Below are 56,333 nucleotides of genomic sequence, written 5' to 3'. Positions count from 1 at the left end.
AACCTTTAGCCATACACCAGTTGCGCTTATTTCCCTTGACACCTGGGAGGAACTCGCTGGCGGCTCAAACAAAAGTGAATATAACGGAATTGCCATAAACAAAGCGGATCTAGGATTGGAAAAATCCATTTCTAGTTTATATAAAGATGGGGAATGGGTAAAAAAGGATCAAGTGGTCAAGGGCATTCCTGGGTATTCGGCTGAACAAAATTCGCTTTATATGATGTTATCGTTTTTAATCGTGATCGCTTTGTTTGTATTAGCCGCATTCTTTTATATTATGACCATACAAAAAACGGCACAGTTTGGCATCTTAAAAGCCATCGGTGCTAAATCGAGTCAATTGGTTAAATCAACTATCTTTCAGGTGATTATGTTATCTATTGTTAGTATTGCAGCAGCTGTAGCCTTTACTAAGGGCTTTATGTCTATTCTTCCTGATGATATCCCATTTATATTTGATTTTGTGCAAATTGCTAAATTCTCAGGGTTATTATTTATTGTGTCGATATTCGGCTCATTATTATCGGTATTTAATATTGTGAAGGCCGATCCAATTCAAGCAATGGGGAGAGTAGAATAATATGATGATGGAACCATTAAAATTAGAACAGGTTGAAAAATCATTTAAAGATGGCGATAAGGAAAATCATATCGTGAAAAACTTATCCTTCCGTTTAAAAACGGGCGAAGTGGTTGCGATTATTGGTCCTTCAGGGTCGGGAAAATCCACGTTTTTATCGATTGCAGGTGCTTTGCAATCTCCTGATAAAGGAAAAGTCATTGTAAATGGCACAGACATTGCAACCTTTAGTGATATTGATAAAGCAAACATTAGATTAAATCACCTAGGTTATATTTTCCAAACATCGAACTTAGTCCCTTATTTAAAGGTAGAAGAGCAATTGAGCCTTGTTTTAAAAATGGCGAACCAGTGGAGCAAGGAAAGTAAAAGAAAGATTAACGAGATGTTAGTTGCAGTTGGGATGGAGCAACGATCTAAATTTTATCCCCGCCAGTTATCGGGTGGAGAAAAGCAACGAGTCGCCATTGCTAGAGCGTTTATTAATGATCCGGAAATCATCTTAGCGGATGAACCAACAGCCAGTTTGGATTCAAATCGAAGCATGTCCATAATTGAGTTAATCGCAAAAATCGTTAAGGAGCAAAACAAATCTGCTATCATTGTTACACACGACGAACAGATTCTGCCGCTATGTGATCGGATTTACGTAATGAAGGATGGACAACTTATGGAGCAAGGAAACAGAGTTTAAATGTAAAGTGCTAGCAATCTGAGTGATTGCTAGCTTTTTAGAAGATAAAGTTGAATTGTGCAAAAGAATTAACAAAAGATGTTAAAATGGAGGTATTACTAAATACCAAAAGAGGAGAATTTATTATGAGCTTTGTTCGGAACAAATTCAGTGCGAAGTTTTTCCTTTTCCTCGTATTAGCTTTTCTGTTGATTCATGTGCCCATTCTAGGAAACTATGTAAAAGTCATCAATACGCTTATCCATGAGTCGGGTCATGCATTAATTGCTCTTTTTGGCGGGAATGTCGAACGAATATCGTTATTTATGAACTCCGAAGGGGCGACATACAGTAATCAGTCAACCTGGATTGGCAGTTTGTTAACAAGCCTAGGTGGATACACCTTTGCCTCTTTTATGTCATTTATATCATTTTTATTAATTGGAAAGAAGAAACAAATTGTTCTGGTGGATCTATTGTTAGGTTTTATTGCCTTGAATCTTATCTTTTGGGTAAGAAATCCATATGGTTTGTTTTGGTTATGTTCATTTGCCATTGTTTTTTTGTTCCTGCTTATTAAGGGAAGTCAAAATTTCAAGGATCATTTATTACTCTTGATTGCCTCGATATTAATGGTTGATTCCGTCCAAAGTGCGTATGAAATCTTTTACATCAGCTTATTTCAACCACAGGCCGCAGGGGATGCATCAAATCTAGCCAGGCTCACAGGAGTCCTTCCAGCACAATTTTGGGGGCTTTTCTTCATGGTTCAGGCTCTGTGGTTTTGTTTCTATGGGTTAAAAAGAGGATATTACAAGCTTGGGAGTTGAAGAAATTCAGCTAATATTAGAAGCCCGCCTTGTTTCTGCGGGCTTGTTTAGATTATTTTTGTAAATCTTTTTTCGTCATCTCACTGCGAATATCTTTTTCTTTTGAAAACTCTGTATCTTGATTTTTGTTGTTAGGGTATTTATTTTTTCGTTCTCTGTTATCATTCTTGTTAGTCATAATAAGCCTCCTTTTTAGTTACCTCGGAGATTATTTTGTGCAAGGGAGAACTTTTTACTCCCATTTAATACAAAGTTAAGAATGGAAGCATAAGCTATTATAGTGAGCAGCTAAAACGGAAGGGTGAGTATGTAATTGGATACTTTAGATGCAATTAAAACACGTAGAAACATAAAAAAATTTAAATCCATGGAGATTGACCAAAATTTAATCGATACATGGTTAGAGGCTGCATCAATGGCACCCAATCACCGCATGACGGAACCATGGGAGATTTTTTTTATTGGAGCAGAAACGAGAGAAAAGCTAAACCATAAAACAAATTTTGGAAACGCACCAATGGTTATGATGGTCTTATCAAAGCGTGGAGCAACAACAGTGGAAACTGAGGAAAACGCAATGGCAACGGCGTGCTTTATTCAAAATTTTAATTTAGCTGCGTGGTCAGAAGGGGTTGGGACCTTTTGGTCATCTATCGGCATCACGCCAAAAAACAGGGCTATCCTTCAAGTACCGGACGGATATGACATAATAGGCGTACTTGGAGTAGGATATCCCGAAGTGATTCCAGAGCCAAAACCACGGACACCAATTAAGAATAAAATAAGTAACTTGCCTTGATAGGAAAAGAAAGAGCCAACCGATGAATGGTTGGCTCTTAATATAAGCTAGGTAGCCTCATTGTATTCTAATGTAAGAGTGTCGATAATTTCTTGAACAGGGAGAATATCTTGAATTTCGCCGACTCTCGCTCCAGCAAACACAAGCCCATTTTCGACGTCGCCTCCCATCGAAACCAATAAAGAATCCATAGTACAGAATCGATAGGAACAATTTTTTAAGCAATCAATGCATTTAGTGATTTTTAACTTGTCCTTTCCACTAATTAATTTAGCAAAATGATTGTTTATTGCCCTTCCATGAAGACCTACTGTAGTTTTAACTAAAACTAAATCATCTTTTCTTGCATCAACATATTTTTGCTTAAAAGCTAATGGGGCATCACATTCTTCGCTGGCGACAAAACGTGTCCCCATTTGAACTCCTGAGGCGCCCATAGCAAGCGCTCTTGCAATATCTCCGCCAGTCAGAATACCTCCTGCAGCAATAACCGGTATGGAAACTGCTTCAACCACTTCAGGTAGGATATCAAACATTGGGCGGTCGGTGCCAAGGTGACCACCTGCTTCAAAGCCTTCAACGACAACCGCTGCAGCCCCAAGTCTTTCGGAAATCCTAGCTAATTTAGCAGATGAGACGATTGAAATAACTGGAATTCCTGCTTGTTTTCCCCATGCATACATATCTCTTGAAATTCCAGCACCCGAGATAATAAAATCAACTTTCTCTTCAAGGGCAGCTTTCATTTTTTCAGCAAAGTCATTCATCGCGAATAGAACATTAACACCGATGTATCCAGCATCTTTAACCAGACTTTTCGCCTTTCTAATATGTGCTCTCATTTCGTCCGTGGAAATCCCTGTTCCAGAGATAATCCCAATACCGCCAGCATTTGCGACAGCTGATGCCAATTTACTAAGTGATATACCTACACCCATACCGCCTTGCATAATCGGAACCTTTGGCATCATATGACCTATTTTAAGTTGTGGAAAGTTCAATTTATTACCCCGTTTCATTGTTTTTGTAGAAACTTCTCATGCATCATACCATTTCATTTTAGAGATGTCTGTGATTACTATCACCAGGTCATAATGGCAGGTGGTATGAATTTCTAATATGTTACAATAAACTTGATGTTAATTCATAACAACATTCCGTATAAAAAAATTGTTGAAACCAAACGATACGAAATGAAGTTAAAAATGGATGGTGGTAATTGTCATGATTTTATTTACTGATATAGACCTTGATGGGCTTGGATGCGGGCTAATCGCGAAACTTGCTTTTGGAGAAAAAGCGAATGTATTTTACTGTTCTTATAGGAATTTAAATCAAAGAGTGGAAGCAGTGATTAAAAACCCTGAGAATAATAATGTAGAAATATATATTACCGACTTGGCGGTAAATGAGCATGTGGAAAAAAAACTCGAGGAGCGGTTTAAACAAGGCAAACCTGTTCAAATGATTGATCATCATGTGACAGCCTTGCATTTTAATGAATATAAATGGGGAAGCGTTATTCCCGAGTATGAAACGGGCAAGAAGACATGTGCCACTTCATTATTTTATGATCACTTGATTTCAAATGGAATCATGGAGAGAAATAAGGCGCTTGAGGAATTTATTGAGTTAGTCCGCCAATACGATACGTGGGAATGGGATGAAACCAATAATGTAACGGCGAAACGCCTAAATGATTTATTTTACATACGGAATAGAGAGCAGTTTGAAGAAGAAATGCTTAAGAGGTTAACGGAAAATACCAAATCGTTTATGTTATCTGAAACGGAGAATATGCTTCTAGATATTGAGGAACAAAAGATTAATCGATATATTTATTCAAAAAGCCGACAAATTGTTCAAACCTTTATTGATGATTATTGTGTAGGGATCGTACACGCAGAACAATATTTATCGGAGTTAGGAAATGCGCTAAATAATTTATATCCGCATATGGATATGATTATTCTATTGAATATGAGTGGAAAGAAAATGGGTTTTCGAACCATTCATGATGAAGTAAATGTCGCAAAATTTGCAAAGAGATATGGTGGAGGTGGACATCCAAAAGCATCTGGTTCTGAAATGACAAGTGAGGCGTTTAAGCAATTTGTGGTGGATGTGTTTGGAATTCTGCCGCTTAAACCAGATGCGGATCGGAATGAATATAACGTGAAGACTTCTCATTCTGGGACAGCTTTTCAAAATCAAATGGGTGATATTACATACATCATCCCTAGCAGTGAGAGTGAATATTTTATTGTGCACAATAAGAAGAAACTGGATCAAACCTTTGCTACATTTGAAACTGCTGAGCGTTATCTCAAAAGAAATTTTTCTTCTTGGCTTCAGTATGACCAAGATTATCTCTATCAGTTATCTGCCACACTAAAGATGCCAATTGATAAGATAAAGGATAACCATGCGGAGATTATCAGCAATTACTTAGTCGATATACTTTAGAAGTAAAAGAGAGCTTGGGATTCCCAAGCTCTCTTTGCGTCATAAATTGGGGATTATTAAAAATTAAGATTCCGTTAAGGCGTGAATGGTAGTATAATCGTAGGTATTTGTTAGTGTTATTTCAGTATCGTAATTATCGTGAAACAGAAAGTAATTCCGTTAACATCCTCCTGTAATATTCAAACGGTATAATGGTTTTAGACACTATATTTTATGGTTTGGATAAGGGGAATTAATGGAGTATCAAATTTAACATTATTTCAAAATACCTTTTTGATAAAAAATAATGGGGTGATAGGATGGCTTCAACTTCAAAAAGGAGTAAGTATTTTGACAATGCCAAATTTATCTTGATTTTTCTGGTTGTCTTTGGGCACCTAATAAGTCCGTTAAAAGAGGAAGACGGGATTCTATTTACTTTATATACAGTCATTTTTCTCTTTCACATGCCAGCATTTATTTTTATCTCTGGATACTTTGCAAAGGGTTTTAAAAAGAAAGGCTATATTGTAAAGTCAATTAAAAAAATATTATTGCCTTATTTCATTTTCCAAATCATTTATTCGGTTTATTATTATTTAAATGGTCAGGAAGCTAGTCTGGAGTTCGATTTTTTACATCCACATTGGTCACTATGGTTTTTGCTGAGTTTGTTTTGTTGGAATTTATTACTTTATGTTTTTGCCAGATTTAGATGGGTCGGATTTTGTTTCTCCATCGTATTAGGAATAGCCATTGGATTTATTGATGATGTGGGTAGCTATTTAAGCTTGTCTAGAACATTTGTCTTTTTTCCGTATTTTTTATTGGGTTTTTTACTAAATGGCGATCAGTTGAAAAAAGCGATTCGTTCAAAATATTCACGTCATGTTGGATTAGTTATTATTCTCGGAACGCTGTTTTCTTTTGGGTTCAGTTTACCGCATAACGTCGTGCCGTGGCTTTTGGGAGATACTTCCTATGCCAATATGGGACAAGAGGAATGGGTGGATGGACTTTATCGAGGCTTCCAATATCTGCTGACATTAATTGTCGTCTACGGATTTCTCACGGTTATACCTTCCAACCCACTAAAGGTATCGAAAATAGGTGAAAGAACGTTGTATGTCTATTTGTTACATGGTTTTATAATCAAATCACTTGAAGTAGCCGTTATTGACCAAAATTTATTTAATTTCTCAGGACAATATCTTTTACTAATTATCCTTTCTTTCGTCATCTGTTTAATCCTTGGCAGCTACGTCACTAAAAAATATACGCGTCCTATTGTGGAATTAAAGATTTAAGTAATTAAGGGAATCGTAAAGAGCCGAACATATACCTGTTCGGCTCTTTTTAATGTTATAAGAATCCAAATAATGAGCTGACAATATTTTTCTTTTTTCTTTTACCCTTACTTGAATCAAATACCATAGGGTCATCTAATTGAGAAGGTATATTCACTTTACTAAGAAGCTTTTGGAATTGTTCAAGTTGCCTAGTTAATTCATTTACTTGAGATTGTAATTCTTCTATTTCACGCCGGTGCTGTAAGAGTTGATATGAAACAACAGAATCTGCCTTGGAATGAAGGGCAATTTCTAATTTACTAACTTTTGCAGTCAATTCTTCTAATGCGTGATTGTTTTCTACGGCCTTTACAGCACCTTTTCTAGGAATTTTGTTCTCTTTGATTGGTGTGATTTCCTGGATTAATGTTCCATTTTGGAGTTGTTCATGGATTTTTTTTAATACTTCGATATCCTCGTTGTTAAAATGATAATGTCCGCGCTCATTTCTTTCCATTGGTAACTCGAGCTGTTTGACCCAGCGTTGAATAGTACTGGTAGAAACACCTAATAATTTTGCTACTTCACTAGTATTCATTTCGAATCCCTCCAATGAATTAATTAAATCTTAACCTAAATTAAGACCAGAATTTCCACCATTTCTTTTCTTTTGTTGCTGCTACATCCCGATAGCTGTTCAACATTTGTTGAAAGGCAATTTCACGTTGTGTAATTTCTTGTCGGTATTGTTCTCGCTCTTCAAGGAAGAATTCGCGCTCTTTGTTCATGGCCTCCGTTAAACTTGAGATTTCGTTGTTTGTAACATCTACATAGTGGGATAATTCCTCTGATGTTTCTGATAACTGTTTGGAGAGTGTATAAATTTCCTGAGAAGTTTCGATTGCTGCGTTGGTAATATTGTTAGAAAGGTAGTGTAAGGAGTCTGCCGAGAGTTCAGATGCTTTTTCTAAGCTCTTTGATAAATCTTGGATTTCTGCCTGCGTGTTAGCAGATGATTTATATATAGAGTCAGAGATTGACTTAACGGTTGTATAGGTCCCTTTGTTTATTTCCTTCTTTACTTCTTCCACTACTTCCTTTCGCACAACATTACGTATTTCATTTTTTACTTCGCTTAAGAAAGTTTCCTTATACGTATCCATTGCTTCGAAAAACTGATGCGCATCAATGGCATCCTGTATAGTAATTTGCGCGGAGGGTTCTGAAAGGACCTCGAGTGAAACTTGAGTAATCTCTTGTATTAATTCACTTTCGGGATGTAATTTCTTATGCATAATTTCTCTAATTTCTTCCTTAGTTAATTTATTTTCATACATTCTTTTAATTTCTACTAGTTTTTCAATTTCTAATTCTGTATAAATCCTTGCCCCTTGCTTTGTTCGGGGAATCTCGAGTAATTCCTCTAAATCTTTTTCCCACTGACGGACAACGCCTGGTTTGATATTTATTTTTTTTGCCGCTTCTTTTAAGGTATAGGTCTTCATTAGAACAGTCATTCCTTTCTATTTATCTAGGAAATAATTCATCTTCTGTAAGTTATTCACCATTTGGTATTACTTTTTCCTGCAAGATGACAAAAGCTATCAAAACAAGACGGAAACCATGAAATAACAACATTTTTTTTGCGAAAAGCATTTTCTAAAATAAATATTTGCAAAAAAACAATTGAGAGAAATGATATAGAGGTTTATTATATGAAGTGAAAAAGATAAAGAAAGAAGGAGCAACATGTGGATTGCAGCGGCCTTTATTACTATGGTTTGCTTCGGGGCAAATAATACGATTTTTAAGTGGAGTACGGGGATGAGGGTCTCGAAGGTACATATACAGTTCTTTTTTTATTTTGTTGCCTTTGTCTTAACATTAGGATTTGCGATTGTTAATGAAACCGTTCATCTAAACGTAATGACTATTCTGCTGGGAGCTTTGATTGGTATACTAAATGCAAACGGCAATATCCAAATGTCAAAGGCTTTTGAAAAAGGGCCTGCTAGTTTAACCTCACCATTAATAGGCACGAATACTATATTTCCAATCATTTGTGCAGCCTTTGTTTTTCATGAACAAATTACATTGATTCAGTGGTTAGGGATTGTATTTATGCTAGGGTCTGCCATGGCAATTCAATATTCAACGGAAAAAAAACGAAGGACCAATTATCTTCCTTGGATGATTCGTGTGGGCCTAGCGATTGTATCCTTTGGAATATTAGGGATTTTAATGAAAACAACCTCTTATATGCATCTCAATTCATTGAATATCCTCATCTCTATGTATGGTGGCGGAAGTATTTATTTAATTATTTGTAGTGTCCTGACAAAGGAAAAATGGCAGAGATCAGAAGTCAATGTGGGTTCGATTGTAGGTCTAATTAGTATTTTAGGCTATAGTTGTTATTTCTACGCACTTAAAACAGGGACAGCTAGTATCGTCTTTCCAGTAGTAAGTCTAAATTGTCTAGTCGTTGTTCTAGCTGGATTTCTGCTTTATAAAGAAAAACTTAAAAGGTATCAAGTTATTGGCGTTCTTACTGCCATAGTTGGGATCATTTTTACGAAGTTATAAAAAAGTGCAGGCCTTTCAGTTTAATTGAAAGGTTCTGCACTTTTTTTCTAGCTCAAACTTTAGTTAATGAGACCAAGCTTTTTCAATCCATTAAAAATACCAGAATTAGTGACCTCTGTCGTTTTATGTTTGGCATATTGAAAAAGATCAGGATGTCCGTTTCCCATCGCAAAGCCTTCCCCCACAGTTTGAAGCATTTCCTTATCGTTCATTCCATCTCCAAAGGCAATTGAACTTTCCTTATCGATTCCAAGTCTCTCTAATACTACTTGAACTCCAAAACCTTTGTTCACACTATCTTGAATGACATCATAACAATGGCGCATTCCGTCGACATTGACTTGTGATAAGTGGATTTCCTCTTCATTTTCCTGATAAAGGGCAGGATCGTCTTTTTTTAAATTCACCAGTGTCATCCCTAAGACAGCGTTATTGACTGCCGGTGAATACGGTTCATTTTTGTGTAAGTGAAATTTGTGCATAAATTCAGTGCTAATCTCTGCTTCTATATTGGTAAAAACGTTCTTACTATTTGTATAAAGGACCACTTCATGCTGATTTTCCTTTGCAATTTCTAAGAATTTTGTAACGGTTGAGCTGTTCATTGGTTTCTGGTAGAGGTCCTTCCCTTTATAAATGGCATAGGCTCCGTTATAACCAATGAATGAATGAATATTCAACTCCTTGCCAAGTTCATCTATTTCATGAAGCGGCCTCCCGGTTGCTAAGAAAACCTCCACCCCTTTTGCTTGGACTTGTGAAATGGCTTCTTTGGTGGAATCCTCGATTGTATCATCAGGTCTCAGTAGTGTTCCATCAATATCTAAAAATAAAACTTTGTAATTGGTCACGTCCCTAGCTCCTTCTTCAAAAATTATTGGTTTTAGTCTACCACTTTTCGATAATGGAAGTCACATTTATCTAATTGTGTTGTTTTCCAAGCTTGGAGGAATAATAAAGGGAATAGACATCAATATGAAAAAGTGAGGCAAAAAAATTATGAAAAAGATGTTCCTTCTATTCCTGTCTCTTCTCATTTTAGGACTTCCAAAAAATGTGGCAGCAAAGCAAAAAGTTCCGATTCTAGTCTATCACTCCATCGACCAATATAGTGGGACTGGCTCTAAGGAGCTATATGTGACACCAGAAAACTTCGAGAAACAAATGACCTATTTAAGAGACCATGGGTATACCTTATTAACTTTCGAGCGTTGGCAGGATATAGAATCAGTCCGAAAGCCAATATTTATCACCTTAGATGACGGGTATAAAAACAATCTCCATGCGTTTTCAATTCTACAAAAGCTGTCAAATAGAAATTTTCATCCGACTGCTACCTTTTTTGTGATTTCCGATTTCATCGGTAGAACGAACCGCTTAACAAATTCGGATCTAAGAATGCTAGTAAATACAGGATTAATCTCAGTTCAGTCACATACATCGACACATCCTGATTTAACCAAAGTGAATAACATAGAATACGAACTGAAGGAATCGAAAGAAAAAATTCAGAAAATAACAGGGAAACCGGTAATTGCAATCGCATACCCTTATGGAAATACGAATGAACATGTGGTGGCAGAAACAAAAAAATATTATCAATTTGGACTCACAACTACGCCAGGTCCATTTTCTCTGATGGGCTTTAAAAACGAACTCTACTATTTACCACGGATTTATATAAAATATTCAACCATGCTCGCTGATTTTGAACAAGCGGTGAAGGTAGAGTAAGCAGATAATGAAAAGACACTGTAAACTGTCCGCAATCTGTATGTAATCAAACAACGCTATAATAGTAAAACATAACTATGACTCTATTAGGGCGGGTGTTTATATGGAAGAGACAATGGTAAAATCCTACTTACAAAAATCACTAGATGAGTGGAAGGATGATATCTCACTAGTTTTAACTGAGATTGCGAATGAGTACGATGAGGTAGCACAGGAATTAAAAGTATATTCCTACAAATATGGAATCACCAAGCAAGTGATTCAATCGACAGTAAACGAAGAAATTATTGAAAAAATTCGTGATATGTATCATAAACCTTTTGAAGAAAGCTATAATCAGCTTAAAGAATACATAAAGGACTTAGAAGAAAAAAGGCGTGTATTTCAAATGTTTATTCAAAAGATTGAGGAAGTAACCAAAAAAGAATCGGCGAAAATTACTACTTATTAACAATAACTTCATCCTACAATTAGCGGCCTGATCATTGTGATTAGGCTGCTTTTTTTATTTGGCTGTTGTATAGGACCAGTGTATCCATTTCATGCATATATTGAAGCAAGAGTTTAATTGTGAGGTGTGAAACAAATGATTACCGCTACGATCGGCAGCAAAACCTATCGAATCCCAGATAACCTTGAGGAGTATTTTCAACCGTTTCGCTCACAAGTAATTGGGATAAACCAAGAATTTGAATCTCCTCTTGGAAAAAAGAAAATTGTCTATGCGGATTGGACGGCCAGCGGGCGTCTTTATCGTCCCATCGAGCAGAAGATTTCAGATGTATTTGGCCCATTTATGGCCAATACACATACAGAATCGAATATAACCAGTTTAATGATGACAGGAATATATAATCAATCCAAACAAATTATTAAGGACCATGTAAATGCCGACGAACATGATGCCCTGATTCTCGATGGATTTGGAATGACATCTGTTATGAATAAGTTTCAAAGACTATTGGGAATTAGAGTACATGAACAGTGGAAATCGCGGCTGGCACTTCCCGAGAGTGAGCGGCCCATTATTTTTATTACGCATATGGAACATCATTCCAACCAAACATCGTGGCTTGAAACAATAGGGGATGTAGTTATTTTACCTCCAGACTATGGTGGTAATGTGGACTGTAATCAGTTGGTCCAGATGCTTCAGCATTATAAAAATAGAAGAATGAAGATTGGTTCGTTTACAGCATGCTCGAATGTTACAGGGCTTCAAACTCCCTATCATCAATTAGCCAAAATCATGCATCAACATGGCGGGATCTGCTTAGTGGATTTCGCAGCATCAGCTCCGTATGTAACGATCAATATGCATCCAGTGGATCCCTTAGAAAAACTTGATGCCATCTTTTTCTCTCCGCATAAGTTTCTAGGAGGACCGGGTACTAGTGGGGTATTGGTTTTTGATACTCGACTGTATTCAAATCATGTTCCAGACCATCCAGGGGGCGGAACGGTGACATGGACGAATCCATGGGGAGGGCACCAATATTATGCTGATATCGAGTTGCGGGAGGATGGCGGGACACCCGGTATTCTTCAAGCGATTCGGACCGCCCTATGCTTGAACTTGAAAGAACAAATGGGTGTAGACAATATATTGAAACGTGAGAAAGAGCAGTTAAGTATCCTATTACCTAAATTAGGTGACATACCGGGTGTTCATATATTAGCTGGACATAAAAGCGATCGTCTCGGGATTGTTTCGTTTTATATTGAAAATATCCATTACAATTTAATTGTTCGCCTGCTCAATGATCGGTTTGGAATTCAGGTAAGAGGAGGGTGCTCTTGTGCAGGGACCTACGGGCATCATCTCCTTCATATTGATAAAGAATCCTCTTTACAAATTACTGAGAAAATTAACCAGGGGGACATGTCGCAGAAACCAGGATGGGTACGGTTCTCAATACATCCGATTATGACCAATGAAGAAATTATGTTGTTTGTAAATGCGATAAGAGAAATTATCTTAAACATTAATGAATGGAAGAATGATTATCTTTATGATAAGGCAAGTAATGATTACTTTTATGTCCACCACCAAAGAGAGGACATGGCTCCGCTATTTCGATTTGAATAATGAATAAGGTTACCCACAAACTTGTTTGGGCATATGCTGTCAAGAGAAAGGTGGGGTCATATGATTCACACAGTTAAGCCAGGGGAAACGCTGGGGATTATCTCTGCAAATTATCGCGTAAGTCTCCAAAGCCTTTATGCAGCTAATCCTGGGGTCGGGCATTTACATGTGGGACAAAAAATTCAAATTCCAGGTCTGCCAGAGCCTTCTACGATTCCATATTCCATTCAAATCTCTGTTGGTAAACGAAGACTTTCATTATACAATAATGGCAGACTAGTGAAAATTTTTCCCATCGCCGTAGGGAAGATGTTGACAAATACACCAACTGGGGATTTCGTGATTGTTAATCGGCAATATAATCCCGGGGGCCCCTTCGGCGTATTGTGGCTGTCGTTATCAAAACAGGGCTATGGTATTCATGGTACCAACAACCCAAGTTCGATAGGGAAAGCGGTCTCTCATGGCTGTGTAAGAATGTATAATCGGGATGTATTACAACTTGCAGAGATGGTACCTAATGGAACTCGCGTATTGATACGTCCTTAAGTGAGAAAAGGCAGATTTTCGAATCAGCCTTTTTTATTTATCTTTGGAATTCGTTTAATTAATTTCACAATCTTCACAAATTAACCAATCAAAATTATAATTTTTAATATAAAGGCAATTATGAGACCGAGGGGAGACGTTCGTATTGACAAAAGTATATATCATCCATGAAAATAACGACTGGACCATTCATCTTACAAAGCGGTTAGACGAATTAGGTGTGCCTTATGAAGAATGGCACTTAGACAGCGGCCGTCTGGACCTTTCAAAAGAACCGCCAGAAGGGGTTTTTTATAACCGGATGAGTGCGTCCTCACATACAAGAGGTCATCGGTTTGCGCCCGAATTTGCTGGACAAGTCCTTTCCTGGCTAGAAGCACACGGCAGAAAGATTATTAACGGGTCGCGAGCACTACATTTGGAAGTTAGTAAAGTAATTCAATACTTGGAACTTAATAAATACCGAATCGAAACACCTCGAACCATTGCAGCAGTAGGGAAGGAGCAAATCCTTGAGGCGGCAGTTGAATTTATGGGTAAACCTTTTATCACAAAACATAACCGAGCGGGGAAAGGGTTGGGTGTACAGCTTTTTCAATCTTTAGAGGGATTAATAAATTATGTAGAGGGACCTTCTTTCGAAGAACCAGTGGACGGGATAACATTAATTCAAGATTACATACAAGCACCGGAAAGTTTTATTACTCGCTGTGAATTTATCGGCGGGAAATTCGTTTATGCAGTTAAGGTAGATACGTCGGAAGGATTTCAATTATGCCCGGCAGATGCCTGCCAGATTGGTGATTTATTTTGTCCAGTTGGCGAAGAGAAGGAAGAGAAACCAAAATTTGAAATCATTGCTGGTTTTTCAGACCCTATAATTAAAAAGTATGAACAGGTACTTGCTGCTAACCAGATTCAAGTAGCCGGCATTGAATTTATCTGTAATGGAGCAGGCGAAATTTATACGTATGACATCAATACAAATACCAATTATAATTCAGAGGCTGAAGCAAGGGCAGGAAAATTTGGAATGTTAGAGCTTGCTAAGTTTTTGAAAGAAGAGCTAGAACGTTTGATAGTATAGTTTATATAAAAAGGTATAAAGATAAGGTGTGAATTTCTTCACGCCTTATCTTTATGTGACCAACTTTTAATTATTCTGCTTTTGCTGCTTGAATTTGAAGATTGATTTTTACTTTATCAGCAACAAGGACACCGCCCGTTTCAAGAGCAGCATTCCAAACGAGGCCATATTCAGAACGATTAATCGTACCTTCTGCACTAAAACCAACTTTTTCATTTCCCCATGGATCTTTTCCTTGACCCTCAAAAGTAACTGCAAAGGTTTCTGGCTTTGTTACACCGCGAAGTGTTAAATCACCAGTAACATTGTATTCACCATCGTCCGTTTTTTCAATTTTTGTGGAACGGAATGTCATCGCTGGATGATTGGCTGCATCAAAGAAATCTGCAGAAACTAAATGTCCGTCACGATCCTGATTTCTTGTATCTACACTTGCTGTATCAACGGTAAATTCAATATTTGCTGTTGTTAAATCTGTTGGATCTGCTTCGATTGTCGCATCAAATTTGTTGAAAGTACCTTTCACGTTTGCAATCATCATATGGCGAACAGAAAAATCTACACTACTGTGTGATGCATCAAGAGCCCATTTGGTTTTAGTCATTTTTAAATTCCTCCAGTATGTTTGTTTTTGATATTTATCTCGAAATCAAAATAACTTAATTCAAGGTAAATTATATGTTGCTGACAAACATATTGTCAATTATATTTTATTAATTTTTTTAAAGCTTTTTCTCATACTATCTTTATAAGTTAAATATGGCAGATTGAATTTTATAAATGGGAAAGGTTGGAGGTTATTGATTGCGGTAGAAGGAAAATAGACAATAAAAAAACGCCCAAAAGGCGTTTTTGATTCATATTAATAAACTACTTGAAAATGTAGAGGGAGCATGATAAAATGACAGTTGGCATAAATTGAATATTATGCAATAGTTTAAAAATTACCTATTATAACATTAACACAATTTGATTCAATTGTCAACAATTGACCAAAACTTACCTGGAGAGTGGTTGGATGAGCGATTTACTAAGCAAAGACTGGCAAGTGGAACAAACAAGAGTCACTTCAGTGGTAAATGAAATCGATAAAAAAATAAATAAATTAAAATCAAATGCAGGAAAAGTTGGTGCTGATGTCCTTGAGATTCGAAAGGAATTTTGGGAAGATGTAACCGTCAATTTAGATGAACCTGATGATGTAATTGAAACAGCGGCGAGTATCAAACAGCAGGTTGAACTCCTCTCTGAACGTGAGCGGACACATAATCAGTTGGATAAACAGCTTAACACACTGTCAAGATTAAAGTATTCCCCATACTTTGGACGGATTGATTTTTTAGAAAAAGGAGAAACAGCCACGGACCACGTGTACCTTGGAATTGCGTCGTTGATGGATGAACATGATGAAAATTTCTTAATTTATGACTGGCGTGCACCCATATCGAGCCTTTATTATGACTATTCACCAGGCCCAGCTCAATATAAAATCCCAGAAGGAACGATTGAGGGGGATATGAGCTTAAAGCGTCAATTTATTATAAAAGCCTCAGAGATTAAAGGGATGTTTGATACAGGGGTAACGATTGGAGATGAAATGCTTCAGGAGGTCCTTGGGAACAATGCGAGCACTCAAATGAAAAGCATTGTTGCTACTATTCAACGGGAGCAAAATGAAATCATTCGCAATGAACGTGCAAAAATACTGATCGTTCAAGGGGTTGCCGGGAGTGGTAAAACGTCAGCAGCACTGCAACGGGTTGCCTACCTGCTCTATCGTTATCGTGGGACCTTAAATTCAGAAAATATTGTGTTATTTTCTCCCAACCCACTATTTAATAGCTATGTGGCCACAGTTTTACCGGAGCTTGGGGAAGAAAATATGCAGCAATCCACCTTTCAGGAATACCTATATTCTCGATTGGGGAAGGAGTTTGATGTGGAAGACCCATTTACCCAAATGGAGTATTTGCTAAGTGGCAAGGATGATAGGGGGTATGAGGAAAGAGTAGAGGGGATTCGCTTTAAATCAAGTTTGGACTTTAAGAATATCATCGATCAATACGCAAAAGGATTATCGCAAAAGGGACTAATTTTTAGGGATTTAAAATTTAGAGGAGATGTAATAATTTCTAAAAAGGAGATTCATGATTATTTTTATTCTTTAGAGGATCACATTACCATTCCTAATCGAATGAAGCTTGTTAAAGAATGGTTGTTAAGAGATTTAAAGAGAAAGGTTAGACAAGAGCGTTCAAGGAGTTGGGTGGAGGATGAAATCCAATACCTCGAAAAAGAAGATTTTATGGAGGCATTCAAAAAGCTTCAGGAAAAGAATCAATTTTCCAGTAATTCATTTGATGATTTTGAGCAAGAGCAAAAGTTTCTTGCAGAAATGGTCGTAAAAGAGAAGTTCAAGCCTTTATTTACACGAGTAAAAAGTTTGCGGTTTGTCGATGCTCCCCGCGTTTATTGCCAGTTATTTAAACAAGTTGAATATATGGATAAAAGCCTGCCGATTGATTGGAAGAATATATGCAGACAGACGGTGGATAAATTAAATGAGAAAATCATTCCATATGAAGATGCCACTCCATATGTGTATCTCCAGGATTTAATTGAAGGCCGTAAGTCTAATACTGCGATACGGCATATTTTTATAGATGAAGCACAAGATTACTCACCATTTCAGTTTGCTTTTATTCAAACTCTATTTCCTTATAGCAAAATGACTTTGCTTGGGGATTTTAATCAAGCAATATTTTCTGGGGCTACTGGTGCGGAAACTGTTCTATCCCACCAAGTCAAAGCAGAGGATGAGGTCGAATCGTTTGTCCTTACCAAAACCTATCGATCCACAAAAGAAATTGTTGACTTTACCAGTACGTTAATTGAAGGTGGAGAAAATATTGAACCGTTTAATCGCAGGGGCAGGAAACCGTTAGTTTCAGTCATTGATGAGGATGGCAGAACAGGAGTAATTGTAAGAAAAATAAAAGATTTTCAAAATGAAGGACATCGTACCATTGCAGTCATATGCAGGACGTCTGATGAAAGCATAAGGGCCTATCATGCACTTAAAAACGAGATTCCATTGCATCTAATTGAGAAGGGAACAATCTCATATGAAAAAGGGATCCTTGTTATTCCTTCGTATCTAGCGAAAGGGATCGAATTTGATGCAGTAATTTTGTATGATTGTTCTGGGTACAAGGATGAAAGTGAACGGAAATTATTTTATACCGTCTGCACAAGGGCCATGCATGAGCTGCATATGCTTACCACGTCAGGGATTAGCCCTTTAATGGAGAAAACGCCAAACGATACCTACTTATTCGAAAAAACCAATGTAATCTAACAATAAAGAAACTGTATGTCTCATTTAGAAACATACAGTTTCTTTTAGATTATAATTGAAGTATTTTCTTACCAACTTTTATACATGCTATCTACAACAAACTTGGAAACGAGGTATTCACTTGCTAAAGGAACATCGAAGTCTTATTATTTTTCTTCTGCTTTTCTCTATTGTCCTTATTTGGTCAGCGATTCATCCCCATGATCGTTTCACGTGGTGGCTAGAGGTGATTCCGGCACTTTTAGGTGTATTTATCTTATTATTAACCTATCGTTTCTTTCAATTTACAACACTGGTTTATTTTTTAGTCCTTGTTCATGCGTCAATCTTATTTATTGGCGGTCACTATACATATGCAGAAATGCCGTTGTTTAATTGGTTTAGAGATATTTGGGACTTGGACCGCAATTATTATGACCGTCTTGGTCACTTCGCACAAGGGTTTATTCCAGCAATTATTATCCGTGAATTATTGATAAGAACTTCTCCGTTGCGAGATTCCAAATGGCTGCCCGTTACGGTAATCTGTATATGTTTAGCTATTAGTGCAACCTATGAATTAGTCGAATTCACTGTGGCTTTGTTGACAGGAGAAGCAGCAGAGGCTTTCCTTGGAACCCAAGGTGATGTTTGGGATACCCAATGGGACATGCTGTTAGCATTAATTGGCAGTATTATTTCCTACATTACTTTACGTATCATTCATTCGCGGCAGATTCAAAAAATTGTAACGAGTGAATAATCTGAAAAAATCAAAAACCAGCAGAATCAATCTGCTGGTTAATTTTATTTCTTCCATTGTTTTTGAACTTGTTCTAAAGCAAGTTGGAATATTTCATCCTCTGAAGTTTCACGATTGGTGATGACGTTTGTTAAATAGCTTTTTCCTTCGAAAGTAACAGTTACTTCAACTTGTACCATAAATAAAATCTCCTTTTCAATAATAAAATTTATTGGTTTAATATGTAATTAAAAATTACACAACGATTAAACCTATTTGCAATTTGAAAAATTATGACATGAATTGTTCATCGAACATTTCTAAAGTATTTAGTTTTGATATAATCATATTAGAGTATCTATAAAATGGAGGTTTCTAATTTCAATGTATTTTGAAGAGGTTAAAAAAGAAACGTTATATATTGCACTCGAAATGATTAACTCGAATCCCCAATATAATATATTTGAAAATGGTAAAGAGGCCAGAACACTTGCTGATATGGAAGAAGAATTCTTAAATCCTAATTCAATCAGTGCCTTTATTAAGCTTGATGACACGTATATTGGAATAATTGATTACTTACTAGAAAACCCGAAGGACCATTACCCGTGGTTAGGGCTATTACTGCTGCATGGTGATTATCAAGGATATGGTTCGGTGCACAGGCATTTGCAGTCTACGAAAATGAGATGCTGAAACGAGGTAAGAAAATCGTTAGAATTGGTGTATTAAAAGAGAACTTAAGAGCACAACGCTTTTGGGAAGCATTAGGATTTAATTATTATAATTCAACAACCATGCAAAATGGAAGTGGTATTTTTTGTTACGAAAAATCAATTGGACAATAACATCTTATTGAATGTTACACCTCTAAATACATGAATTGCTCGGCAAAGTGCTGAACTTGATCTTTGTCGATTTGATTTTTTTTCATCAGTGATTCAGCAATGATCACATGTGCCTGAATAGACGCATCTTTTTTTAAATCTCGTATGGACAAATCGCCGTTTAATAAAAGGATTGCTTTTTCTCTAATGTCTTGATTCTTGGATGACTTGTATAATAGATAGGCAATACATGTTACCTTATCCACAATTATCACTCCTCTATAATCAAAAATAACATTTTTTTACTATTTCGACGAGAAGCAACTTTTTTCCTGCTAATATTCTGAAAACTTATTAAAACTTTAGAGATTTTGTTTTTATATAAGAATCTTGTATGAAAACGGTCTATTAATTAGAAAATTCAAATAAATTATAATAAAGAATCTTCGCGGGGGCGGTTGTTAATGTTTGAATATAAGGAAGAAAAACTTTCTGGTTTTGCGGTGGTTAAAACAATTACCAAAGATGGATATCATATTAATGACGTAAAATATGAAAGCCCTTTCAAAGAAGAGGTTTCAGCCTACCTATTCATACCGGATCAACTAGGCCCTCTACCTGCAGTCATTTATATGCACCCAAGTCAAGGAGATAGAAAAACATTTTTCTGTGAAGCCCAAATGCTAGCAACCCAGGGCTATATAACCCTGCTCATTGAAGCCCAATACTTAAGAGGGAATAAACAACTAGAGTTGCGAGGAAAGAAAGGGTTTACAAAAACGATTGAGGAAATGGCAGATATCCAAAAATATATTCAAACAGTAATGGATATAAAAAGGGGAGTTACGTTGCTTAGAGAACTAGGAAAGGTGGATGAATCCAAGATCGCCTTTGTCGGCCAAGGCATGGGGGCAGCATGGGGTGGTATTCTTTCAGGTATTGAAAATCGCATAAAAACATTTATTCTGATCTCAGGATATGGACAGGTGTCAGAGATGCAAATGACAAGTGAGCATCCATTAGCCGTGCTAATTCGTGGTTTCCTACCACCTGAACGCTTCGAATTTTTTATTTCGAGTCTTAAAAAATTGGATGCGATTCATTATGTTAAAAATGCTTCGCCAGCATCGATCTTTTTCCAATTTGCTGAAAATGACGAATATATCGGTCGAAACCATGCTAATTCTCTTTATTCAATTGCTAGTTCTCCCAAAAAAATCATTTGGTATGATACGAATCATTTATTTTCCGACTGCGAAGATGCCTTCTATGACCGGATAGAATGGCTGAATGTGCAATTCTCTGGGCAGAAATCCAAGCTTTTAAAAGAATCGACGCTGACTAAAAAATTACTTTTAAAACGGAAATCTTGTTGAATATTGCTAATTTGATATGATTTTTATATAATATTGAAGGGATAAAAGAAAAACGATGATAGTATTATGGAATATTACCTTTCGTCCCAATGGGATGGGAGGTTTTTTTACCTTTTTACATAAGATTTAGGAGGAAAACCAATGAAACAGGCCTTAATCAAGGATTTATACAGAAATACCGAAAGCTATATTGATCAAAAAGTAGAATTAACTGGGTGGATTCGGACCATTCGTGATTCCAAAACTTTTGGGTTCATTGAATTAAATGATGGCAGCTTTTTTAAAGGTGTACAGATTGTTTTTGATGAGCAGTTAGCGAACTTTAAGGAAATCGCGAAACTTCCAATCAGCTCATCCATTAGGGTAAAAGGGGACTTTATTCATACTCCTCAAGCAAAGCAGCCTTTTGAAATAAAAGCGACTGACATTGTGATTGAAGGTACGTCAAATGTGGATTATCCATTGCAAAAGAAGAAGCATTCGTTTGAATACTTACGAACAATTGCCCATTTACGGCCAAGGACTAATACATTTTCAGCAGTTTTTCGTGTAAGGTCGCTTGCGTCCTATGCGCTTCATAAATTTTTCCAAGATAAAGGGTTTGTGTATGTTCATTCACCAATTATTACCGGCAGTGATACAGAAGGTGCAGGGGAAATGTTCCGAGTAACTACCTTAGATATGGACAATCTTCCGAAAAATGAAGAGGGCAAAACGGATCTTAGCAAGGATTTCTTTAACAAAGAAACCAATTTGACCGTAAGCGGGCAGTTATCGGCAGAAGCGTTTGCATTGGCATTCCGGAATGTCTATACCTTCGGCCCAACATTTAGAGCAGAAAACTCTAACACCGCAAGACATGCGGCGGAATTTTGGATGGTTGAGCCTGAAGTTGCCTTCGCTGAACTGCCGGATATCATGGATTTAGCAGAAGAAATGGTGAAATATGTAATTGGCTATGTATTAGAACAGGCTCCTGAAGAAATGAATTTCTTTAACAGCTTTATTGAAAAAGGTTTACTAGACCGGTTAAATAATGCCTATACGGCAGACTTTGGCCGTGTGACCTATACAGAAGCGATTGATATTTTACGGGAGTCAGGTGAAACGTTTGCCTATCCAGTTGAGTGGGGCCTTGACTTGCAAACCGAGCATGAACGCTATTTAAGTGAAAAAGTTTTCAAACGACCTGTATTTGTTACTGATTATCCAAAAGAAATTAAAGCTTTCTATATGAGGCTAAATGAAGACAACAAAACAGTGGCTGCAACAGATTTATTAGTACCGGGAATTGGTGAATTGATTGGCGGAAGTCAGCGTGAAGAACGGGAAGAAATCTTAGCGGGTAAAATAAATGAACTTGGCATGAGTGAAGAAGATTACTGGTGGTACCTGGAATTAAGGAAGTATGGCGGTACGAAACATTCAGGTTATGGTATTGGTTTTGAGCGTTTAATTATGTATCTAACAGGAATGACTAATATTAGGGATGTAATTCCGTTCCCAAGAACAACAGGGAATGCTGAGTTTTAATTAGAAAGAGAAGACCAGTTTTCGAATTGGTCTTCTCTTTTTTGAGTTTATTGATCCTTTAATTCCTCTTCGAAAAAGAATGTTTCCGGGTGTTCCTTAACGATATAAGAATATCTTTTCATGTTTTTTACATATTGTGATTTTAGAATGGTGACGACTTCGCCAGTTTCAATAATATTTACTGATTGTCCGTTTTTGTATAGATTGGTTGAGTTTTTCACTTTAACACCCCTTTACCTATTCCTTATTTAGTATATCATAAAATCCTTAATCCCATTGCTTTCTTATTGGATAATTAAGCTCAATTGGAAATCTTAAAGCCCACTTCCTTTCAAAACAAAACGTAATGTGTTATGCTTTAATGAAAGTGAGGTGTCATTTTGACAAATTATAAGGCAAGAAAAAGTAACCTCAAAGTATTACTATCCAAAAACGGTATGGACTTGGAAAGTTTGGGAAGGAATACAAATATTCCCCAAGCTCAACTCAACGACTACTTGTCAAAGAAAGTAATGAACCTAAATACTGCAATGACCATTTCCAAAGAATTGAATTGCCGGATTGAAGATTTATATATTTGGTCTTCAGAGGAGAAAGAAGCATAGAAGCATAAAAAACAGACTCAACATAGAGTCTGTTTTTTTGTATGAAAAAAATAGCACGCATTTTTGCGTACTATTTCTTTGGAATTAAGGGTTTAAGTCACATTCCTTTAAAGGAATTACTTTCGTTTTCTTTGTTAATTTATATCCCACCCAAACAAGTAAGAATAATGGCAGGCCGATGTAGGAGACTAATACTCCATTCCAATCGATATGATCACCCATAAATGCTGAATAGTTTTGTCCTAAGACAACAAATCCACATACAAGAAAAGCAAAGATAGGGCCAAATGGGAAAAGTTTTGATTTATATGGTAATAAGCTTAAATCTTTACCTTGGGCAATAAATGCCTTTCGGAAACGATAATGACATACAGCAATCCCTAGCCATGCGATAAAGCCGGACATGCCTGAAGCGTTTAACAACCAGACATACACTGTTCCATCACCAAAGAATGAGGCAAGGAAAGCAAGTGTCCCCACCAAAGTTGTTGCAATGAGGGCATTTACTGGAACGCCTCTTTTGTTTAATTTTCCAAGGAATTTAGGAGCTTTACCTTGTCGGGCCAAATCCCAAAGCATACGAGTTGATGCATACATTCCTGAATTTCCTGCCGATAAAACTGCGGTTAAGATTACTGCATTCATGATTGATGCAGCGAAAGCAATTCCTGCCTTTTGGAAAACCAAAGTAAACGGGCTTACAGTAACGTCGCCATTTGCTAAATTGTCATTTGTATAAGGAATAAGAAGCCCGATGACTAAAATCGCCAATACATAAAATAATAAAATACGCCAGAACACCTGCTTCACGGCACGTGGGATGGCTTTTTTTGGATCCTCTGTTTCACCAGCTGCTACACCTAATAGTTCAGTTCCTTGAAAGGAAAAGCCTGCAGCCATAAAGATGCCTAGCATTGACAAAAATCCACCGTGGAATGGTGCATCACCAATCGTGAAGTTCTTGAAGCCAGGTGCTTCATTACCCATGATACCGAAAATCATTAACGTACCAGTAACAACAAAAATAATAACTGTTACCACTTTAATTAAGGAAAACCAATACTCTGCTTCTCCAAATCCTTTAACAGAAAGGTAGTTTAAGAGAAACATAATCACTAAAAAGATACCGCTCCAGATAAATGAAGGAGTATTTGGGAACCAGAATTTCATGATCATCGTTACCGCAGCTAATTCTGCAGCAATCGTTATGGCCCAGTTATACCAATAGTTCCAGCCGAGCGCAAAACCAAGGGATGGATCGACAAATTTGGTGGCATACGTACTAAAGCTTCCTGCAACGGGCATATAGGCACCCATTTCAGCTAACCCTTGCATCAAAAAGTAAACCATGACACCAATAACAAGGTAGGATAGGATGGCTCCGCCAGGTCCTGCGCTATGGATTGCGCCGCCGCTAGCAAGAAAAAGACCCGTTCCAATCGTTCCGCCAAGCGAAATCATGGTCAGATGACGAGATTTTAACCCTCTTTTTAAGTCCGATGGAGCTTTTTCTAGTGTTAAATCACTGGTATATTCAGATTCTTTTAATACTCTAGCTGTTTGCATAGTCTTGACTCCTCTTTTTTCTTTTTTTTCGTGAAGGAGTTTGGAATACAAAAATGCCATCGAGGAATAATCGATGGCATTACAATACCCCGCATCATACCTTCCGAAAGATAGCTCAACACGATTAGCTGGTAGAAATAATCGTGACAGTTCTGTTCCTATTTGAAGACAGACCCAGCATGCTTTTTGAAGAGTAAAAGCACACTTCGGCAGTTTTTCCTTTTAAGTAGAGTCATGAATGTCTCTCACATCTCGTCCACTTTACTAATAAAAACCGCGACCTCTACCTCATCGGTTTGATGAGGATTTATCATATGAAATTAAATATATTAATATAGTAAATGAATTTTTATAGAATTGTCAATATGTAATTTTCTAATCAGAAATAAACAGATAATTTGTTTTTTTTAAATTAATTTTTTTATTTTACTTTAAGTGAGAGTATCGGTATTATTTTGAATTAGAATTGATGCCTGTTCGTATTAGGAGGATTTTTACCATGCAGATTGTTGGAATGATATTGGGATCTCTAATTATTGTGGTTGCCTTTAACCTTTTCTTAATCCCACATGAAGTATTGAGCAGTGGATTAAGTGGAATTTCAATGATATTAGGGATGATCTCACCGGTGAATACAGGGGTGGCAAATTTCCTTTTGAATTTTCCTTTGTTAATTATTGGATATAAAATGTTAGGAAAAAGATTTATCGTGAATTCGATCTTTTCGGTTATTGTTATCTCGATAGGACTGTATGTAATTCCCGTATTTGCGATCGCAGATGATAGAATTCTTTCATCTATTTTTGGTGGTGCGTTAACGGGCTTAGGTGTCGGAATAGTTTTCCGTTGTTCCGGATCGACTGGGGGATTTGACATTATTGGCATGATCGTAGCAAGAAAAAGGGATTTTCCAATTGGTACTTTACTTTCAGGCATGAATGCGGTAGTTATTATGATTAGTGGATTTTTGTTTGATTGGGATTCTGCACTTTATACCTTAGTATCTATTTTTGTGACTGGTAAAGTAGTCGATGCAATCTATACGGATCATGCAAAATTAACTCTAATGATTATTACAGATAAAGGCGAAGAGATGAGGAATCATTTACTAAAGAATTTGTATCGAGGCTTAACTGTTTTGGACGGTGTTGGCGGATACTCAAATAACCAGCGGAATGTATTGATAACAGTCATTTCCAGATACGAACTTAATGAAGTGAAACACTTAATCACGGAAGTCGATTCGCGTTCCTTTGTTAATATTACAGAAACGATTGAAGTAATGGGGCTGTTTCATCGGCCAAGTCCATAAATAAAGGGTTGCATCTATTAAATGGATGTAACCCTTTTTGTTTCATCGGGATTTTCCTCGTTTTTTTATCCATTTCAATAACACATGGATAACTTCTTCAAGATCCTTCCCAGTTGGAGTTAATTCATATTCCACTTTCTTAGGTGAAGTGGCAATCACCCTTTTAATAATCAATCCTTCATTCTCTAAATCACGCAAGCGTTCGGTTAACAATCGATCAGAGATTCCAGGAATGGAAGTAAAAATTTCATGGTATCGCTTCGGGCCTTCCATAAGTGAAAAAATAACAGAGCCCATCCAACGTTTACCAATAAATTCAATCGCATTATGAAAATTGGTACATATATGCTTAATTTCCTCTTCAGAAGGAGTCATACACTTTTGGTTGTTCGGTTCATTCATATAATATCCCTCTTTTTTACTTTTCTATCGATATCATATCATAGTTTATTTTCTTGACGAAAGGTACTTACTAATAGTAAGATGATTTTGCGCTTACTATTAGTAAGTTAAATTGATTAGGGGGAAATCTCTCATGCAAACTACTTTAACGAAAAGTTTATCTGATGTTATCAAAGAACGTCACTCCGTTAGAAAATATGATTCAACATATAAAATTTCTCAAGAAGAAATAAAAGAAATGTTAAAAGAAGCAACACAAGCACCATCCTCAAGTAATCTACAACCATGGCGTTTTATTGTGATCCAAGACCAGGAGTTAAAAAAGGAACTTAGAGCAGTGGCCAATAATCAAGAACAAGTCGAAACAGCTTCTGCTGTTATTGCTGTCTTAGGTGATAAGGAAATGTATAAAAGCGTGGAAAAAGTATACCAAAGTGCCTTTGAAGCTGGTTTTATGGATGAGGCTAATATGAATCGATTAATTGAAGGTACCAATAAAACCTATCCATTTGCTTCAGAAGAAGTCTTAAAAAATATTGCTTCATTTGATGCTGGTTTAGTGTCAATGCAATTGATGTTGATTGCAAAAGATCGAGGATATGACACCGTTCCAATGGGTGGATTTGATAAAGAAAAATTTATGAAAATGTTTAATGTTGAAGATCGATTATTTCCAATTGTGTTGATTTCAGTAGGGAAGGCGGCAGCACCTGCTTTTAATACCACTCGTTTGCCGTTGGAAGATGTTTTAATAGATTATAAATAAAAGAGGAGGCGCATGAAAAATTTTCATGCGCCTCACGGTTTAGTTATTGATATACTTTTCAAATACATACCCGAAATCTTTGACTATATATTGCTTTTTGCTGTCTTCTAACCATTGAAAAGCCGCTTGATTAAGCATTTTGAATTGTACAACCAAATTACTGTCTGCACTTGTCACACGACCTAAAGTAGTGGAGGCAACATCTAAGCTTTGTTTAGCGAACTGAAGGGAAATTTCATTTTCATGTGATATTTCTGAAATTTTAATTAGGGCTTTATATAAATCCTTAATTTCCTCAATATGTTTTTTATGTACATCAATGGAGAAAGGCACGGAGCCAATTTTAAATTTAATTTCGACGTCAAGGTCAACCGTTCCAGCGGTTTCGAGATATACGTCTGAGATTCGGTTGGTAGCATAACTATAACGATGGAGCATCCGTTTTTTGCTAGTTGCACTTGTGCCATCTAAATGGATAAGAGCATTATTGGTAAAGCAATATTCATCTGATTTGGATTTAATAAGAAAATAAATTTTTTCATTGTCTTCATGCATGACATAATCGTCTGCGTCTACCTTGTCATAATTCTCGGGTTTAATAACAGAGCCCACATCACTTAATCCTAAAATATCGGCAGCTACTTTTCCAAACATGAATATCACCCTCACTTTTTTAATTCTCCATCCTTCTTACGAATGGGGGACAATAAAGTTTCATTACTACTCAAAAAACTTTATACGTTAATATTCACATATATAGAAAAAAATTACAACTTGATACTTCCCCTATTATAATGGAAAATACACTATATACATATTAATAATGTAATAGAAGGAGTTGAGGTTATTGCGGCCGATTATTTTAGGGATCTTAGCGGCTTTCTTTTTTGCATTTACATTTATCCTCAACAGATCGATGGACCAGTCAGGTGGCAGCTGGATTTGGAGTGCTTCTTTAAGGTATTTCTTTATGGTCCCTTTTTTACTTATTATTGTAATTGGAAGAAAAAATCTTAAACCCTTGCTTTGGGATATGAAAAAAAATCCAGGTGGTTGGCTATTATGGAGTTCGGTTGGCTTTGGATTATTTTATGGTCCTATTTGTTTTTCTGCAGCATATGCCCCAGGGTGGCTCATTGCGGCCACTTGGCAGGTAACCATTATCTCAGGGTCTTTGCTTGCTCCCTTTTTTTACGAAAGGGTTATGACTAAAAAAGGTCCAATCCTGCAAAAGGGAAAAATCCCATTTAAGGGCTTGGGTATGTCATTAATAATCCTACTAGGAATTATCTTGATGCAAATGGAACAAGCCAATCAAATTTCAATTGGTGTGATTTCCCTAGGTATTCTTCCCGTGTTAATTGCTTCATTTGCTTATCCGCTAGGAAACCGAAAAATGATGGATATATGTGGCGGACGGTTAGATGTCTTCCAACGTGTATTAGGGATGACCTTAGCAAGTCTTCCATTATGGATTGTTTTATCGATTTATGGACTATTTACGATTGGTACTCCAAGCAAAGGGCAAATAATCCAATCCGGACTTGTTGCTATAACTTCAGGAGTCATTGCCACCATTTTATTTTTTAAAGCAACTGATCTTGTTAGAGGAAATATGCAGAAACTTGCGGCTGTTGAGGCGACACAATCTGTGGAGGTATTATTCGCTGTAATTGGAGAATTATTATTACTAAACAGCGCCTTCCCGACGCTGCTATCTTGGTGGGGGATGGGATTGGTCATGGTTGGTATGATCCTGCATAGCTTTTATTCACATAAAAGTAACCAAAAAATGATTCAAAATGGTCAATCGATAAAAATGAATAGTTAGAAATGATTAATCCTTATCAAATAAGCTTGATAAGGATTTTATTTTTTATTTTGGTGTTTTTAGTGTTATTACCCATTTAAATAAGGACTTAAGACATCAATGGTTTCTTGAATCTTCTTAGCATTTCGCTTATACATTGCTTTTGATTTTTCGCAATCGGTCTCAAGCGAAAAAATCTCTAAATCAGCCTGAATTTTTTTTAAGGTAGCCAGAAGTAGTGGACGTTGTGCGGGAGCTGGAACTTGAATTTTATCATCGTATAGATCTACCGTAAGTTCTCCGTATGAATCCACTTGTCCTAGGAATACATTATCAAGGGTTACGTCTAGTTTTTCTAACTCTGTATATAACCAGCCTCTGCCTTTTCCTGCACATCTTAACGATTCATCAACAATATTTCCATCCATGATAACCGTTTGTGGTTCTTTCTCATTCGGCATTTTCATTTGTAAATCTTTGGGTGTGAGTGGTTGGTTTTCTCTTTTTAATAATGCACTTAAATTTCCGCGCGGTTCTAACACTGCAAATTCTACATCAGCAAATTTAAAAATATTCTTCTGTCTTAGAAGAGCCGATAATTCATCGATGGTATATTTTTCTTTTTTCAAGTTTTCTTCTAAAATTTTTCCGTCCTTAATAACAACAGTACTTTTTCCCTCAGCAAAATCACTAAACTTTTTACTTTTTATAGCTAAGAAATTCACTAGAAAAGTTACGAATCCAAAAACAACAAGTGCCAGTGCACCATGGAACATATTACCTTCCAAACCCGTTACGACTTCTCCAGCAATACTTCCAATGGTAATACCTGCAACATATTCAAAGAATGACAGTTCAGATATTTGTTTCTTACCTAGTACTTTGGTGGTAATAAATAAGAGTACCAAGAAGACTATCGAACGGACTATTATAAAAACCCAATCTGGCATCATTTCTCACCTCAAGATTTATGACCCTTTGTATTGGGGTTCATGTCGTTCAAGTTCTAATACACGATACTGGAGGTCTTTTTTTACTTCTCCAACCGTTAACATGGCTTGATTAAATGTAGCCTGTGCTTCACTATCTAAAGAATTTAGCGCGAAGGAAGCAAGTTGTGCTTCGATTCCATTCATAGTAGCTAGACATTGCTTAACATTTGAAGCGATAGTCACAAGTAAACTTCCTTTCATAAGGGATTCAATATATCAAAAAGGGGTTGGCAAAAATGCCAACCTAAAACTGCATTTTATTGATTATACTGAGGCTCTTCCTTGATAATCTCTTGAAGGCGCGGTTCAAGGCTATCAAGAACAGATTGAGTCTGTTGTGCCGCTTGTTGATAAAGTTGCTTTGCATTTTGGTTATCTGTGGCTAGTGCAAAGGTTTCAAAACTTGCCTGAGCACTTTTTAGTCCTGCCAATGCTTGTTTTACTTGTGTTCCAACTGTCATAAGTAATCCTTCTTTCGTAAAAAAATTAAGTAACAAAAATAGTATGTGAATAATTCCATTGCTTATGTATTGAGTGAACCAGATAAAATTACCATTTAATAAAAAATTATGATGAGGAAAATACTGATAATTTTAAAGATCCAATAGTGGATTAATAAAACAAGTCTTCCTTCTACTTTTGAAGGAAGACTTGTTTTCATATTAATACATGTTCTAAAACAAGTGGCTGCAATGCTTTTGTTTGATCAAAGAAGATAAAACTGTCGTACCGCTGCCCCATGTTCGAGGGAACATAATTACCGAAATGTTCGTATTCTGGCCGGTAAACTACACCGATTGCACGGTGACCAATGGTGGTCGAAAACTCCTTACGGTTCTGATCAGTAAAAAGTAAATATTTATTAGCCGGACTGGTCTTATGCATTAGTGATTCCCAACTGCCTAATTGAGCAGGAGGTACCTGCATGATTTGAACGTCGTTACCCCATTCAGTCGATGCAACTACCGTACCGCTATAGGTTCCAAACCCGACGATGTATACATTTTCCGACCCTTTTTGTTCCCTAATTATTTGACCGACATTTACCATTCCTTCTTCTTTCATGTCGGTTGCCCTGGCATCCCCGACATGGGTATTATGCTCCCAGATGATTGCTTTTCCACGATCTCCATAAAAGTTAATCACGGAGTTGAGCGCTTCTACCATGTGATGGTCACGGACATTCCAGGATTTAGAGTCACTTTTGACCATTGTCCTGTAATATTCTTCAGCATTTGCGGTGACAAGGGCGTTTACCTCCATATTCAGGCTGCTTTCCTGATTGTCTTCAAATTTCCATTTGTTTTTCCGGATGGAGGCGAGAAGCTCAAGAGCTTCTTTCGTGCAGTCTTCAGAGAGATATCCTGCAGAAACAGCATATGATTCATGATTGCGGTTGAAGGGCTCAAAACATGAAAAAGCGTTTTTTGCGGCTTGTAGGCTCCTGGAATTCGTTTTTTCTAAATAGCGAATAATTTCATCCATACTTTCCCAAAGACTATAGACATCCAAACCATAAAAACCAACTTTTTGAAAAAGATTAGTTTGTTGATTATAATCCTTCAGCCACTCAATAAGTCCGATCATTTCTTGGTTTGCCCACATCCAAGTAGGCCAGCGATTAAAGCTTTCCAGTACTCTCCGTACGTCGTCCGTCGAATGGTTAAATCCCTTAATGTATTGATTGATACTCTGGCATGAGGGCCAATCACCCTCAACTGCAATAAAAGAGAAGCCTTTTTCTTTAATTAATCTTTTGGATAGCTCTGCTCGGAGTGAATAAAACTCAGAGGTTCCGTGAGAAGATTCCCCAAGGAGGACATATTTTGCATCACCAATTGCATCGATTAATGGATCGAGATCATCAGTTGTGTTAAAAGGTTTCGCGTATTTATTAATAGCTTTAAGCATAAGATGTTAAGCATCCTTTCCATTATACTTAAAGATAAGTTACCCCTCAGTTCAAACGCTTACATATCCAATAATTCACATATTTGACACTTCTAGTCCGTAAATTAAAAAAGTCCCGTGTTATAATATAAGTGTAAAAGATAGAAATAAACATTCACATCTTAGGAGGCTCAACCATACGTGTTCGTTCCGATTGTGAACGAGTAAGTAATGAGTCTCTATCGGTAAAACCGAAAATGTTTCTTTTGGGAATTTGAATTCCATTAATTCCATGTGAATTAATTCCCTCAACGGAACAAACACACATTAGTTGAATGATCAATGAACATTTCTCTTTTTGGTTCGAAAAAGGGATTGATAATTGAAACATGAAAGGCAAAGGCTAATGTCATGGTTGGGTCTCCTAAGATGTAAATTAAATTCAGGAGTTACTTCATACATTGAGGTAACTCTTTTTTCATTTTGTAAGGAAATAAATAAGCATTTGATTATAATTAGCAGGATGAATCCGATATAATGGAAGTAGGAAATTATTTTTGAAAGGGGCCAGATAATGTCGGGAACACAAGAATTGACTTTAATCGAACAGCAGGAAGCAATTATGGCAAAAATTCAGCATCGAAGATTAACGAAGAGGAAGATCTTTCAAAGAATTCTATTAATTACACTTGGTGCAGCCTTAATGGCCGTAGGATTAGAAATATTCCTTGTTCCTAATAATGTTATTGATGGTGGTATCACGGGAATCTCTATTATGCTTTCGTACGTAACAGGTTGGAAATTAGGGATGTTCCTCTTTATTCTTAATATACCTTTTTTCTTTATTGGTTATAAACAAATAGGGAAAACCTTCGCCTTATCCACTCTTTATGGAATCATCATACTTTCGATTGGAACCACTTTACTGCATCCCGTCCCAGCTTTTACACAAGATATTCTACTTGCAACGGTATTCGGGGGGATTGCTCTTGGTATTGGAGTCGGATTAGTCATTCGGTATGGAGGCTCATTGGATGGTACCGAGATTTTAGCGATTCTATTTAATAAAAAGCTCCCTTTTTCTGTTGGGGAAATCATTATGTTTTTTAACCTCTTTATTCTAGCGTGTGCAGGTTTTGTATTCACTTGGGACCGCGCAATGTATTCGCTTATTGCCTATTTTGTAGCTTACAAAACAATTGATATTACCATTACAGGGCTTGATGAATCCAAATCGGTGTGGATCATAAGTGATAATGCAAAACAAATTGGAGACGCAATCATGAATCGTCTCGGTCGTGGTGTAACATATATTAATGGTGAAGGTGCATATTCAGGTGATGATAAAAAAGTTATTTTTTGCGTGATCAATCGTCTTGAGGAAGCAAAATTAAAGGAAATTGTGACTGAAAATGATGATAGTGCCTTTTTAGCAGTAGCGGATATTGCGGAAGTCCGTGGTGGAAGATTTAAGAAAAAAGATATCCATTAGATGCTGCAATCGCAATTTCATTAGAATAATCTGATGGAAACAAAGAGCGAAGTATGTATTTTGTCGTTATGGGGAGATTTTTAAGAAGAACTTATGTAGTTTCTTATTGTATTATGTCGGTTATTGCGGAATCGGCGTAGTGATTAGTTGGCGTTTTGTCGTACCTTGCGCTTACCTAGGAAATAAAATTACAAAATATGAATTATTTCCAGAAAAGATGGCAGAAAATCCTGCCATCTTTTAGTGTGGAAAGCGCTTTCTTTGCCCGTTTTAGAATAAAAGCTCGAAAACTTCATTCAATTCATATGCTCTTTTTTCATCCTGCTCTTCTTTAGCATAACTAATTTCTTTCGGAAGTATTTTATTTAGAAAATTGATTTCTTTTTGATTTAAATCTCGAACAAAGGACCCTTCAGAGGTATATTGGCCTTCGGTTAGTTTACGGTAAATATGCCCGCCTTCCGAATGATCATCTGTGTAATTTGACAAAATTTCTCGTAAGTAACCCAACGTCTTATCCATTATTTCACCGTTCCTTTCACCTCATATTTTTAGGGCGAGACCTTATTAATATTCATCTGATAAGAAAAAAATTATTAACCGTATTTCTTCAAATAAAAAGCCACTTCACCATTAGAGGAGAGAGGCTTCAATAATTTAAAGTTTTGAGCAGGTTATTATTCGATGGCTTAAAACATCCTGATACTTTAATATGATATTCCCATGTTCATTTAAAATTTGAAATAATTCAGGTTCAAAATTGTTCGAGAAATGAAATTCAGTGGTATTATTGCCATGACTTATATTCGTTTTCTCTGTTTTAATAACAATATCTTTGAATCCTGCCTGAATAAATAAATTTCGCCAATCATCTTCCAACAATAAAGAATCCAGAGCATAAAACTTCATTATTTCAGATTCTTCTAGAGGACTTAGTTTTGAGTTAATTGTCATTTCATTGGAAATCAGCCGTCCGCCTTTTTTTAAAACCCGAAAAAATTCACTAATCGCAACAGGTTTGTTAACAAAGGCTAATACAGATTCTGATAAAATAAAATCAAAAGTATCATCTTTAAAGGGAAGTTTTTCAACAGACCCTTGGATCAACTTGATTGGTAAACCTAATGACTGAAATCGATTTTTTGCTTTTTCAATCATGATTGGATTAATCTCCACACCAACTACCTTTGCAAAATAATGCTGATAAAGAAATGCCGCTGTTTGGCCTGTGCCGCAGCCGGCATCTAGGATACGTGACTTATTTGTAATATCTTCATTGGACAAAATATTTTTTGTTAATGGAATTCCACCAGGATGTGCTCCACCCACACCAAATTTGGCTAAGAAGTCAAAATAAGTTAAACCTCCCATAAATAAAGACACCACCTCATTTATCTTGTAGCAGTTTATGTAAAATATAGGTGAGAGGTTCTTTCAAATTAGTCTGAATAATAAAAGGATAAATAAATGTGTAATGTAAACTGAAAAGGAACCGACATACCAGTAAATAACTAATTAAGTTCTTATTTCTTGCTATATTCTCTTTTTAATAAGCGCAAATTAAGGAAATGGAAGGGCAGGATCCTTTCCATTTCAATTTGAAGGAGTGCTTTAGATGAAAAAAATGAAAGCTCAACCGTTTCTCAAAATGTTTGCAAGAAAACGTAAAAGTAGAGGAGCAATGTGGGCCTCTCTATTAGGCATTGGTTTAAGTGCTGCTGTTTTTGGAGTGACAAAGGGAAAACGTAGAGACGTTGCACTTCCTTTTAAAAATATGGTAAAAAATTTCACACCTAAAACCAATCTTAATCTAATGGATAATGCTGCATTAACAGAGTTTTCAGAGGAGCTATTAATGAGTGCATTAAATAATAAAAAACAATAAGAAAAAAGTCCGCACATTGGCTGCGGACTTTTTAATATGGTGGAGCTGGGACTTTTTTCGGTATGTAATTAATATTTTCAGAAGAGTATACACTTATTATTAACAGATGGCCTAATGTCCTTGCTCGAATTAATACGGGTTGATTATAGGTATTCTTAAACTCGAAATCGGCTCCATACCAACTAACCGTTGCGTCACGTCCAGGTGGAATATAAGGGACCTTTCTGGAATGAGAAAACCGCTCTACAATCTTGATGCCTGCATTGTCTACAGCGTTATATAGGGTTGAGGATACTTGGCAAATTCCACCGCCAATGTCTTCTGAGAATTCTCCTCTTACGATGACCTTGGCACGTAAATACCCCTTCGCAGCTGTTCTTTTACCAACTACCCTGTTAAAGGAAAATGTTTCACCCGGAAAAACCACCTGGTTGTTAATTGCTTTTGTTGCCAGTTCTATATTGGTAGATCTTTTTTTATTACTGGGATTAAAAGACGTAACATAACGCCCAATTCTCATACTGCGAATATCACTCAGTAATTCGCTATCCACCTTTGGATAAACTGTATGGAAAGGTAATTCCATCACCTTTGCTTGTCTAGAACTAAAAATATAAGCATAAAATTTCTCTGTAAATGCTTGATGATTGATTTGAGACCCGGCTTTTTCTGGAATAATACCACCATATTGATCCAAGCTGGCATTTTTTGGTTCAATGGAAAATTGTTTATTTAAATTATCCAAAAATCTACTGTACTTTCTAGAATTTAATAATGGCAGGCCGGTTTTGGAATAGGTGAAATCCTCACGATTAATCGTAGTTACTGTATGGCCGTCCTTGGTGATAGTTAGACGATCTTGTACATTAGTAACCGGTTGGGTTAACAGGAAATATCCCATTAACAAAGATAAAATCATACTTAGCAACCCCCTCACTTTAATATTGGTAGAAGTAAGCTAATTCATGTAATCACAAAACAGATTCAATCATTTTTGAAAAATTAAAAAGTAATTTCCTTTTTTTCTTTACAACAATCAAAGAATATAATATTCTCATTATTGAGAATGATAATAATATATAGGAGCTAATTTAATATGATAAATGAATCAACTGTTGACGTTATTTTGCATCCTGTTCGAATGAGAATCATCCAGTATTTAATTAACCAACAACTTACAGCGCAGCAATTAAAAGAATTTCTACCAGATATCCCGCAAGCGTCATTGTATCGCAACTTAAAAAAATTAGTTGAAGCAGAAGTCATTCATATAGTAGATGAAATTCCAATTAGAGGAACAGTCGAAAAAGTTTATTCCATCCATAATCCTAACAAGGTATCCATTGGACCTGAAGACTTAAATAAGCTTTCAAGAGATGAACATATGAGCCTTTTTATTAAATTTATGGCCAATTTAATGGGCGAATATGATCGATACTTAGATCAGGACAGCATCGATCTAGTTACCGATGGTGTCACATTCCGACAAGCATCCATCCACTTAAATGATGAGGAGTATGTGGAATTTATAAACGAACTTTCAGCTGTTTATCAAAAAGTTATTAAAAACGAACCAAAAGAGGGGAGAAGAAGAAGGACAGTAGCTACAATCGTGATTCCAGAGAAAAAGAGAAGTTTGGAAAAATGATAAGTAAGTACAAGTTGATTGGAGTGGAAGGCGGCGAAGACTCCTGCGGGAGTACGGGACAGGGGAGACCCCGCAGGCGCTGAAAGCGTTGAGGAGGCTCCCCGAACCGCCCGCGGAAAGCGAAGCCGGCTGGAACGGAAATCAACTGACTAGTATAATGTAGTTAGCCAAACAAAAAAGACTGTCGATTTTTAACCTCGAATCCTTCGAAATTGTCGACAGTCTGAAATGGTCATCAATTTGATGATCATTTTTTTTGTTTCTGCTGAAAAATTTGTTGAAATATAGTATATTAATAGATGATAACAACAGGATAGAAAAGTGCTAGCAGATTGCTAATGGATATATAGGAGTGAATAACATGTCTGAAAACGAAAGAATTCAATTAAATGTAAGAATTACAAAAGACACTTCGAAGTTGCTAGATGAAATCGTTGAATATTACCAACAAGGATTGAAGCTTGGTCGAATCTATAAAGGAGATGTACTAACAGATATCATTGAAAAGTCGTATGAAGTAATGAACAAGCAAAAAAGATCATTAACAAAAAGGTATTAATGGGATTTTCGTTAGTGAGAATGAATACTCTAAAACAATTTAGATCCTCGTTGGTGCTTAAGGGGCATTATTGAATATGATATAATTCTCATTAGACATATAAGAGAATGCGAGGACATAATGTGAAGGGAAAAATTACAGCACAAAGCATCAGTCTATTTGAAAAAAAGGGTTTTACCGAAACGTCCATTCAAGACATCGTTGATTCACTTGGTGTTACAAAGGGAACTTTCTACTATTACTTTTCGAGTAAGGAAGAATTACTAATGGATATCCATCTTGGTTATATAGACGGTTTACTTCATAATCAGGACCATATATTAAATGACACTTCAAAATCATTCAAGGAAAAATTATCTGCGAATGTTTATATGCTAATTACGAATATAACAACCCAAGGTGCGGCTGCTAAAATTTTCTTTCGGGAAATGAATAATTTAAGTCCCGAGCATCTTAAAATAATTGAACAAAAAAGAGACCAATTCCGACTAAACATTGAAGGACTAATTCGTGCCGGTATGGAAAATGGGGAGCTCCGTGCTGAACTAAATGCCCCTATCATTACTATGGGGATTCTTGGTATTACCAATTGGAGTTACCAATGGTTTAATCCAGATGGAAACTGCACAGACGAAGAAGTTGCGGAGATTTTTGTCGAAATGATCTTAAAGGGAATTCAAGACAATTAAAGATAAAAGGTATAGTACACTATATTTTAAGGGGACTTGAAGTGATTCAAGCCTTTTTTTGTGGAGAAATATTAATAAACTATGAACAAACTATTAATTAGTATGGAAGAATGGTGTTTATAGTTGATATGCTTAAATTTTGAGATAAACTTAATAAAAAGAACATTTTAGGTATCAGTAGGAGTTGAATTATTTTGAGAATTTTAGTGATCGAAGATAATAAAAGTGTCTGTTCCATGATTGAAATGTTTTTTGCCAAAGAAGGGATAGATGGGGAGTTTGTGAATGACGGACTCGAAGGATATAACCGCATTAAAGAAGAGACTTGGGATGCAGCTATTATCGATTGGATGCTCCCGGGTATGGACGGAGTAACCATCTGCCGTAAAATTCGTCAAGAAAATTATACGGTTCCAATCATCATGTTAACAGCCAAAGACAGTGAGTCCGACCAGGTGCTTGGTCTTGAAATGGGTGCGGATGATTATGTGACCAAGCCATTCAGTCCGCTGACATTAATGGCAAGAATTAAGGCAGTAACACGGCGGTTCCAACCCCAAGTACCTAAGGAAAGTGGCGATTTCCTTCAGACAGAACATTTTAAAATTAGCAAAAATACACGTGAAGTGATCGTCGACGGTACCCCGGTCACAAATTTAACACCAAAAGAGTTTGATTTACTTTACTATATGGTTGAACATCCCCGCCAAGTATTCTCAAGGGAGCAACTTCTGGAACGAGTGTGGGGCTATCAGTTTTATGGGGACGAACGAACGGTGGATGTCCATATTAAACGACTTCGGAAAAAAGTTGAAACAACTGCACAGCCATTCTTCCATACTGTATGGGGGGTAGGGTATAAGTTTGATGAGTCAATCAAAACGGATGAAGTTTAGATACATTTACCAACAATTTTTCAGTCATATCAGTATTATAATTGTTGCTTTCTTAGTATTAAGTTTGTTGTTTGCGCATTATGTTGAAAATTTGGTCTATGAAAATAAAGTAAATGAACTGATATCCTACGGGAAGGCGATTCTTTCCGAGATTGATGAATCTCCACAAGCGGCGGACCAAATTATTAATCGTTATAGTTCGGTGTTGACAACAAGAAAAATGAGCTTTAGTATCTTTGATCAATATGGAAAACTATATGCTGTTGGAAAACAGGGTCCAGCTATTGGAGGTTTGTCTGACAAGGATTGGGATCGGATTTCTAAAGGTCGAACCCTTGTGGTAAATAGTGATTTTAAAAGGTTCGGTCAAGAAGGTGTTACCTTTGTTGTTTTACCGTATCTTAATAATGGAACCTTTATAGGTGGAATTCTATTAACCTCACCGATTAGCGGCTCTAGTGCCATGGTTCATCGTGTTAATCAGTATATTATGTACGCCATTATTATTGCGCTTGTTGTTTCCTTTCTGCTTAGCTGGTTTTTATCGAGAATTCATGTGCACCGGATTAAACGTCTTCGTGAAGCAACCTCACTTGTCTCAGCGGGAAATTATCATGTCCACGTTGCATCTTCAAATTTCGATGAGATTGGTGAATTAGCAAATGATTTTAATCATATGGTTAATAAAATTAATACCTCGATGGAGGAAATTGAAAGTCTAGAAAATAGACGAAGACAATTTTTATCGGATGTTTCCCATGAAATGCGGACGCCCTTAACGACTATTAGCGGCGTCATCGAAGGCTTGAAAAATGATATGATTCCAGAGGAAGATAAAGAAAGAGGAATAAATCTTGTAAGTCAAGAAGCAAAAAGACTTATCCGCCTTGTCAATGAAAACTTGGATTATGACAAAATACGCTCCAATCAAATTCGGTTGTACAGAGAAGATATCCAACTCCTTGAGGCATTTGAGATTATTCAAGATCAATTAATGCTGCAAGCAGAGGATAAAAATAATCAGATTCTAATTGAGGCAGAACCAGAAGTAATTGTAAATGCTGACTATGACCGACTGATTCAAATTTTAATTAATATTACCAAAAATAGCATTCAATTTACCACGAACGGGACGATTTGGCTTCGCGGGCGAAAGGAAGGGCAGTCGACTATTATTGAAGTGGAGGATACCGGGATTGGCATTGATCCGAGTGAGATAGAAAACATCTGGCGCCGATTCTATAAGGCTGATATCTCTAGGACCAGTAACCCCTATGGAGAATTTGGATTGGGCCTTTCGATTGTTAAGCAATTGGTTCTCCTTCATAATGGGGAAATTAATGTTTTCAGTGAAGAGGGAAAAGGAACAAAATTCGTCATTAAACTATAAAAATTGCGAGAAGCTGTGGGCTAATGCCTGCAGCTTTTTTGTTCAATAAAGATAAAAATTCGTAGATATTTCTAAAAGCCGTTATAGTTTGTTAATAATTTCTTAAGATTTGCAAGGTAAAGTAAAGATAAGATAAAGAATGCTTAAAGGAGATTGAATGAAATGGATTATAAAAATGATAATGAATTCGATAAAGATCAACCAAATACATCTGATTTAACAGAAATTACAAAAGCAAAAGAACAATTAGAGGAGTCAATTAAAATCAACCATACTGAAGAAAATTCCTATGCAGTGGATGCGACCTTCACAGTGGAAACAAATGATTTTGGGAATCGTAAGGAACAAGAAACACAATCTGAATTTGAACCTGCAACGAAATCAACAGTAACACCAGGAATGGAACCAACGCGTACAACCAATCAAGTGGATCAAAAGAAAATGAAAAAACGGAACGTAAAGGGATTTGCCTCCACACTTGCAGCTGGGGTAATTGGGTCTGTATTGACATTAGCGATTTTGCCACATACAGACTACATAAAAGATCATTTCCCGAAAGTGGAGTCTCAAGAGGCAATTAGTTCTCAACAAGGTACTGCGGTCAAACCTGTAGTAGCTCAGCCAACAGCGACAACTTCTAATTCGATTGCGGATACAGTTGAAAAGGTATCGAAGGCGATTGTCGGGATTGTCAATTACCAGCAACAACAGAATAATTTTTATGGAAATTCTAGTTCTTCGCAAAGTGTGGAAAGCGGTTCGGGGTCGGGAGTTATTTTTCAAAAAAATAATAATACAGCCTATATTGTCACCAATAACCACGTCGTCGAAGGGGCTACGAAACTAGAAGTATCTTTGTATGACGGTGAAAAAGCCACCGCTGAAGTGGTTGGCACAGATGCTTTAACGGATCTCGCTGTTTTAAAAATTGACGCCAAATACGTGACGGCAACGGCTGATTTTGGTGATTCGTCAACACTTCGTCCAGGCGACCAGGTCTATGCCATCGGGAACCCGCTTGGACTTGATCTTTCAAGAACAGTCACACAAGGGATTGTGAGTGCAACTAACCGAAGTATTGCCATTACAACCTCTGCAGGAAATTGGGATACCAATGTTATTCAGACCGATGCAGCAATTAATCCTGGGAACAGCGGGGGTGCTTTAATTAACCCACAAGGACAAGTGATTGGCATTAATAGTTTGAAAATTTCAGAGAGTGGTGTCGAAGGATTAGGCTTTGCGATTCCTAGTAATGATCTAATTCCCATTGTAAATGAATTAATTAAGAATGGTAAAATCGACCGTCCATATCTTGGGGTAGGACTTGCCGATCTTAATCAAGTGGCACAAATGTATTGGCAAAACCTGCCAAGCACAACAAAAGGTGTTATGCTCACAAATATTGAGGCCAATTCAGCAGCTGCAAACGCTGGACTCCAAGTAAAAGATATTATTGTTTCCATGAATGGCACGGAAATTACCAGTTCCTCTGATTTACGAAAATATCTATATACGAAAGTAAACAAGGGGGATGAAATAAAATTGGGAGTTTACCGCGATGGAAAACAAATCACTGTAAAAGTGAAACTTGCGGATTAATTGGAGGGAGTATCAAGAAAAATGTCATTTTTAAAACAAAATAAAATAATGGTAATAATCCTATCAGTACTTATTGTAGCGTCAGTAATTTTACTAAGTTTCACCCTTAAGAAGGAGGATACAGTCGCAACGTTTAATGGAGAGGCCATTAGTAAAGACCAGCTATATAGTGAAATGGTCGAACAGTACGGTCCTGCTACCGTGGATAAAATCATAAGCGAAAAAATTGTGGCTGCAGAAGCTAAAAAACAAAAAGTTAGTGTTAAAGATAGTGAACTGAATCAAGAAATTGAAACTTTAAAAGCATCATATGGCGGCGAAGAAGCCTTTAATAAAGCGCTTGAAACCAACAATACTTCTTTAACATACCTAAAACAAGATCTAAAAAATTACTTGACGATTAAAAAATTGCTGGAGCCGGAAATTACCATTACCGATGAGGAAATGAAGACTTATTTTAATGAAAACAAAGATACATTTGCCCAAGCCGAGCAAATTAAAGCAAGTCATATTCTAGTTGCTGATGAGAAAACCGCGAATGAGGTCAAAGAAAAGTTAAACAATGGCGGAGATTTTGCAAAGTTAGCGAAAGAATATTCGACCGATGAGAGTACGAAGGATGCTGGAGGCGAACTTGGTTATTTTGCAAAAGGTACCTTGGTCACAGAATTTGATGATGCAGCATTTGGCCTTGCCGTCGGAAAAGTTAGTAAGCCTGTAAAGACAAAGTATGGGTACCATATTATTAAAGTAGAGGCTAAAAAGAAGGGAAAAGAAGCAAATTATAATGACAGTAAGGCTAAAATAAAAGAAACATTACTAGATCAGAAAATTGACTCTGAGTACGCAACATGGCTAGAGAAAAAGAAGAAGAGTTATGATATTAAGAATACCTTAGAAGAAGTCTAACCTAATGGTCACGAGGTGAATAACAAGATGAATCGGGTCGGGAAATTTGCAGCGAATGATACAGTAGATGATCTTGAACTAATGCATATGGTTTTTGAACTTCCCGAAAAGGATAAAATGATTATGTGGTCAGAGGGCTATATTGATCTTGTGATTGAGAAATTGCCTGAGTATGCCCGAGATGTATTGGAGAATCGCAAGGAAAAGTGGGAAGATACAAAAGCTTATTATGAAAAGAAGATTGAAGATATTATTAACCAGGAAGAGTTTAAATTGATGCAAAAGGGCGAACGGAAGGAGTTCGCCCTTTTCGTCAAGGATCGGTATCCAGAGTACCAATCATTATTATTTTTGATCTATGATGGTAATCTAAAAGAAGATGACTTTAGGAAGTTTGTCTATCGCAGAAGGCAGGGATCTCGTAAAAAGTACCTTCATTAAATGAAGATTGGCGAAAAAAAGTGTCAAGTAAGCGAAATAACACGGAAAATTGGCGAAATAACTTTTCAATTTGGCGAAATCCACCCGAGGGTCCGCGAAATAACCGCCCCAAGCGGCGAAATCTGAATTCCTAACCTTTAGATTAATCAGAAAAAATAGGCTTGCAATCGGTATCAGAACTATTTACAATGAAACTAACTAATTGGAAACGGAGGTGGAGAAGAGATGAAACGTTCTATTTATGCACGGTTACTTTGGTTGGAAGCACTCAATATTTATCGTGCAATTTTTCATGGTGTAATTTTCAAAGGGGGTAGTCTGCCCTTTTTTCAAAATCACAAAATGAATATGGAACGATAACACATCTCTTTACCCACTTTAAATAAGCAGGAAGAGAGTGCGCAAATCTGCACTCTTTTTTCATGCCTAATTTTAACTAGCCGCGGGTCATAAAAGATGCCCGCGGCTTTTTTTATTCGGAAGAGAGTGTTCATCTTAATTTATATAAATAAGGAGAATGAACATGATTATTTGCAGTGTAAACCATATTACCAAATCATTTGGCGGAAATATAATTTTTAAAGATCTATCCTTTGAAGTACAAGAAGGAAACAGGATTGGCTTTGTCGGGCGTAATGGCGGTGGTAAAACAACGTTATTAAAGCTATTAGCCAACCAAGAATCGGTTGATGAAGGGGTTATTCATTGGAAAAAGGGTTTGAAGATTGGTTACTTGGCCCAGATACCTGATTTCAAGGAACTAACAAGTAAAGAAGTACTAAAAACAGCATTTGAGCAATTAACAGCCACCGAAACTAAGCTTCGACAATTAGAAGTTGAAATGGGAGATGAAGCTGCACCAGGACACCTCCAAAGATTAATGGATCAATATGGAAAGCTCCAGGATGAATTTATCTTAAATGGCGGGTATGAAATGGATGCCCAATTGGATAGGATTGCAAACGGGTTGAATATTACCGACCTGCTTGATAAACCCTTCTCATCATTAAGCGGCGGAGAAAAAACAAAAGTTGGATTGGGTTTGAGTTTATTGAAAAATCCTGAGCTTCTTCTGCTAGATGAACCGACCAACCATTTAGATATGAAAGCGATTGAATGGCTGGGGGCCTTTCTAAAGGAATATACAGGAACGATTATTCTCATCTCACATGACCGTTACTTTTTAGATGAAGTGGTCACGAAAGTGATGGAAATGGAAGATGGAGAAATTGAACTGTACCATACGAATTTCAGCGGTTATGTGAAAGAAAAAGAAGAACGGCTCTTAAGAGAATTTCAGGAATATCAAGAACAACAGAAAAAAATAAAAAAAATGAAAGAAGCAATAAAGCGTCTCCGTGACTGGGCGAACCGCTCCAATCCACCAAGTGCTGCCCTTCATAAACGGGCGACCAATATGCAGAGGGCACTGGATCGAATTGAAAAACTAGACCGCCCAAAAATAGACGTCAAAAAAATGGCGATTGATTTCGAAGCCCATGATCGAAGCGGTAAAGATGTAATCGTCATAGAGGACATTGCGAAGAGTTTTGGAAGGAAGAACTTGTTTGACAAAGTAAACATGCTCGTACAATATAAGGACCGCACTGCAATTGTCGGGGAAAATGGTACCGGTAAATCCACACTTTTAAAAATGATTCTGAAGGAAATGGAGCCAGATAAAGGTGTTGTCAAGGTGGGCAGCAATGTAAAGGCAGGTTATCTGTCACAACATGTCTTTACGGATATTGGCGAACAACAGCTGATTGACGTGTTTCGGTCTGAAGTCGTCGTCAATGAAGGAGAGGCTCGTCATATTTTAGCCCGGTTCTTATTTTACGGGCCAGCCGTTTTTCGGAAGGTTAGTCAACTGAGCGGCGGGGAGAGAATGAGACTTAGACTTGCCCAGTTGATGTACCAGGATATTAATCTTTTGATTCTGGATGAACCAACCAATCATCTCGATATTGATTCCTGTGAGGTGTTAGAGGAAGCGCTTGAACAGTTTAATGGCACTATTTTAGCTGTGTCCCATGACCGTTATTTTCTCAATAAATTGTTTAAGAAAATATACTGGCTCCAGGATGGGACTGTTCGCTATTTCGACGGGAATTATGATTGGGCAAAAAGCAAATTGGAAGAAACAATCCAGATAAAACAGCCGGAAAGGCCAGTGTTGACGAAAACTTCCTCACCTAAGGCATCAAAAGTGGGAGAAGTGGGGTCAGCCTTGATTGAGGAAAAAATTGAGCAAATTGAATCGGAAATTCAGCTTTTAAAACAAAAACTTAGTGAGGAACGTGAACTTGAATTGCTGCAAAGAATTTATCTTGAATTAGAGGAACGGGAACATAAACGTGATAGTCTCTACCAACAGCTAGAAGAAATTATCTAAAAAGAAATAGCTCCCCTTCAACATTTGGGGAGCTGCAATGGAGTCGCAAGTTTGCGGCTTCTTTTTTGTGGTAGAAATTACTTTTCGAAAGGGGTGCTTTTCCTTATAATTAGAGATGTTTCTTTCATAAAGGATGGGTTGGTATGAATATTCATTTTTCTTTAAAGCAAGTATCGCTCCTTTTAATCGTTACCTTGACAGGGGTGGTTTGGTCAGTCATCTTTCATCATCCGCTAGTCATAGGATTTTTTCCAGGCTATCTCATACTTACTTGGTTGGCTGCGAGAAAAAATTTACGTTTAAAACAGATTCTACATATTAGTATTTTGGGTGTGAACAAAACTAGAATCGTCATCTTAATTTTATTTCTGGTGAGTTTTTTACTGCCATCTTGGTATTTAGCAGGGACTATTCAGCAAATGGTGGAAATTGCTCTGCATTTTATTGTTCCAAATCATTTTTTTGTCTTATCCTTTCTCTGTGCTTTGGTATTTTCCATGCTGCTGGGAACAACGGTCGGGACTTTAAGTGCAATTGGCATACCAATCATCGGAACGGCAATCGTTCTGAAACTTCCCGTCGAATTGGTGGCAGGCGCCTTGGTTTCAGGTGCATTTGTAGGAGATAGAACTTCCCCGTTTTCAAGCGCCCATCAACTATTGTCACATACAGTTGAATTGCCCTTAAAAAGACAATGGAAAGCGATGCTTTTTACTACGCTAGCCGCTATTTTTCTATGCTTTTGCTTTTATGGAGCGGCGGACTATCTAGTCTCAGGTACGGCTGGTTCAAAGCAGCAACTTGTAAGTTGGAATGATCTTTCTCTCATTAAATTTATCCCACCGTCTATCTTAATTATATTTGTCCTTTTAAGAATTAGTATCGTTTATGCTTTTTTAACAAGCATTCTATCAGCAGCAGCCATCGCACTTTTCAGTGGATCTTCGTGGCCAAAACTCGTATTCTCATTGTGGCATGGAATCGAGGGGCTAGGCGGTGGGTTCCTTCATATGTATGAATTGCTACTATTTCTAGCTTTAGCAGGTGCATATAATGGACTTTTGGAAGAAATGAATGTCATTCAGCCCTATTTAGATAGATGGTTACAATCATCCCGCACGCTAACTGGCGACACACTAAAAACAATGCTGGCGACATTTTTGATCACGTTAATCGCGGCAAATCAAACGCTGCCGATTATTCTCACTGGCAGGTCTTTTCTGCCCCATTGGTCTAGTAAATATGGTAAAGAAGAGTTAGCTCGAGTCATGGGGGATTCCACCATGTTGTTTCCGGGGGTGGTGCCCTGGAGTGTGCTTGCCATTATGTGCAGTACCATTGTCGGAATACCAATAATGGCATACCTTCCATTTGCACTTTTTTTATGGATTTTACCTATTTTAACGATTCTAGTATCCTTAGTAAAACAAGCCCGGAAATCTAAAGAAAAGCAAGCAATAATAGCCTAAATGGAGTCCGATGCGGCTCCTTTTCTGCAATCAGATATGAATCACTCCGAATGAAGTCCCTAAATCTTTCATATATGTGATAGTAAAGAATTTGGACAAGGGATGATCAGATGCTGAAAAAGTTGGCGATAATAGGATTCGGGAGCACGATGATCGGGATTGGTATTAATGGGTTTATTCTGCCATTACATATCATTAATGGAGGATTTTTTGGCATCAGCCTGCTGCTAAAATATATTTTGGGTTTTAAAGTTGGAATGACATTTATCTTACTAAATATTCCTGTTTACATGTACGCCTACAAATCAGACCCCGAGTATTTTTTTAATGGTGTGATGGGAGCAATCTGTTCCGGTATTATGATTGAATTGCTGGTGCCATTGAATGGAATGTTTCATTTGTCCGTCCTTAGCAGTGTGATTCTAGGAGCTGTAATCATTGGGAGCGGGGTTGGGGTGATGCTCCGAAATCATATTAGTCCAGGCGGAATGGATCTGCTGGCCCTGCTTATTGCTAAATGGTCTAGAATGAATGTTGGGTTAATTATGTTTGTGATGGATGCTGTTATAATTATTACCGGTTTGTTCCTGCTGCAAGATGTGAAACTTTTTTATTCGCTTGTTATCGTTGCAATAGTGGGACTATTGGCAAGTCTGATTACCACTAGGAACATTGAGCAGCATGTAATAAAGTAAATATTACACATTAGGGGTAAGATGAGTAAGTATAAAAAGGCTTGTTAATAAGGAGATATACGATGGAACCTCTCAGAGATCTTCTCAAGGAAAATTTAAAGATTTTATTTGTTGGTTTTAATCCAAGCATTCGCTCTAGTGAACTTGGGCATCATTATGCAAGTCCAAACAATCGTTTTTGGAAGATATTGTACGAATCAGGGTTAACACCACGGAAATATGAAGCAATGGAAGATGCGAAGCTTTTAGATTTAGGATTTGGATCTACTAATATTGTTGAAAGACCGACAAAGGCAGCGGATGAAATTACCAAAGAAGAGTATACGGAGGGTAGTGAAATCTTAAAGATGAAGATCAATCAGCTTAAGCCAAAGGTAGTCTGCTTCGTTGGAAAAGGAGTCTATCAGCAATACAGTGGGTTAAAAGTAATTCAGTGGGGAAGACAAACCACTAGCATTGTTCCAGGGGTTGTCGATTTCGTAGCGCCATCTTCTAGTGGTCTAGTACGCATGAAGCTGGAGGAAATTATTAATATTTATAAAGGGCTTGTCCCTCTGCTAACAGAATAAAACATCGTCGGGTGATGCTGCTCCCCGGCGATGTTTTTTATGCTTCGAATTTATTTTTATAGTGGGACAAGGCGATGAGAGGAAAAATATAACGATAGCTGTGATAGTGAATGTAAAAACCACCGGCCATACCTTGCCCCTTCGGATAAGCGGTAGTCCAATCTTCTTTTTCGAGGGAAGTTAATAAATAGGTGATTCCGTTTCTAATTTGTTCTGTAGGTTCTTCTGAAGCAGCAATCAAGGCATCAAGTGCCCAGGCAGTGTGTGTTAAGGTGCTAAATCCTAATGGCACATAAGCCTTTTTACTATCACTATGGCATGACTCACCCCAGCCGCCATCTTTATTTTGAATACCATCTAACCATTTTACGGATCTTTGGATAGCTGCATGATTGGAAGGAATCCCAGCGGCTAATAACCCTGTTATGGCTCCCCATGTTCCATAAAGATAGCAAATACCCCATCTTCCATACCAAGAACCATCCTTCAATTGATTACTTAACAGCCATTCCACCCCTTTATGGATTGCTTTATGGTCCCTCGATAGATTCGTGTAATTCCCCAAAAACTCTAGCGTTCTCCCCGTAATGTCAGCACAAGATGGATCTGTTAGCAAAAATTCTCCTTTTTCAATGGGGAGAAATTCGAATAATTTTGTATCGGTATTTTTTTCAAACGCTCCCCAGCCGCCATCGTCATTTTGCATCGATAAAAGCCAGTTAAGGCCCCGGTCCCAGACATGCCTTTCAAGAGGATTCATTCTCGAAATAGACCGGAGTGATGCTGTTGTATCGTCCACATCTGGATTCATCGTATTGACATCTGAAAATCCCCATCCTCCTGGCAATGTCTTTGGATTATGAATGACCCAATCACCAAATTTATGATGCTGCCGGTTTAAAAGATATTGATTGGCCATTGTCACCATTGGGTCATCTGAGGCAACCCCAGCGGATTGCAGAGCATAACCAATCAATGAAGTATTCCAGACATTTGCTGTTGTGTACTGCATATGGGGATGGCCGTTGATATCGCATTTCATCGCAAGCAACCCGTTCACAGCCTTGGTGATTACGGGATCTGTTTTCTTGTACCCATGGGACAGCAGAGCAAATATCATTAAAAAGGTGCAACTGTAATAACTATAAAAAGTGCCGTCGGGTTCGAGGTGGTTCAGCATGTAGTACTTAGCCCGTTTGACCGCTAACTGATGGAGTTGTTCAGGTAAGCCCATTAATCTTTTAACTCCATCCTTGATAAATGAAAGAAGGGAACGGTATTCTGAGGAGCGAAACCAGAGATTTTCCTGCTGCCGGTGTAAATATAGTTCCGAAAGATTAGGGCTCATTGACGTTTTGATAAAAAACTTTTTATCAGCAAGTAGAATAATTGGTGTTAGATTGGCTCGCCCAAAGACAGAAAAGGAATAAAAATTAATTGGAAAATAATGTGGCAGGAGGATAATTTCAATGGGAAGAGGTGAAAAATCTGGCCAAATATATTGTCCTGTTAAAGAAAGCATCACTTTGGTAAAGATACTTACTTCTTCTAAGCCGCCTTTGGATAAAATAAATTTTTTCGCCGCTCGCAAACGCATGTCATCCTTCTTGGCATACCCTGAATATAACAATGCGTAATAGGCTTCCACGGTGGCGGTCAAGTTGCCATCACCCTCATCGTAGAAAAGCTTCCAAGCCCCATTCTTTTCTTGCTTACTAAAAATCCTCGCCACCAAGCCTCGAATTAATTCTTCATCATTTAATTCCAATGTCCGCAATAAAATGATCGTATAGGCATCTGTTGACAATCCTGTTTCAAAAGGGTAATTCCATGATCCGTTGGGAGATTGGTCTGCTCGAAGCCTTTCAATAAGCCAATCGATGCCCTTGCTAGTATTAATCATAGGTATTTCTCATTCCTCTCCCAGAAATCTATTCTCATTCATACATATTCCATTGGTGGAAGGAGAATTCGTATAGGAGGTCATGAGCCATTTTTTTTACGAGAAATCGCCAAAAAACAACACTTGAAATGATTAGAGAAGAATTAAAAAATAAGAGCAAACAAGCAGCGATGCCGCCCAAACTTACGGAAGCAGATGGTGCGCTTTTAGAGCAAATAAGAGGAAAGACAGCCGTGCATAACCTAAATAATGTCACAAGAACAAAGGCCTACTTAGAATTTTACCTTCTCCATCCTGAAATTCATTGGGCATTCCTTGGACATATGGTTTCCCGTAATGGCGGCTGGAACATGACCGACTTAAAGGGAGAATTTCTCACCCGTTTGCTCTCGAAAAAAGATAGTGAAACCTTTTTTGCCTTTTTAGAGCGTGGGAATTGGCTGATTTTCCAAGATGTATACCCGCAATTTTTGCTGTATCAGGAGAGTTTAAGGAAAAATAAACCATTATTTTATTTATGTTCTTATCTCAATATTTCAACCTTCATGGAAACCATTTGGAATCAATTTTGGCATACCCAAGAAGCCTATATCCTTGCCATCGCCCTGGTTATCAATGAACAAAGTTATTTGGAGAAACGAGTAGTTCAAAATCCGCTTTACCAAAAGGGTGTGTTAAATAAATTCGAATTTATCCTCCAAGATTTGCTTTCATTTAACCATATTCTTTTTCCTTATGGAAAAAAGAACCTAGCAGGGCAAACACTCCATCAGTTTGAGTCATTACATGAGCGTATTTTACTTGGAAAAAGATTATATACGATCCTTTTTAAAAACAGGGAGCGGTTAAAACAAGTTTTAGACTGGGCAAAAAACCATCCGCATACCGGATCAAGGAAGGATTACTGGCCGCATATTTTTAATAACGTTAACGAAGGGATTCCGGGATTTGCCTATCAAACACGTTTAAAAGCCTGTCAGCTTAGACCGCGGGCAAGAAAAATATATAGTCCAGCCCTTCAGTACGCTTGGAAGAATGTCAGCCAAACGGAGGCTGAAAAAGGGGATTGGTTTAAAGATGATCATGTGGTGGATTATTTAATTGAGGACCATGAAAAAATAGACGGGGAGATAATAAATGAATACTGTAAAACACTTGAACGACTCGAACTCGCAGCCATCGCGAAAAAAGCCATTTCGATTTTGGACTAACCCTTCCTTTGCAACGGTGTTTTTAGCAACCTTGCTTGCGACCTATTTAGATCTATATTTAGTAGGTAAAGGCATATATAAGTTTCCTATGAGGCCAATCCCAAATGTCTTCTCCATTAATATTGGGTTTACACTTGTGGTGATACCGGTGTTTATTGTCGTTTTCCTACGGGTTATGGACCGGTTGAATAAATGGGGGAAGGCAGGAGTAATCTTATTCATCAGTCTTTTAATGCCCATCTTTGAAAGATTTGCGGAATTGTTGGGATGGTTTGAACACGCTGAGAACTGGAAACACCTTTATTCGTTTTTTGGCTACCTGCTATTTTTAGCATTTATTTATTCTTTTTACACCTGGATGGCAAAACGAAAAGATTAACAGACAAAAAGCCGAGATTTTCATCTCGGCTTTTGCGATGTAACCGTCAGTTACACCTTGCCCCTTCCGTCCGTACAGTGGTTAAGTGTCCCGCAACAAGCGAATGTTCGGAAGGGGTACTATTATATTACCACTACAAACTCAGAAATATAACCAATCATCGAAAATTAGGGTGCGAAACTTTCTTTTCTTACTTGAAAAGTGTATGATAATAATGATTTTTACATAAAGGAGTGTTTTTTAATGGCTAAAAAAGGATACATAGTAATGGAAAATGGAGAAAAGATGGAGCTTGAATTTTACCCTAATGAAGCTCCAGGTACAGTTGCGAATTTTGAAAAATTAGCGAACGAAGGTTTTTACAATGGTGTGGTTTTCCATCGTGTCATCCCTGGCTTTGTAAGCCAAGGAGGAGATCCGACGGGAACTGGGATGGGCGGCCCAGGCTACACAATTAATTGTGAAACAGAAGGAAACCCTCACAAGCATGTTCCAGGTTCCTTATCAATGGCGCATGCTGGTAGAAATACAGGGGGCAGCCAGTTCTTCATCGTTCATGAATCACAACCTCATTTAAATGGTGTTCACACTGTTTTTGGTCAAGTGACATCAGGACTCGAGACTGCTCTTAAAATGAAAAATGGTGACAAAATGAAAGAAGTTAATGTATTTGATGAGGAGTAATCCTTAGAAGGGAGAGCAGCTTTGCTCTCTCTTTTTTTTGTCTAATTTATGATTGGATAGGGTAAATTAACCTCAAAAGTCAAATTGGGGGTCATTTATGAAAAAATTTGTATTCATACTCATTCCATTCCTGTTTTTTTCCTTTCAATTAATAGCTAAAGCCGAAAAGACAGAAGTCAAAAATTTGCAGGCTGCGATTATTATTGACGATTTTGGCGGCGGGACAGGTGGGGTCCGGGACTTCCTTGAAGGAGATATACCGATTACTGCTGCAGTCATGCCATTTACCGAGCACTCGAAGGAACATGCCAAATGGGCACATAAATACGGCATCGAAGTAATGATTCATTTATCAATGGAACCGAAAAGAGGGAAAAGATCCTGGCTTGGACCAAGGCCAATCACGAATGATCTTTCACCAGCAGAAGTAAAACAAATTGTCGAGGATGCAATAAAGGATGTTCCATATGCTGTCGGAATCAATAACCATATGGGTTCCCTTGCCGTTGAAAATGAACAAATTGTTCGCGCAATCGTTGAGGTGGCTAAGAAAAAAAGATTATATATCATCGATAGTGCGACGAGCCCAAACACAAAATTCCCGAAAATAGCCAAAGAGCTAGGTGTTCCCATCCTTAAAAGGGATGTATTTTTAGACGACATTTCCTCCTCTTCACACGTGTACAAACAAATGATTAGACTAGCAAAGGTTACTGAAATTAAAGGTACAGGAATTGCGATTGGGCATGTTGGTATTACAGGAAAGGTATGTTCGATTGGTGTTTTTCAATCGATAGATGAATTCGAAAAACGAAATATAAAAATTGTCCCTGCCTCTGACCTGTTTTCCGGCAAGGCAGCAGAAAAATACTTTATACCATTAAAAAAGGGCAGTTAACCACTGCCTTTTATTTCGCGTTCATTCTACTTTCACAATTGCACCATTACTGATAAAATGTCTCCTATCAAAAACAAATTAATAATTAGTAACTAAGGGAGAAGGAATCGCAAAAAATGAAATTAGTATCATGGAATGTCAATGGGCTTAGAGCGTGTGTTAAAAAAGGGTTTTTGGATTATTTTCAGGAAGTTAATGCAGACATCTTTTGTGTGCAGGAAACGAAACTGCAAGAAGGGCAAATTAATTTGGAGTTGGATGGTTATCACCAATATTGGAACTATGCAATTAAGAAAGGATATTCCGGTACTGCTGTTTTTACAAAAAACAAACCACTTTCCGTTCGGTATGGCGTTGGGACAGATGAATCTGAAGACGAAGGTAGAATACTTACCTTAGAATTTGATGATTTTTTCTTAGTCAATGTTTATACCCCAAATTCACAAAGAGATCTAGCCCGAATTAATTTTCGATTGGAATGGGAAGATCGAATTCTTCAACATATAAAGGAATTAGATCAACTGAAACCAGTGGTCCTATGCGGGGACTTAAATGTTGCTCATCAGGAAATTGATTTGCGTAATCCTAAATCAAATCTAGGCAATTCTGGGTTCACTGAGGAAGAACGTGGTAAAATGACTTCCTTACTTGCTGAAGGGTTTATTGACAGCTACCGCCATTTTCATCCTGATCAAGAGGGGGCATATACCTGGTGGTCTTATATGGCTAAAGTCCGGGAAAGAAATATTGGCTGGCGAATTGACTATTTTATTGTCTCTGAAAAGTTACGTGAGCGACTTAAGAATGTGGACATTCATTGTAATGTAATGGGAAGCGACCATTGTCCGATCCTATTAGAAATCAATTGATTTAATACAATTAGTTTTTCTTATGGTAAATTATAAAATACCTGTCATTTTCTTTATGAAGTAGCTGCATTATAGTTGAATTATAGAAAGTTGCGGATAGGGGAAATGACATGGATAGTAAAAAAGATGTAAAACATCAGTTTGGAAAAAGTGCTGATTCCTATGTGAGTAGTGCCATCCACAAGGATGGGAAGGACTTGCAAAAACTTGTCCAATTGGCGACGTTCACTGGCGAAGAAGACTTACTGGATATTGCTACTGGCGGAGGACATACTGCTAATGCGTTTGCTCCTTTGCTTAAGAAAGTCACAGCTTTGGATTTAACTCCGGAAATGTTAAAAGCAGCAGAAAAATTTATTCGAGCAAATGGTCATTTAAATGTCGATTTTATAATAGGGGATGCAGAAAATCTTCCTTTTTCAGATGGAGTATTTGATATTGTTACCTGTCGGATTGCTCCGCACCATTTTCCTAACGTAAATAAATTTGTTCAGGAAGTTCATCGGGTGTTAAAGCCATCTGGTCAGTTTTTACTTGATGATAATGTTGTTCCAGAAGAAGATGACTATGACTTATTTTATAATACGGTCGAAAAATGGCGGGACTACAGTCATTTTCGCGCTTGGAAAAAGAGTGAATGGCTCCACATGCTTGAGGTGAATGGATTTGAGGTTCATGAAATACATCGATTTGAAAAAACATTCCAATATGAGTCTTGGTGTAACCGAATGAATTTACCAGAGAATGAAAAAGATAAGTTATCCAACTACATCCAAAACTCCTCTCAAAAAGTTAAAGAGAAATTCAGGGTGTCAATTGCGAATGATCAAGTCATCTCATTACAAGGTGAAGCAGTTATTATGAAGGCGTTAAAAAGGTAAAAAACCTTTGCAGAAAGAGTGGATTTCTCTTTTTGCAAAGGTTTTTTGCCATTTAAACATCGTTCAGAGCTGTTCCAATCACATCAAATTCCGGCATTTTCTCTTCCAAAACCGATTGATTTAATTGCTCTTGTTCACTAGGAGCAACGAATCCATTTTCATCCTCTTTTTTCATGAAGTCCATACTCACTTTCATGTCATCTCCTTTTGCAAAACACAAGTACAAAAGTATTTTTTCCTATAAAAAGTAATCTAAACCTAATTATTTTATCTTTTCTATTGGTATGTTATTAATCATGATTATTGCAAGTCCAGTAATTTCTTCGGAGACTTGCAATTCATTTTAAATAAATTGAAAGAAAGTGGTTGACGAATGGTTTATAGGGTAGTATTATATTCCTTGTCGCTGAAACGAAATAACTAATTTAAAGATTTAAAAAGGTAATTTCGAAATGAAGTTGACGATGATTAAATGTTATGTTAAAATAACAAATGTCGCTAATCACTCGATTGGCTGACGAAAGATTAATAGACTTGTTCTTTGAAAACTAAACAAACAAAATCGTGCAAACAAACAATAACTTTTAGTTTCGAATATGGAACTAAGCCAACGTAACAAATGAGCTAATCAACTTTCTTGGAGAGTTTGATCCTGGCTCAGGACGAACGCTGGCGGCGTGCCTAATACATGCAAGTCGAGCGAGACTCTTCGGAGTCTAGCGGCGGACGGGTGAGTAACACGTGGGCAACCTGCCTGTAAGACTGGGATAACACCGGGAAACCGGTGCTAATACCGGATAATCCTTTTCCTCTCATGAGGAAAAGCTGAAAGTCGGTTTCGGCTGACACTTACAGATGGGCCCGCGGCGCATTAGCTAGTTGGTGAGGTAACGGCTCACCAAGGCGACGATGCGTAGCCGACCTGAGAGGGTGATCGGCCACACTGGGACTGAGACACGGCCCAGACTCCTACGGGAGGCAGCAGTAGGGAATCTTCCACAATGGACGAAAGTCTGATGGAGCAACGCCGCGTGAGCGATGAAGGCC

The 56,333-nt window shown here is 37.3% G+C and carries 63 protein-coding genes, 1 rRNA gene and 1 riboswitch (2 of these 65 only partly in view); of the genes, 43 read left to right on the top strand and 21 right to left on the bottom strand.

Annotated elements, in window-relative coordinates; translation table 11 throughout:
* The 3 genes from AC4QJR_RS18500 to AC4QJR_RS18490 form a co-directional block, all read left to right on the top strand.
* Positions 1-583, top strand: partial view of an ABC transporter permease gene (locus AC4QJR_RS18500; protein ID WP_496523816.1) — the 3' portion only. 494 nt of this gene lie to the left of the window's left edge; the window shows 583 of its 1,077 coding nt (coding positions 495-1,077); its start codon lies off the left edge, out of view; it ends in the stop codon at positions 581-583.
* Between the two features lie 4 nt (positions 584-587).
* Positions 588-1,277 carry an ABC transporter ATP-binding protein gene (locus tag AC4QJR_RS18495; RefSeq protein WP_496526708.1) on the top strand — a complete coding sequence of 230 codons (690 nt, stop codon included), beginning with the start codon at positions 588-590 and terminating at the stop codon, positions 1,275-1,277.
* A 125-nt stretch (positions 1,278-1,402) separates the two neighbouring features.
* Positions 1,403-2,086, top strand: a complete 684-nt coding sequence (locus AC4QJR_RS18490) for a M50 family metallopeptidase (protein ID WP_496523815.1) — start codon at positions 1,403-1,405, stop codon at positions 2,084-2,086.
* Positions 2,087-2,138: 52 nt separating this feature from the next.
* Here AC4QJR_RS18490 and AC4QJR_RS18485 read toward each other — a convergent pair whose 3' ends face one another.
* The gene (locus tag AC4QJR_RS18485; protein ID WP_285851459.1) at positions 2,139-2,264 is read right to left on the bottom strand and encodes a hypothetical protein; all 126 of its coding nucleotides are present in this window, start codon (positions 2,262-2,264) and stop codon (positions 2,139-2,141) included.
* Positions 2,265-2,399: 135 nt separating this feature from the next.
* On the opposite strand from AC4QJR_RS18485, the gene AC4QJR_RS18480 reads away from it, so the two are divergent.
* Positions 2,400-2,885 carry a nitroreductase family protein gene (locus AC4QJR_RS18480; protein WP_375374903.1) on the top strand — a complete coding sequence of 162 codons (486 nt, stop codon included), beginning with the start codon at positions 2,400-2,402 and terminating at the stop codon, positions 2,883-2,885.
* 47 nt (positions 2,886-2,932) lie between these two features.
* Here the strand turns inward: AC4QJR_RS18480 and AC4QJR_RS18475 are convergent, their stop codons facing one another.
* A complete protein-coding gene (locus AC4QJR_RS18475) occupies positions 2,933-3,904 on the bottom strand; it encodes an NAD(P)H-dependent flavin oxidoreductase (RefSeq protein WP_496523814.1) in 972 nt (323 codons plus the stop codon).
* Positions 3,905-4,109: 205 nt separating this feature from the next.
* Here AC4QJR_RS18475 and AC4QJR_RS18470 point away from each other — a divergent pair, with 205 nt between their 5' ends.
* Both AC4QJR_RS18470 and AC4QJR_RS18465 read left to right on the top strand, forming a co-directional pair.
* A complete protein-coding gene (locus tag AC4QJR_RS18470) occupies positions 4,110-5,351 on the top strand; it encodes a DHH family phosphoesterase (RefSeq protein WP_496523813.1) in 1,242 nt (413 codons plus the stop codon).
* Positions 5,352-5,650: 299 nt separating this feature from the next.
* A complete protein-coding gene (locus tag AC4QJR_RS18465; RefSeq protein WP_496523812.1) occupies positions 5,651-6,637 on the top strand; it encodes an acyltransferase family protein in 987 nt (328 codons plus the stop codon).
* A gap of 55 nt (positions 6,638-6,692) precedes the next feature.
* Here AC4QJR_RS18465 and AC4QJR_RS18460 read toward each other — a convergent pair whose 3' ends face one another.
* Together AC4QJR_RS18460 and AC4QJR_RS18455 are read right to left on the bottom strand one after the other, a co-directional pair.
* Positions 6,693-7,217 (bottom strand): MerR family transcriptional regulator, encoded by a 525-nt coding sequence (locus tag AC4QJR_RS18460; protein WP_496523811.1) that lies wholly within the window; start codon positions 7,215-7,217, stop codon positions 6,693-6,695.
* Between the two features lie 40 nt (positions 7,218-7,257).
* Positions 7,258-8,124 carry a MerR family transcriptional regulator gene (locus AC4QJR_RS18455; protein WP_496523810.1) on the bottom strand — a complete coding sequence of 289 codons (867 nt, stop codon included), beginning with the start codon at positions 8,122-8,124 and terminating at the stop codon, positions 7,258-7,260.
* A gap of 244 nt (positions 8,125-8,368) precedes the next feature.
* Here AC4QJR_RS18455 and AC4QJR_RS18450 point away from each other — a divergent pair, with 244 nt between their 5' ends.
* Positions 8,369-9,205 carry a DMT family transporter gene (locus AC4QJR_RS18450; protein WP_375374897.1) on the top strand — a complete coding sequence of 279 codons (837 nt, stop codon included), beginning with the start codon at positions 8,369-8,371 and terminating at the stop codon, positions 9,203-9,205.
* A 59-nt stretch (positions 9,206-9,264) separates the two neighbouring features.
* Here AC4QJR_RS18450 and AC4QJR_RS18445 read toward each other — a convergent pair whose 3' ends face one another.
* Positions 9,265-10,056 (bottom strand): Cof-type HAD-IIB family hydrolase, encoded by a 792-nt coding sequence (locus AC4QJR_RS18445; RefSeq protein WP_375374896.1) that lies wholly within the window; start codon positions 10,054-10,056, stop codon positions 9,265-9,267.
* A gap of 148 nt (positions 10,057-10,204) precedes the next feature.
* On the opposite strand from AC4QJR_RS18445, the gene AC4QJR_RS18440 reads away from it, so the two are divergent.
* The 5 genes from AC4QJR_RS18440 to AC4QJR_RS18420 all read left to right on the top strand — a co-directional run bounded on the left by AC4QJR_RS18440 (position 10,205) and on the right by AC4QJR_RS18420 (position 14,664).
* The gene (locus AC4QJR_RS18440) at positions 10,205-10,939 is read left to right on the top strand and encodes a polysaccharide deacetylase family protein (protein WP_496523809.1); all 735 of its coding nucleotides are present in this window, start codon (positions 10,205-10,207) and stop codon (positions 10,937-10,939) included.
* Positions 10,940-11,042: 103 nt separating this feature from the next.
* Positions 11,043-11,390, top strand: coding sequence for a hypothetical protein (locus AC4QJR_RS18435; RefSeq protein ID WP_026563700.1), 348 nt, complete (start codon positions 11,043-11,045; stop codon positions 11,388-11,390).
* A 135-nt stretch (positions 11,391-11,525) separates the two neighbouring features.
* Complete coding sequence (locus AC4QJR_RS18430) at positions 11,526-13,028, top strand: aminotransferase class V-fold PLP-dependent enzyme (protein WP_496523808.1); 1,503 nt, start codon at positions 11,526-11,528, stop codon at positions 13,026-13,028.
* A 60-nt stretch (positions 13,029-13,088) separates the two neighbouring features.
* Positions 13,089-13,577: a L,D-transpeptidase family protein gene (locus tag AC4QJR_RS18425; RefSeq protein WP_098574945.1), complete on the top strand. Its 489-nt coding sequence runs from the start codon at positions 13,089-13,091 to the stop codon at positions 13,575-13,577.
* 145 nt (positions 13,578-13,722) lie between these two features.
* The gene (locus AC4QJR_RS18420) at positions 13,723-14,664 is read left to right on the top strand and encodes an ATP-grasp domain-containing protein (RefSeq protein WP_496523807.1); all 942 of its coding nucleotides are present in this window, start codon (positions 13,723-13,725) and stop codon (positions 14,662-14,664) included.
* A 70-nt stretch (positions 14,665-14,734) separates the two neighbouring features.
* Here the strand turns inward: AC4QJR_RS18420 and AC4QJR_RS18415 are convergent, their stop codons facing one another.
* Positions 14,735-15,268 carry a YceI family protein gene (locus AC4QJR_RS18415; protein ID WP_496523806.1) on the bottom strand — a complete coding sequence of 178 codons (534 nt, stop codon included), beginning with the start codon at positions 15,266-15,268 and terminating at the stop codon, positions 14,735-14,737.
* 414 nt (positions 15,269-15,682) lie between these two features.
* Here AC4QJR_RS18415 and helD point away from each other — a divergent pair, with 414 nt between their 5' ends.
* Together helD and AC4QJR_RS18405 are read left to right on the top strand one after the other, a co-directional pair.
* Positions 15,683-18,022: an RNA polymerase recycling motor HelD gene (gene helD / locus AC4QJR_RS18410; RefSeq protein WP_496523805.1), complete on the top strand. Its 2,340-nt coding sequence runs from the start codon at positions 15,683-15,685 to the stop codon at positions 18,020-18,022.
* A 121-nt stretch (positions 18,023-18,143) separates the two neighbouring features.
* Positions 18,144-18,764: a DUF2238 domain-containing protein gene (locus AC4QJR_RS18405; protein WP_098574941.1), complete on the top strand. Its 621-nt coding sequence runs from the start codon at positions 18,144-18,146 to the stop codon at positions 18,762-18,764.
* Between the two features lie 44 nt (positions 18,765-18,808).
* On the opposite strand, the gene AC4QJR_RS18400 is transcribed toward AC4QJR_RS18405, so the two are convergent.
* Complete coding sequence (locus tag AC4QJR_RS18400; protein WP_375374887.1) at positions 18,809-18,943, bottom strand: BA3454 family stress response protein; 135 nt, start codon at positions 18,941-18,943, stop codon at positions 18,809-18,811.
* Positions 18,944-19,127: 184 nt separating this feature from the next.
* Between AC4QJR_RS18400 and AC4QJR_RS18395 the strand changes: the two genes are divergently transcribed.
* Complete coding sequence (locus AC4QJR_RS18395; RefSeq protein WP_496523804.1) at positions 19,128-19,439, top strand: hypothetical protein; 312 nt, start codon at positions 19,128-19,130, stop codon at positions 19,437-19,439.
* A 166-nt stretch (positions 19,440-19,605) separates the two neighbouring features.
* On the opposite strand, the gene AC4QJR_RS18390 is transcribed toward AC4QJR_RS18395, so the two are convergent.
* Entirely contained in the window at positions 19,606-19,836 is a 231-nt protein-coding gene (locus tag AC4QJR_RS18390) for a hypothetical protein (RefSeq protein ID WP_496523803.1), read from the bottom strand.
* Positions 19,837-20,034: 198 nt separating this feature from the next.
* Here AC4QJR_RS18390 and AC4QJR_RS18385 point away from each other — a divergent pair, with 198 nt between their 5' ends.
* Together AC4QJR_RS18385 and asnS are read left to right on the top strand one after the other, a co-directional pair.
* The gene (locus AC4QJR_RS18385; protein ID WP_496523802.1) at positions 20,035-20,946 is read left to right on the top strand and encodes an alpha/beta hydrolase; all 912 of its coding nucleotides are present in this window, start codon (positions 20,035-20,037) and stop codon (positions 20,944-20,946) included.
* A gap of 141 nt (positions 20,947-21,087) precedes the next feature.
* Positions 21,088-22,479, top strand: a complete 1,392-nt coding sequence (gene asnS / locus AC4QJR_RS18380; RefSeq protein ID WP_496523801.1) for an asparagine--tRNA ligase — start codon at positions 21,088-21,090, stop codon at positions 22,477-22,479.
* A gap of 47 nt (positions 22,480-22,526) precedes the next feature.
* Here asnS and AC4QJR_RS18375 read toward each other — a convergent pair whose 3' ends face one another.
* The gene (locus AC4QJR_RS18375) at positions 22,527-22,700 is read right to left on the bottom strand and encodes a hypothetical protein (protein WP_180230150.1); all 174 of its coding nucleotides are present in this window, start codon (positions 22,698-22,700) and stop codon (positions 22,527-22,529) included.
* A 159-nt stretch (positions 22,701-22,859) separates the two neighbouring features.
* Between AC4QJR_RS18375 and AC4QJR_RS18370 the strand changes: the two genes are divergently transcribed.
* Entirely contained in the window at positions 22,860-23,084 is a 225-nt protein-coding gene (locus tag AC4QJR_RS18370) for a helix-turn-helix domain-containing protein (protein WP_496523800.1), read from the top strand.
* An 84-nt stretch (positions 23,085-23,168) separates the two neighbouring features.
* Here the strand turns inward: AC4QJR_RS18370 and AC4QJR_RS18365 are convergent, their stop codons facing one another.
* Positions 23,169-24,650 (bottom strand): amino acid permease, encoded by a 1,482-nt coding sequence (locus tag AC4QJR_RS18365; protein ID WP_098576709.1) that lies wholly within the window; start codon positions 24,648-24,650, stop codon positions 23,169-23,171.
* 103 nt (positions 24,651-24,753) lie between these two features.
* Positions 24,754-24,944: riboswitch (Lysine riboswitch) on the bottom strand.
* A gap of 205 nt (positions 24,945-25,149) precedes the next feature.
* Between AC4QJR_RS18365 and AC4QJR_RS18360 the strand changes: the two genes are divergently transcribed.
* Positions 25,150-25,962, top strand: coding sequence for a YitT family protein (locus tag AC4QJR_RS18360; protein ID WP_251462827.1), 813 nt, complete (start codon positions 25,150-25,152; stop codon positions 25,960-25,962).
* A 42-nt stretch (positions 25,963-26,004) separates the two neighbouring features.
* On the opposite strand, the gene AC4QJR_RS18355 is transcribed toward AC4QJR_RS18360, so the two are convergent.
* Positions 26,005-26,364, bottom strand: a complete 360-nt coding sequence (locus tag AC4QJR_RS18355) for a winged helix-turn-helix transcriptional regulator (protein ID WP_496523799.1) — start codon at positions 26,362-26,364, stop codon at positions 26,005-26,007.
* 133 nt (positions 26,365-26,497) lie between these two features.
* Here AC4QJR_RS18355 and AC4QJR_RS18350 point away from each other — a divergent pair, with 133 nt between their 5' ends.
* Positions 26,498-27,130, top strand: coding sequence for a nitroreductase family protein (locus AC4QJR_RS18350; RefSeq protein ID WP_496523798.1), 633 nt, complete (start codon positions 26,498-26,500; stop codon positions 27,128-27,130).
* 39 nt (positions 27,131-27,169) lie between these two features.
* Here AC4QJR_RS18350 and AC4QJR_RS18345 read toward each other — a convergent pair whose 3' ends face one another.
* Positions 27,170-27,784, bottom strand: a complete 615-nt coding sequence (locus AC4QJR_RS18345; protein ID WP_098576713.1) for a PH domain-containing protein — start codon at positions 27,782-27,784, stop codon at positions 27,170-27,172.
* 193 nt (positions 27,785-27,977) lie between these two features.
* On the opposite strand from AC4QJR_RS18345, the gene AC4QJR_RS18340 reads away from it, so the two are divergent.
* Positions 27,978-28,961 carry a DMT family transporter gene (locus tag AC4QJR_RS18340; RefSeq protein WP_496523797.1) on the top strand — a complete coding sequence of 328 codons (984 nt, stop codon included), beginning with the start codon at positions 27,978-27,980 and terminating at the stop codon, positions 28,959-28,961.
* 68 nt (positions 28,962-29,029) lie between these two features.
* Here the strand turns inward: AC4QJR_RS18340 and AC4QJR_RS18335 are convergent, their stop codons facing one another.
* The 4 genes from AC4QJR_RS18335 to AC4QJR_RS18320 form a co-directional block, all read right to left on the bottom strand.
* A complete protein-coding gene (locus AC4QJR_RS18335; RefSeq protein WP_496526707.1) occupies positions 29,030-29,890 on the bottom strand; it encodes a DUF421 domain-containing protein in 861 nt (286 codons plus the stop codon).
* Between the two features lie 18 nt (positions 29,891-29,908).
* The gene (locus AC4QJR_RS18330) at positions 29,909-30,115 is read right to left on the bottom strand and encodes a DUF1657 domain-containing protein (RefSeq protein ID WP_098576716.1); all 207 of its coding nucleotides are present in this window, start codon (positions 30,113-30,115) and stop codon (positions 29,909-29,911) included.
* Positions 30,116-30,189: 74 nt separating this feature from the next.
* Positions 30,190-30,393: a DUF1657 domain-containing protein gene (locus AC4QJR_RS18325; protein WP_496523796.1), complete on the bottom strand. Its 204-nt coding sequence runs from the start codon at positions 30,391-30,393 to the stop codon at positions 30,190-30,192.
* A 196-nt stretch (positions 30,394-30,589) separates the two neighbouring features.
* On the bottom strand, positions 30,590-31,843 hold the full coding sequence (locus AC4QJR_RS18320) for an erythromycin esterase family protein (protein ID WP_496523795.1): 1,254 nt from the start codon (positions 31,841-31,843) through the stop codon (positions 30,590-30,592).
* Positions 31,844-32,444: 601 nt separating this feature from the next.
* On the opposite strand from AC4QJR_RS18320, the gene AC4QJR_RS18315 reads away from it, so the two are divergent.
* Positions 32,445-33,314, top strand: a complete 870-nt coding sequence (locus tag AC4QJR_RS18315; RefSeq protein ID WP_098576742.1) for a YitT family protein — start codon at positions 32,445-32,447, stop codon at positions 33,312-33,314.
* 270 nt (positions 33,315-33,584) lie between these two features.
* Here AC4QJR_RS18315 and AC4QJR_RS18310 read toward each other — a convergent pair whose 3' ends face one another.
* Positions 33,585-33,836 (bottom strand): sigma-G-dependent sporulation-specific acid-soluble spore protein CsgA, encoded by a 252-nt coding sequence (locus AC4QJR_RS18310; protein ID WP_098576720.1) that lies wholly within the window; start codon positions 33,834-33,836, stop codon positions 33,585-33,587.
* 135 nt (positions 33,837-33,971) lie between these two features.
* Positions 33,972-34,685 (bottom strand): class I SAM-dependent methyltransferase, encoded by a 714-nt coding sequence (locus AC4QJR_RS18305; RefSeq protein ID WP_496523794.1) that lies wholly within the window; start codon positions 34,683-34,685, stop codon positions 33,972-33,974.
* Between the two features lie 244 nt (positions 34,686-34,929).
* On the opposite strand from AC4QJR_RS18305, the gene AC4QJR_RS18300 reads away from it, so the two are divergent.
* Positions 34,930-35,199 carry a hypothetical protein gene (locus tag AC4QJR_RS18300; RefSeq protein ID WP_098576722.1) on the top strand — a complete coding sequence of 90 codons (270 nt, stop codon included), beginning with the start codon at positions 34,930-34,932 and terminating at the stop codon, positions 35,197-35,199.
* A 31-nt stretch (positions 35,200-35,230) separates the two neighbouring features.
* Here the strand turns inward: AC4QJR_RS18300 and AC4QJR_RS18295 are convergent, their stop codons facing one another.
* Positions 35,231-36,118, bottom strand: a complete 888-nt coding sequence (locus AC4QJR_RS18295) for a VanW family protein (protein ID WP_496523793.1) — start codon at positions 36,116-36,118, stop codon at positions 35,231-35,233.
* A 177-nt stretch (positions 36,119-36,295) separates the two neighbouring features.
* Here AC4QJR_RS18295 and AC4QJR_RS18290 point away from each other — a divergent pair, with 177 nt between their 5' ends.
* From AC4QJR_RS18290 to AC4QJR_RS18230, 13 genes are all read left to right on the top strand, one after another.
* Positions 36,296-36,847 (top strand): helix-turn-helix domain-containing protein, encoded by a 552-nt coding sequence (locus AC4QJR_RS18290; RefSeq protein WP_496523792.1) that lies wholly within the window; start codon positions 36,296-36,298, stop codon positions 36,845-36,847.
* Between the two features lie 361 nt (positions 36,848-37,208).
* Positions 37,209-37,406, top strand: coding sequence for a hypothetical protein (locus AC4QJR_RS18285; RefSeq protein ID WP_098576725.1), 198 nt, complete (start codon positions 37,209-37,211; stop codon positions 37,404-37,406).
* 122 nt (positions 37,407-37,528) lie between these two features.
* Positions 37,529-38,095 (top strand): TetR/AcrR family transcriptional regulator, encoded by a 567-nt coding sequence (locus AC4QJR_RS18280; RefSeq protein WP_496523791.1) that lies wholly within the window; start codon positions 37,529-37,531, stop codon positions 38,093-38,095.
* Between the two features lie 194 nt (positions 38,096-38,289).
* Positions 38,290-38,991: a response regulator transcription factor gene (locus AC4QJR_RS18275; protein WP_098576727.1), complete on the top strand. Its 702-nt coding sequence runs from the start codon at positions 38,290-38,292 to the stop codon at positions 38,989-38,991.
* Positions 38,981-40,381: an ATP-binding protein gene (locus AC4QJR_RS18270; protein WP_251462875.1), complete on the top strand. Its 1,401-nt coding sequence runs from the start codon at positions 38,981-38,983 to the stop codon at positions 40,379-40,381. Before AC4QJR_RS18275 ends, AC4QJR_RS18270 begins: the two co-directional genes overlap by 11 nt.
* Positions 40,382-40,543: 162 nt before the next feature.
* A complete protein-coding gene (locus AC4QJR_RS18265) occupies positions 40,544-41,983 on the top strand; it encodes a S1C family serine protease (RefSeq protein WP_496523790.1) in 1,440 nt (479 codons plus the stop codon).
* 21 nt (positions 41,984-42,004) lie between these two features.
* Positions 42,005-42,892, top strand: coding sequence for a peptidylprolyl isomerase (locus tag AC4QJR_RS18260; RefSeq protein ID WP_496523789.1), 888 nt, complete (start codon positions 42,005-42,007; stop codon positions 42,890-42,892).
* A 27-nt stretch (positions 42,893-42,919) separates the two neighbouring features.
* On the top strand, positions 42,920-43,333 hold the full coding sequence (locus tag AC4QJR_RS18255) for a hypothetical protein (protein WP_098576731.1): 414 nt from the start codon (positions 42,920-42,922) through the stop codon (positions 43,331-43,333).
* 225 nt (positions 43,334-43,558) lie between these two features.
* Positions 43,559-43,693: an RAxF-45 family protein gene (locus AC4QJR_RS18250; protein WP_496523788.1), complete on the top strand. Its 135-nt coding sequence runs from the start codon at positions 43,559-43,561 to the stop codon at positions 43,691-43,693.
* 163 nt (positions 43,694-43,856) lie between these two features.
* Complete coding sequence (abc-f, locus tag AC4QJR_RS18245) at positions 43,857-45,728, top strand: ribosomal protection-like ABC-F family protein (protein WP_496526706.1); 1,872 nt, start codon at positions 43,857-43,859, stop codon at positions 45,726-45,728.
* A gap of 143 nt (positions 45,729-45,871) precedes the next feature.
* Positions 45,872-47,197: a Na+/H+ antiporter NhaC family protein gene (locus AC4QJR_RS18240; RefSeq protein ID WP_496523787.1), complete on the top strand. Its 1,326-nt coding sequence runs from the start codon at positions 45,872-45,874 to the stop codon at positions 47,195-47,197.
* A 110-nt stretch (positions 47,198-47,307) separates the two neighbouring features.
* Positions 47,308-47,892, top strand: a complete 585-nt coding sequence (locus tag AC4QJR_RS18235; protein ID WP_496523786.1) for a YitT family protein — start codon at positions 47,308-47,310, stop codon at positions 47,890-47,892.
* 62 nt (positions 47,893-47,954) lie between these two features.
* Positions 47,955-48,461, top strand: coding sequence for a mismatch-specific DNA-glycosylase (locus AC4QJR_RS18230; protein WP_496523785.1), 507 nt, complete (start codon positions 47,955-47,957; stop codon positions 48,459-48,461).
* Between the two features lie 37 nt (positions 48,462-48,498).
* On the opposite strand, the gene AC4QJR_RS18225 is transcribed toward AC4QJR_RS18230, so the two are convergent.
* The gene (locus AC4QJR_RS18225; protein WP_496523784.1) at positions 48,499-50,364 is read right to left on the bottom strand and encodes a terpene cyclase/mutase family protein; all 1,866 of its coding nucleotides are present in this window, start codon (positions 50,362-50,364) and stop codon (positions 48,499-48,501) included.
* A gap of 128 nt (positions 50,365-50,492) precedes the next feature.
* Between AC4QJR_RS18225 and AC4QJR_RS18220 the strand changes: the two genes are divergently transcribed.
* The 6 genes from AC4QJR_RS18220 (at position 50,493) to AC4QJR_RS18195 (ending at position 55,286) form a co-directional block, all read left to right on the top strand.
* Entirely contained in the window at positions 50,493-51,575 is a 1,083-nt protein-coding gene (locus AC4QJR_RS18220) for a DUF2515 domain-containing protein (RefSeq protein WP_098576737.1), read from the top strand.
* Positions 51,502-51,954, top strand: a complete 453-nt coding sequence (locus AC4QJR_RS18215; protein ID WP_257148653.1) for a CBO0543 family protein — start codon at positions 51,502-51,504, stop codon at positions 51,952-51,954. The genes AC4QJR_RS18220 and AC4QJR_RS18215 overlap by 74 nt, the downstream gene beginning before the upstream one ends.
* Before the next feature lie 243 nt (positions 51,955-52,197).
* Positions 52,198-52,638 carry a peptidylprolyl isomerase gene (locus AC4QJR_RS18210; protein WP_496523783.1) on the top strand — a complete coding sequence of 147 codons (441 nt, stop codon included), beginning with the start codon at positions 52,198-52,200 and terminating at the stop codon, positions 52,636-52,638.
* A gap of 97 nt (positions 52,639-52,735) precedes the next feature.
* On the top strand, positions 52,736-53,536 hold the full coding sequence (locus AC4QJR_RS18205; protein ID WP_496523782.1) for a divergent polysaccharide deacetylase family protein: 801 nt from the start codon (positions 52,736-52,738) through the stop codon (positions 53,534-53,536).
* A 116-nt stretch (positions 53,537-53,652) separates the two neighbouring features.
* Positions 53,653-54,405: an exodeoxyribonuclease III gene (locus AC4QJR_RS18200; RefSeq protein WP_098576740.1), complete on the top strand. Its 753-nt coding sequence runs from the start codon at positions 53,653-53,655 to the stop codon at positions 54,403-54,405.
* Positions 54,406-54,515: 110 nt separating this feature from the next.
* A complete protein-coding gene (locus AC4QJR_RS18195; protein ID WP_496523781.1) occupies positions 54,516-55,286 on the top strand; it encodes a class I SAM-dependent methyltransferase in 771 nt (256 codons plus the stop codon).
* A gap of 52 nt (positions 55,287-55,338) precedes the next feature.
* Here the strand turns inward: AC4QJR_RS18195 and AC4QJR_RS18190 are convergent, their stop codons facing one another.
* Positions 55,339-55,482: a hypothetical protein gene (locus AC4QJR_RS18190; protein ID WP_180230280.1), complete on the bottom strand. Its 144-nt coding sequence runs from the start codon at positions 55,480-55,482 to the stop codon at positions 55,339-55,341.
* Between the two features lie 438 nt (positions 55,483-55,920).
* Between AC4QJR_RS18190 and AC4QJR_RS18185 the strand changes: the two genes are divergently transcribed.
* Positions 55,921-56,333, top strand: a 16S ribosomal RNA gene (locus AC4QJR_RS18185); it runs 1,125 nt beyond the window's last position.

The sequence above is a fragment of the Neobacillus sp. BP17 genome, from assembly GCF_059579525.1.
Note: the sequence above shows the minus strand (reverse complement) of the source record. Positions and strands in the feature narration are given on the sequence as shown.

Excerpts from the sequence above, each read along its gene's own strand:
- AC4QJR_RS18495 (WP_496526708.1), top strand. The coding sequence starts at position 588 with ATGATGGAACCATTAAAATTAGAACAGGTTGAAAAATCATTTAAAGAT.
- AC4QJR_RS18490 (WP_496523815.1), top strand. The coding sequence starts at position 1,403 with ATGAGCTTTGTTCGGAACAAATTCAGTGCGAAGTTTTTCCTTTTCCTC.
- AC4QJR_RS18485 (WP_285851459.1), bottom strand. The coding sequence starts at position 2,264 with ATGACTAACAAGAATGATAACAGAGAACGAAAAAATAAATACCCTAAC.
- AC4QJR_RS18475 (WP_496523814.1), bottom strand. The coding sequence starts at position 3,904 with ATGAAACGGGGTAATAAATTGAACTTTCCACAACTTAAAATAGGTCAT.
- AC4QJR_RS18470 (WP_496523813.1), top strand. The coding sequence starts at position 4,110 with ATGATTTTATTTACTGATATAGACCTTGATGGGCTTGGATGCGGGCTA.
- AC4QJR_RS18465 (WP_496523812.1), top strand. The coding sequence starts at position 5,651 with ATGGCTTCAACTTCAAAAAGGAGTAAGTATTTTGACAATGCCAAATTT.
- AC4QJR_RS18460 (WP_496523811.1), bottom strand. The coding sequence starts at position 7,217 with ATGAATACTAGTGAAGTAGCAAAATTATTAGGTGTTTCTACCAGTACT.
- AC4QJR_RS18455 (WP_496523810.1), bottom strand. The coding sequence starts at position 8,124 with ATGAAGACCTATACCTTAAAAGAAGCGGCAAAAAAAATAAATATCAAA.
- AC4QJR_RS18450 (WP_375374897.1), top strand. The coding sequence starts at position 8,369 with ATGTGGATTGCAGCGGCCTTTATTACTATGGTTTGCTTCGGGGCAAAT.
- AC4QJR_RS18440 (WP_496523809.1), top strand. The coding sequence starts at position 10,205 with ATGAAAAAGATGTTCCTTCTATTCCTGTCTCTTCTCATTTTAGGACTT.
- AC4QJR_RS18435 (WP_026563700.1), top strand. The coding sequence starts at position 11,043 with ATGGAAGAGACAATGGTAAAATCCTACTTACAAAAATCACTAGATGAG.
- AC4QJR_RS18430 (WP_496523808.1), top strand. The coding sequence starts at position 11,526 with ATGATTACCGCTACGATCGGCAGCAAAACCTATCGAATCCCAGATAAC.
- AC4QJR_RS18425 (WP_098574945.1), top strand. The coding sequence starts at position 13,089 with ATGATTCACACAGTTAAGCCAGGGGAAACGCTGGGGATTATCTCTGCA.
- AC4QJR_RS18415 (WP_496523806.1), bottom strand. The coding sequence starts at position 15,268 with ATGACTAAAACCAAATGGGCTCTTGATGCATCACACAGTAGTGTAGAT.
- helD (WP_496523805.1), top strand. The coding sequence starts at position 15,683 with ATGAGCGATTTACTAAGCAAAGACTGGCAAGTGGAACAAACAAGAGTC.
- AC4QJR_RS18400 (WP_375374887.1), bottom strand. The coding sequence starts at position 18,943 with ATGGTACAAGTTGAAGTAACTGTTACTTTCGAAGGAAAAAGCTATTTA.
- AC4QJR_RS18395 (WP_496523804.1), top strand. The coding sequence starts at position 19,128 with ATGTATTTTGAAGAGGTTAAAAAAGAAACGTTATATATTGCACTCGAA.
- AC4QJR_RS18385 (WP_496523802.1), top strand. The coding sequence starts at position 20,035 with ATGTTTGAATATAAGGAAGAAAAACTTTCTGGTTTTGCGGTGGTTAAA.
- asnS (WP_496523801.1), top strand. The coding sequence starts at position 21,088 with ATGAAACAGGCCTTAATCAAGGATTTATACAGAAATACCGAAAGCTAT.
- AC4QJR_RS18365 (WP_098576709.1), bottom strand. The coding sequence starts at position 24,650 with ATGCAAACAGCTAGAGTATTAAAAGAATCTGAATATACCAGTGATTTA.
- AC4QJR_RS18360 (WP_251462827.1), top strand. The coding sequence starts at position 25,150 with ATGCAGATTGTTGGAATGATATTGGGATCTCTAATTATTGTGGTTGCC.
- AC4QJR_RS18355 (WP_496523799.1), bottom strand. The coding sequence starts at position 26,364 with ATGAATGAACCGAACAACCAAAAGTGTATGACTCCTTCTGAAGAGGAA.
- AC4QJR_RS18350 (WP_496523798.1), top strand. The coding sequence starts at position 26,498 with ATGCAAACTACTTTAACGAAAAGTTTATCTGATGTTATCAAAGAACGT.
- AC4QJR_RS18345 (WP_098576713.1), bottom strand. The coding sequence starts at position 27,784 with ATGTTTGGAAAAGTAGCTGCCGATATTTTAGGATTAAGTGATGTGGGC.
- AC4QJR_RS18335 (WP_496526707.1), bottom strand. The coding sequence starts at position 29,890 with ATGCCAGATTGGGTTTTTATAATAGTCCGTTCGATAGTCTTCTTGGTA.
- AC4QJR_RS18325 (WP_496523796.1), bottom strand. The coding sequence starts at position 30,393 with ATGACAGTTGGAACACAAGTAAAACAAGCATTGGCAGGACTAAAAAGT.
- AC4QJR_RS18320 (WP_496523795.1), bottom strand. The coding sequence starts at position 31,843 with ATGCTTAAAGCTATTAATAAATACGCGAAACCTTTTAACACAACTGAT.
- AC4QJR_RS18315 (WP_098576742.1), top strand. The coding sequence starts at position 32,445 with ATGGCAAAAATTCAGCATCGAAGATTAACGAAGAGGAAGATCTTTCAA.
- AC4QJR_RS18310 (WP_098576720.1), bottom strand. The coding sequence starts at position 33,836 with ATGGATAAGACGTTGGGTTACTTACGAGAAATTTTGTCAAATTACACA.
- AC4QJR_RS18305 (WP_496523794.1), bottom strand. The coding sequence starts at position 34,685 with ATGGGAGGTTTAACTTATTTTGACTTCTTAGCCAAATTTGGTGTGGGT.
- AC4QJR_RS18300 (WP_098576722.1), top strand. The coding sequence starts at position 34,930 with ATGAAAAAAATGAAAGCTCAACCGTTTCTCAAAATGTTTGCAAGAAAA.
- AC4QJR_RS18295 (WP_496523793.1), bottom strand. The coding sequence starts at position 36,118 with ATGATTTTATCTTTGTTAATGGGATATTTCCTGTTAACCCAACCGGTT.
- AC4QJR_RS18290 (WP_496523792.1), top strand. The coding sequence starts at position 36,296 with ATGATAAATGAATCAACTGTTGACGTTATTTTGCATCCTGTTCGAATG.
- AC4QJR_RS18285 (WP_098576725.1), top strand. The coding sequence starts at position 37,209 with ATGTCTGAAAACGAAAGAATTCAATTAAATGTAAGAATTACAAAAGAC.
- AC4QJR_RS18270 (WP_251462875.1), top strand. The coding sequence starts at position 38,981 with ATGAAGTTTAGATACATTTACCAACAATTTTTCAGTCATATCAGTATT.
- AC4QJR_RS18265 (WP_496523790.1), top strand. The coding sequence starts at position 40,544 with ATGGATTATAAAAATGATAATGAATTCGATAAAGATCAACCAAATACA.
- AC4QJR_RS18260 (WP_496523789.1), top strand. The coding sequence starts at position 42,005 with ATGTCATTTTTAAAACAAAATAAAATAATGGTAATAATCCTATCAGTA.
- AC4QJR_RS18255 (WP_098576731.1), top strand. The coding sequence starts at position 42,920 with ATGAATCGGGTCGGGAAATTTGCAGCGAATGATACAGTAGATGATCTT.
- AC4QJR_RS18250 (WP_496523788.1), top strand. The coding sequence starts at position 43,559 with ATGAAACGTTCTATTTATGCACGGTTACTTTGGTTGGAAGCACTCAAT.
- abc-f (WP_496526706.1), top strand. The coding sequence starts at position 43,857 with ATGATTATTTGCAGTGTAAACCATATTACCAAATCATTTGGCGGAAAT.
- AC4QJR_RS18240 (WP_496523787.1), top strand. The coding sequence starts at position 45,872 with ATGAATATTCATTTTTCTTTAAAGCAAGTATCGCTCCTTTTAATCGTT.
- AC4QJR_RS18235 (WP_496523786.1), top strand. The coding sequence starts at position 47,308 with ATGCTGAAAAAGTTGGCGATAATAGGATTCGGGAGCACGATGATCGGG.
- AC4QJR_RS18230 (WP_496523785.1), top strand. The coding sequence starts at position 47,955 with ATGGAACCTCTCAGAGATCTTCTCAAGGAAAATTTAAAGATTTTATTT.
- AC4QJR_RS18225 (WP_496523784.1), bottom strand. The coding sequence starts at position 50,364 with ATGATTAATACTAGCAAGGGCATCGATTGGCTTATTGAAAGGCTTCGA.
- AC4QJR_RS18220 (WP_098576737.1), top strand. The coding sequence starts at position 50,493 with ATGATTAGAGAAGAATTAAAAAATAAGAGCAAACAAGCAGCGATGCCG.
- AC4QJR_RS18215 (WP_257148653.1), top strand. The coding sequence starts at position 51,502 with ATGAATACTGTAAAACACTTGAACGACTCGAACTCGCAGCCATCGCGA.
- AC4QJR_RS18210 (WP_496523783.1), top strand. The coding sequence starts at position 52,198 with ATGGCTAAAAAAGGATACATAGTAATGGAAAATGGAGAAAAGATGGAG.
- AC4QJR_RS18205 (WP_496523782.1), top strand. The coding sequence starts at position 52,736 with ATGAAAAAATTTGTATTCATACTCATTCCATTCCTGTTTTTTTCCTTT.
- AC4QJR_RS18200 (WP_098576740.1), top strand. The coding sequence starts at position 53,653 with ATGAAATTAGTATCATGGAATGTCAATGGGCTTAGAGCGTGTGTTAAA.
- AC4QJR_RS18195 (WP_496523781.1), top strand. The coding sequence starts at position 54,516 with ATGGATAGTAAAAAAGATGTAAAACATCAGTTTGGAAAAAGTGCTGAT.
- AC4QJR_RS18190 (WP_180230280.1), bottom strand. The coding sequence starts at position 55,482 with ATGAAAGTGAGTATGGACTTCATGAAAAAAGAGGATGAAAATGGATTC.